Origin of the sequence: Pseudomonas fluorescens NCIMB 11764 (assembly GCF_000293885.2) — a bacterium.
GTDB classification, from domain to species: Bacteria; Pseudomonadota; Gammaproteobacteria; order Pseudomonadales; family Pseudomonadaceae; genus Aquipseudomonas; species Aquipseudomonas fluorescens_B.
Genome location: NZ_CP010945.1, coordinates 4,067,566 through 4,124,270 on the forward strand (window position 1 = coordinate 4,067,566; position 56,705 = coordinate 4,124,270).

Sequence of the window (56,705 nt, forward strand, 5' to 3'; positions counted from 1 at the left end):
GGAGTTTATGGAATGGGCGCTTCTACAAGTAGTACAGCAACGACGATACAAAAAACTTCAATGACCAGAGGGCTGGTGCTTCTGTTCGCGTTTTGTTGCGGAGCCATCGTGGCCAACATCTATTACGCACAACCGATCATCAGCTTGATCGCCCCGGATATCGGCATGTCGAATGGCAGCGCGAGCTTTATTGTTTCGCTGACTCAGATTGGCTATGCACTCGGATTGTTTTTCCTGGTGCCCTTGGCGGACCTGGTAGAAAACCGCCGACTGATGATCGCGACGATCGTGATTACGATCTTCAGCCTGGTCGCCGCCGGTCTGGCCAAGCAGCCGAGCGTGTTTCTTGTCGTCTCGGCACTCATCGGTTTCAGCTCGGTCTCCGTGCAAATGCTTATCCCGTTGGCTGCGCATCTGGCTCCGGAAGAATCTCGCGGCCGGGTGGTTGGCGGGATCATGGGGGGCTTGCTGCTAGGGATTCTGCTTGCGCGGCCGCTGTCGAGCCTGGTGGCTGATCATTTCGGCTGGCGAGCCGTGTTTATCGGGGCGGCTGCCTTGATGCTCATCATCTCCATCGTGATCGCCATGACCATGCCCAAGTGGCAGCCGGCCCATCGGGCGTCGTACGGTCAACTGCTGATGTCCCTTGGGCAACTGTTTTGCCGCGAGCCGGTATTGCGTCAGCGTGCGCTTTATCAGGGGCTGATGTTTGCGGCGTTCAGTTTGTTCTGGACTGCGGTGCCGCTGGTATTGAGCCGTGAGTTTGGCCTCACGCAAAGTCAGATCGCGATGTTCTCCCTGGTTGGCGCCATCGGTGCAGTCGCCGCGCCTATAAGCGGTCGACTCGCTGATGCCGGACACACTCGACGTGCCTCACAGTTGGCCATGGTGTTGGGCGTTGTGAGCTTCCTACCGGCCTTCATCAATCCCCTTTACGGTGTGATTGGTTTGGCGGTTACCGGTATCGCGCTGGATTTTGCGGTGCAGATGAACATGGTGCTGGGCCAACGTGCCGTCTACGCCCTGGGCACGGCGAACAGAGGTCGTCTGAATGCGTTGTACATGATCAGTATCTTCATTGGCGGCGCAATCGGTTCCTCGGTGGCCAGTTCGCTTTATGAACACGCCAGCTGGTTGGCTGTTGCAGCGGTGGGTAGCGCTTTGTCACTGATCGCTCTGGTCGCCTTTTCGATGGTTTCTCGTCGAGCCGGGCAGGCTCAATGAGACTCCGCAGCAGTCAAGGAGTGTCATGGACAAGTTGCTCGCGTTGAAGATGTTCGTCCAGGCTGTGGACTCGAAGGGCTTTTCTTCTGCCGCTCGGCAGTTGGGCCTGGCGACGTCTTCCGTGACCCGGATGATCGATGGGCTGGAGGCGGAACTGGGGGCGGTTTTGCTTAACCGCTCCACGCGTCAGATATCGTTGTCAGATGCCGGGGCCGCCTACTACTTGAAAGCGCGGGAGGTATTGAGCGCAGTAGCCGAAGCGGATGCTTCAGTGACTGACCGTGGGGAAGTGCCCGCAGGGCATCTTCGTATTTCCGTCCCGGTGGCGTTTGGACGTCGTCTGATTGCGCCTCATATCGCCTCGTTTTTGAAGCGTTACCCGCAACTCGTGCTGGACATGACGCTGTCTGACGACATTGTCGAATTGCTGGGCGAGCGCGTCGATCTGTCGATCCGATTGGGCTCGGCAGCAGCGATGGATGGTGTCGTCAGTCGTCCCGTCGGCCATTTCAGACGTCGGGTGGTTGCCAATGCTGAGTACCTGAAGACCCATGGCTTCCCTGAACATCCCATGGACCTCTTGCGGCATGAATGCATGCGCTTCAGTTACGGCCCAAAGCAACAGGTCTGGACTTTCCTGAACGACGGTGAAGAGACTCGGGTACCCGTGGAGGGGCGCTTTAAGAGCAACAATGCGGAGGTTTTGCGGGAGGTCGCGCTGGCGGGCGGCGGGGTGGCTTTGTTACCTGACTGGCTCGTCGATGATGATATTGGGGGTGGTCAATTGACGTCGTTGTTCGAGTCATTTGTTGTCAATCCTAACGATGCGAGTTCGGCCATCTCTGCGCTGTATCTCCCCAATCATCGTGGCTCCCGGCGCGTCAATGCGTTTATCGATTTCATCAGCGAATTGCTGGGGCCTGAAGGCTTGTCGCAGAGCTGATTGCGCCTGATAAATCGGGTTCATAGCCAGCGCATTCTTTTGTTTTGTATGATGCCTCGATGAAGCTCTAGTGAGGCGTTATGCAAGACTCAAAAAATGTGGACGAGAAAGAGCCTGGAAAATCAGCCGACTCCGAAGGCCTCGTCAAGTCGACGACTCGACGCCTTTCGCCAGAGGTCAGGGAAAAGCAGATTGTGCAGAAAGCCATCGAGCATTTTGCAACGTGCGGATTCTCGGGGAGTACCCGTGAGCTGGCGCGACAACTTGACGTTACCCAACCCTTGCTCTATCGATATTTTCCTAGCAAAGAGGCCTTGATAGACCGTGTCTACGAGGAGGTCTATCAGTGGGATACCGAGTGGGAGGCGATCATCAAGGATCGTTCGGAACCCCTGCAGCCTCGCCTGGTTCGTTTCTATACTTCATACGCAAGCGTGATTCTGCGGCGAGAATGGATTCGTATCTTCGTATTCGCCGGGCTGACACGTGAAGGCATCAACGATCGGTATCTGGCTAAATTGCGTGAGCGCGTCTTCATTCCTGTCATTGCAGAAATTCGCCATGCTCATGGATTGGCGCCGTCCTCAGGTGAAACGATCAATGAAAAAGAGCTTGAGCTGATCTGGAGTTTGCATGCCAGCATTTTCTATATCGGCGTGCGCAAATGGATTTACGATCTTCCAGTGACTGAGGACATTGATGCGCAGATCGAGCAGATGGTCGATGCGTTCCTTAACGGCAGTCCCCACGTTCTGCAGCAACTCGATAACGACCTCGGCGAGAATTGATCGGCTTCGGTCCGAGTGAATTGTTCCCCTTTTCCTGCCCCCTGATCTCCTGCTTCGACCCTCTTTTTTGTCGACCGCTCATCACCTGTTTCAGCCTTCAGCTGAGCGGGTGGCGAGGGTCGTTATCGCGTCTGTTTGCCCTGCAAAAGCCCTTTCCCAACGCCTGAAGCGTGTTCTCTTTCAGCGACGCCGCGACGTCGTTCCGGTCAGTCCTGCGAAAATTTGATCCTCCAGCTATTGCCTTCAATTTCGTCAGGTCGTATTGTTTATCAAGTGATAAATAAATACAAAAACAGTTGGAGGCACCATGCACGTCCTGAAGCTCGCTCATTACTCGATCCGGTCGTTCGACCTGGAGAGGTCCAGTCGATTCTATGAAAGGGTGCTCGGTTTCAAGCCTGGCTACCGGCCGCCGTTCGATTTTCCTGGCGTCTGGTTGTACATGGGAGGGGATGAGGAAGACTTTGGCACCGTCCACATCATCGGGATTGATCCCTCCAACCCCGAAGGTCTGAAGAAGTACCTTGGTGACAAGAACATCCCGCTGACCGGCACTGGGACCGTCGACCACATTGCGTTTCTGGTAACCGGCCTGGTTGAGTTCTGGAACGTCTTCAAGACCGAGGGCATTGCCTGGCGTGATCGCACCGTTCCGAGCCTCGGCCTGCATCAGGTGTTCATCGAAGACCCGTCTGGCGTCACCATCGAGCTCAACTTCCCGGCCTCCGAAATTGAAGCAGTCGGTTCTTACACCGCCCATGCGGCAGCGACTGCGGGAGTACGCTCATGATCGATTCATTGAACAAACCCCGCGCCATTGTCGTGGGCGGCTCGCTGGGTGGTCTGTTTGCAGCCAATATGCTGTTGCGCAAAGGTTGGGATGTCGAGGTCTTCGAACGCGTTCCGGATGAGCTTGCCGGGCGTGGCGCAGGCATCGTTACACACCCTGAATTGTTTGAAGCGATGGCCGCAGCGGGAATTCCCCTCGATGCATCCGTAGGTATCGATGTGCGTTCACGGGTCACGCTGGCCCAGGACGGTGATGTCGTACTTGAGAACGTGCTCCCACAGACGTTGACCGCCTGGGGGAAGATGTATCAGGTGCTTCGCGCCGCATTTCCGGACTCGCTGTATCGCTGCGGTGGTAGCGTCGTCTCCGTTGAAAGCACTGAAACTCATGCCAGCGTCACATTGGCTGATGGTACGACTCACCAGGCAGACGTCGTTATCGCGGCGGATGGATTTCGTTCGACGATTCGCCAGCATTTTTTACCTGACGTGCACCTGCAATATGCCGGCTATATCGCCTGGCGTGGGTTAGTGGATGAAAGTGTCCTGTCTGACTCTGCCCACGCAGCCCTGTTCGATAAATTCGCGTTTTGCTTGCCTCCGCACGAACAGATCCTGGGGTATCCCGTTGCGGGGCATTCCAACAGCACCCGTGTCGGGGAGCGTCGTTATAACTTTGTGTGGTACCGCACCAGCGACGATGACGATTTGCGCGATTTGCTGAGGGATGAAAGCGGCAAGCAATTTGAAGGCGGTATCCCTCCGGCGCTGATACGCCGTGACGTGCTCGACACTATGTACGAATCCGCAGAAACCTTACTTGCCCCGCAGTTTGCGGAAGTCGTAAAGAAAGCGGCTCAGCCGTTATTCCAACCGATTTACGATCTGGAAGTACCGAAAATGAATTTCGGACGTGTCGCTTTACTGGGCGACGCGGCATTTGTGGCGCGTCCCCATTGCGGGATGGGTGTTACCAAGGCGGCCGGTGATGCCTTGGCAATCGTCGAAGCACTTGAGCGACATGCATCCGTGGAAGAGGCATTGGCGGACTACAGCGAGCAACGCTGTCGTTTCGGGGCATCGATTGTTCAACATGCCAGGCATCTTGGTGCCTACATGCAGGCGCAACTGAAGAGTGAAGAAGAGCGCGAAATGGCTGAGTTATACCGGACTCCAGAAGCCGTGATGCGTGAGACCGCAGTGCCGGTGAAGTTTTAATTCAGCCACACGCCCTTTGCAGGAGACAACCATGGAACATGCATATCCGCGAGACGGTGGCCCGGCCATGTCCGCTAATCAGGTTGATGACACACTTCAAAACCCGATTCTCGAAAATCCGCAGTTTCGTGCGCTGGTAAAGCAGCGACGAATATTTTCGTGGAGCATGACGGCGCTTATGCTGGCGGTCTATTTCGGCTTCATTCTTTCTCTGGCCTTTATACCTGCCCGTTTGGGTACACCTATCGTCGAAGGGCAACCGATGACCTGGGGTGTGCCGATTGGCTTTGGAATGCTCGCCTTCACGATTGTTCTTGTTGCTGTCTATGTATGGCGCACTAACACCTGCTACGACCCTGAAATAAAAACAATCATCAGGAGCTTCAACAAATGAAGCGTCTACTCATTGCAATCTCCGCCGTCCTTGCTTCGGTAGCGGTCTATGCGGCCGATGTCCCTGCCGCCGCACAAAAACATAATCCGATTGCCATCGGCATGTTTTTAGCGTTTGTCATTTTCACTCTGTTTGTCACGCGATGGGCTGCACGTAAAAACAATAGCGTTGCCGATCACTATGCAGCAGGTGGAAAAATTACCGGTTTCCAAAATGGTTGGGCAATCGCTGGAGACTACATGTCTGCGGCGTCTTTGCTGGGCATCTCCGCGTTGGTTTTTACCAGTGGTTTTGATGGGCTGATCTACTCGATCGGGTTCCTTGCCAGCTGGCCGATCATTCTGTTCCTGATTGCAGAGCCATTGCGAAACCTGGGGCGTTACACCCTGGCGGACGTACTGTCCTATCGGCTGAAACAACGACCCATACGTGCTTTTTCGGCGTCCAGTTCGATCGTTATCGTTCTGCTTTACCTGGTTTCTCAGCTGGTAGGCGCCGGAAAACTGGTGGAGTTACTGTTCGGCTTCGATTACACCGCGGCAGTACTTCTCGTGGGTACGCTGATGGTTATCTATGTGTTCTTTGGCGGGATGCTGGCGACCACCTGGATTCAGATCATCAAGGCAGTCTTGCTGCTGACCGGCTGTGTCTTCATGGCGTTCATGGTGTTATCCGAATTCGGATTCAGCCTGAACCAGCTGTTCACGCAAGCGACCGAGGTTCATCCCTCCCATGTAGCAATCATGAGCCCAGGCGGTCTGATTACCGACCCGGTGTCTGCCATTTCCCTGGGACTGGCATTAGTCTTCGGCACGGCAGGTCTTCCACACATTCTCATGCGGTTCTTCACCGTCGGTAACGTCAAGGCTGCGCGCCAAAGTATTCTTTATGCCACGGGTCTTGTCGGCATAGGGTACGCACTGATCGTCATTATCGGCTTCGGCACCATCGCCCTGGTTGCCAGTAATCCTGCCTATCACGATGCATCGGGCGCAATAGTGGGCGGCGTGAATATGGTTGCGATACACCTCGCACACAACGTCGGCGGAAATGTCTTCCTGGGGTTCATGTGTGCAGTATCGTTCTCGACGATATTGGCAGTCGTGGCGGGGTTGACCCTTGCCGGCTCTTCTGCGGTTTCTCATGATCTCTATGCGCATGCCTTGCGCCGTGGCACCGCCACTGACCGTGAAGAAATGCGTGTCTCTCGTGTGACGACCATCGTTTTAGGGGTGTTGTCGATTCTCCTGGCGATTGCTTTTGAAAAACAGAACATCGCCTTTATTGTGAGCCTGACGTTCTCCATCGCCGCCAGTTCCAATTTCCCAGTGCTGTTGTTGTCGATTTACTGGAAGGGCCTGACGACACGCGGCGCTGTGATTGGCGGATCGCTGGGGCTGGTATCGGCAATCACCCTGTGCATTCTCAGTCCGACGGTTTGGGTCAAGATCCTGCATCATCAGCAAGCCTGGTTCCCGTATGAATACCCGGCCCTGTTCTCAATGGCTGTCGCATTTATCGGCATTTTCTGGTTCTCCATCACCGATCGTTCCGCCAGTGCTGTCAGTGAGCGCAATCGATTTGAAAATCAGTTGGTGGATTCTGAATTGGGGACGCCGGCGACATGGAAGGCGCAGTTGAACGCTGATTAATTCGGATTATTAATATTCACATTAAATAGTTGCTGCATGAACGTGCAGGACTTGTGAATAACTACGCCTGAAAAACACTGAAAAGTTTGTAAAAAAACAATAAATCTCAACTTGGGTGCGAACCAATGAAGTGTACTTTGACTGTTGCAGCAGCCCTGTGTGTATTGGCGCAGCAAGCCCATGCGGCGGGCTTCATCGAAGATAGTAAAGCTGCGCTCAAACTGCGTAACTTCTATATCAATAGCGATTACCGAGACTCAGCAACACCCGCTCAGAAAGCAGCCAACCAGAGTTATCAAGCGGAGTGGGGCCAGGCCTTTCAGCTCGAATTCATCTCGGGTTACACCCCGGGGCCGGTAGGTTTCGGAGTGGATGCGTTGGGCATGCTGGGCGTCAAGCTGGATTCAAGCGCCGGCAAGCATGGCAATCCGACGGGCACGAACTACGGTGGCATCGTGTTTCCGAGTGACGGCGATCATGCGGTTGACGATGTCTCCAACCTGGGCCTGACCGGTAAAATGAAAATATCCAAGACCGAGCTGAAGCTTGGAACGCTGGTGCCGAAACTGCCGGTGATCTTCAGCAATGACGGACGTTTGTTGCCGCAAACCTGGCAAGGGACCCAAGTGACTTCGGCAGATATCAAAGACCTGACCTTGGTGGGTGGGCAAATTGATAAGGTGAAGGGACGCAACTCCAGTAACAACGAAAACATGTCCATCGCCGGTGCTAATAATGCTGTTACCGGTCGTTTCAGTAATAAGTTCATCTACGCGGGTGGCGATTACAAACTGACTAAAGATCTGACCTTGCAGTACTATTACGGCAATCTGGAAGATTTTTACACGCAGAACTTTCTCGGGCTCATTCACAACTGGGCGATAGGTCCTGGCGTACTGACCAGTGATCTTCGCTACTTTAATAGTAAAAGTGATGGTGCAAACGGCCATGATCCTGCGTATTTCACGACAGGTTACTACGGCGGTAATACCTTGAAGGGTGAAGTCGACAATAATTTGTACAGTGGGTTATTTACCTATGCGGTTGCGGGTCACACCTTTGGCGCAGGTTATGAAGTAAGTAATGGTAAAAGTGACTTTCCGTATTTAAACCAGGGTGACGGCCCGACCACCTATACCATCACGGAGATGCAGGTTCAGAAATTCGTACGTGCAGGCGAGAGGTCATGGCAAGCCCGTTACTCTTATGACTTTGCAACACTGGGCTTGCCAGGTGCGACGGCGGGTGTTGTGTATGTTAAAGGCGATGGTATCGATACCGTTGCCTCCAGCAATTCCAGTGAATGGGAGCGCGATATTACGCTGGCCTACGTCGTGCAATCGGGCCCCCTCAAAGGTTTGGGTGTCATGTGGAAAAATGCAATGGTGCGAAACAATATCCCGAACACCCGCCAGCAAGATGAGAACCGCGTGATTATAAATTACCAATTGGCATTGTTTTAATGAATCAGGTTGCTCACTTCAGAGCGGTGATGTCCGGAACTTTAAAACTCGGCGGGCCCGTGCGGTTTATGGCTGGCTGCCGCAACTGACAGGCAGCACTTTAACGAGTGTTGCGTGTACATGTCGTTCTCTTCCAACGGCGTGTTTTATTGAAGAGCAACATTTCCCTTGATGGGGGTAGGGCGGTGCAAGTGATCCTTGACCGCCCTTTTTTTATTCTGAAGCTGGATAGATCATGATCCCAGTGCATCCTGCCAGCCACGTCGTGCCAGCGGCAGATCCAGCAAGCGCTTGCCGGTGGCATCACTGATTGCATTGCCCAACGCCGCAGCCATGGGACCCTGGACGATTTCCGCAGCACCAAGAAAAGGCTGGTTCGGCTGATCAATCATGTGGACCTCGACCCGTTGCGGCAACTCGGGGAAACGCATGATCGGATATCCGCTCCAGTCGAAGCTGTGCATGCCAGTGGCGTCATAGAGGATGCTTTCATAGAGCGTCCAGCTGGCGGACTGCACGATGCCGCCCTGGATCTGATTGAGCAGCCCATCGGGGCTGACAATTTGCCCCACATCGACGGCGGTGACGACGCGATCAATCGTTATCTGCCCGGTCTGGCGCTGCACATGCAACTGCACGGCGATCGCACAGTAGCCCATGATGTTTTTATAGCGGGCGAAGGCGAAGCCGATCCCGCTGCCGGGGCCGGTTGCTTTTTGCGGCCAGCGGAACTCACTGGCCACGCGCTCCACCACCGCGCGAGCTCGCGGATCGGTCAAGTGATTCAAGCGAAACTGCACCGGATCCACGCTGGCCTGCGCCGCCAGTTCATCGACGGTGCTCTCGATGGCGAACACGTTGATATGGGCACCGAGCGAACGCATGGCCGAGGTCCTGAATGGCATGGTCAGAACGAAGTTCAGATCGACCTTCAGGTTGGGTATCTCATACAACGGAACCGCGTTACGGTCGCCGTCGCCCTCGGGTTGGGCAATCGGGATCGAAGGGGCAGGGGTGAAGGGGCTTGCCAGGAGCCAGGCCGGCAACAGGCGCCCGGCATTGACGATGCGTTCGTTGTGCGGCGTACTCCAGAGCTCGTATTTCCAGTCCCGAAGGCGCCCGCTGCTGTCCAGTCCCGCTTCCACTTCGGCAAGCATCGCCGAGCTGTAGGGCTCCCAGAGATTTTCCTGTTCGCGCATCCATTGCACCCGAATCGGCTTGCCCGGTAGGGCCATGGCGATCAGCGCAGCATCGGCGGCGGCGTCATCCGCGCCGTTGTGGCCATAGCAACCGGAGCCTTCGGTGTGGATGCAACGCACCTGAGTCGCTGGCAAGCCGACCATTTCGGCGATGCCCGCGCGCAAAGGATAGACACCTTGAGTGTGGGTCCAGACGGTCAGTGTTCCGTCTTTGAACCAGGCCACCGCGCAGGACGGTCCGATGGAACCGTGCATAAGGTACTGTTTGGTCACCCGTGCCTTGTAGGCACGCGGTGCAGGTTGCGCGAGGTTTCCTTTGGCGCTCACCGGGTAGCGCCGCGCTGGCAACTCGGTAAGGAGTTGATGGATGTGTGTCGAGTCGGGCAGCGGATTCCCTTCTGTCCAGCGGGCAGTGGCGTAGCCCTCGCGCATGGCTTTGACCGCCAGCCATTCATCCGTGGCGACCACGGCGAGGTAACTGCCGTTGCGGACCAGTTTCACCACGCCGGGGAGTTGCTTGACGGCGGCCTCGTCGATGTCCAGCAACTGGCTGCCGCGCCGGGGTGGACGTATCACACGGGCATGCAGCATATCCGGCAGGCGCATGTCCTGCACATACGCCGCACCGCCGCTGACCTTGGCGGGAATGTCCAGCCGAGGCAGTGACGTGCCGATCAGGGTGAAGCTGTCGGCTGGCTTGAAGGGGGAGTTGGCCGATGCAAAGCGATGCAGTTGAACCCCGACAACCGCTTGTGCGTAGGTCATGCTGCGGCCTCGCGCATCGTAGATGACTGCGTCCCGCGTGCTCAGACTGTCGACTTTCTGCTGCCATTGCCGTGCCGCGGACTCGAGCAACAGCTGACGTACCTGGGCCGCGGCATTGAAAAGCGCAGTGCCGCTGTCGACCATCGTATGGCTGCCCGCGGTGTAACCTTCATTGGGTGTCAGCGCGGTATCGGCGGTGAGAAAACGGATGAGCCCGGGTGACACTTCCAGGCGTTCGGCGGCGATCTGCAGCAGCGCAGTTTTGACGCCGGTGCCCAGCTCCACTTTGCCGGTGTAGACCGTGATGCCATCTTTCGCGTCAATGCGGATCCAGGCGTCCAGATAGGGTGTGGCCCGCAGGCTGCCCGGCAGGTCAGGAGCCAGGATTTGCGTGCCCAAGGTGTCCACTTCGGTGTCAGCGAAGGCGCGCGGAATACCGGGAAGCATCGCGAACCCCATCACCAATGCTCCGTTTATCACGAAGGCGCGGCGGCTCAGATTGACGTCTTGCTTTAAGGTTTTCATACCTTGGTTCCCTGCTCGATGACCGACTTGATCGCGGCGAGGATCCGCACATGGGTGCCGCAGCGGCACAAGTTGGGCGCCATGTGGCGACGGATCGTTTCGTCGTCCGGCTGAGGGTTGGTCTCTAACAAAGCCTGTGCCCGTACAATCATCCCCGCGATGCAATAACCGCACTGGGCCGCCTGGACGTCGATAAACGCTTTTTGCAACGGTCCCGGTTGGTCGGCGCTGCCCAGACTCTCCACGGTACGCACTGATTTTCCCGCCAGCGCACCGCACGGTGTCAGGCATGAAAAAACCGGTTTGTCGTTCACCAAGACCGTGCATGCGCCGCATTGACCCAAGCCGCAGCCGTATTTAGCGCCATTGAGCCCCACCTGGTTGCGCAAGGCATACAGCAGCGGCATGTCTTCCGGGATGTCCAGTTCATGAGTCTTGCCGTTGATGTCGAGTGTGATCACGGTTGCTGCTCCTGTGCCCGAATGCTCTTGATAGTGTTCTCCAAGTCCTTCCAGGGCCTGGTCGCGCAGCTCTCGTTGCGCAGATACCGGGCAATTGCAGCCACGTCGGCATCGTCCAGGCTATGGGCGAAGGCCGGCATGTAGTGGCTCGCAGCGGCGGTGGACATCGGAATGCCCTGCAGGATGGTCTGGATCAAATTGCGTGGCGATTCGGCCGTCACTGCCGAAGTGCTGGCCAGAGCAGGTCTTGATTCAATGACACGCATCGGTGCGGCACTGCCGTGGCAGCTTGCACAGGCACCTTCGAACAACGAGGCGCCCGCAAGCGCCACGGCATCGGGCTTGGGCTCAGAGATGCAGGGCGGCAATGGCGCCTCCGAAGAGGTTTTTTTCAGGTCGAGAATGTACTGCGCAATGGCATGGGCATCTTCTGCTGGCATCTGCGCGATGCTCAGGCTGACCGGTAACATCGGGCCTGCCGCTGCGCCATGTCCTTCGGCGACCTCGCCCGTCAGGTAGGCGACTAACTGGTCTTCATTCCAGGGATGTTCCGCCGTGGCCATTCCGCGCAGGGCAGGTGCCGTCCAGCCATCAACGACACCACCGTTGAACAGCTCGCTGCTTTTCTCCCCGCCAATCAGATTCAGCGGCGAATGGCAGGACGAGCAGTGCCCGGCGCCTTCGACCAGATAGCGTCCACGGTTCCAGAGCGCTGAGCGGTCTGGCAGTGGTTGCAGCGGCTCACCATGCAGGAACAACAGGTTCCAGAAAGACACCAGCGGACGGAAGTTCATGGGGAAAATCATGTGGTTTTCAGGGGCGGTGTATTTCACCGGATCCACGCTCATCAGGAAGGCGTAGGCATCCGCGATATCGGCATCGCTCATCTTTCGGTAATGCACATAGGGAAAGGCCGGATAGAGAAAATGGCCGTCGCGCGCGATGCCTTCGCGCATAGCCCGCTCAAAGGCGTCCAGCGACCACTCGCCGATACCGGTTTCCCGGTCCGGGGTGATGTTGGTGGTGAAGAGTGTTCCGAAGGGCGTTATCAGCGGCAAACCACCCGCCATGTAAGCACCCCCTGGTCGCGTGTGGCAGACCGCGCAGTCTCCCGCTTCGACAACGCGTCGGCCCCTGTCCATGGATTCGCGGCCTGCACTCTGATGCTGACTGGCGACGGGAATTTCCGGCCTCCACATCATCCAGAAGGCGAACCCTGTCCCCACGATGCCGATTGCCAGAATGGCACCGATGATCGTCTTGCGCTTCATCGCCTTACCTCGCCTGAGTTAACGACAGATTTTTCAATCCGCCGCTTGCGATTGGCCTACGGCGACTTCTGAAGGGTGAGCTTAGAGAGGGCGGTTGTGATGGAGTACCCCACCAAGGCGCAACGCTACTTTGCGCCAGGCGCAACGACGGCAGAATTAACAACAGTTAACTCGCGCAGTCCCAGTCGATGTCCAAAGATAGATCCTCAAGGAGCGTACCGATGACATTGAAGGAGGTTCATGGACAAGCTGCTCGCGCTGAAAATGTTCGTCCAGTCGGTCGACTCCAAGGGCTTTTCGTCTGCCGCCAGACAACTCAATCTGGCCACCTCTTCAGTGACCCGCATGATCGACAGGCTTGAGGATGACCTCGGTGCCGTGCTGCTTAATCGTACTACCCGGCAAGTCACGTTGACTGATGTCGGTGGTGCTTATTACCTGAAAACCCGGGATATCCTGAACGCCATGGCGGACGCTGACGAGTCGGTGTCGGATCGGGGAGAAGTCCCGGCAGGCGAGTTGCGTATTTCAGTGCCCGTGGCGTTTGGACACCGCCTCATCGCCCCCCACATCTGCACGCTTTTAGAGCGTTTCCCTATGCTCATCCTGGACATGACACTGTCCGACGATATCGTCGATTTGCTCGCCGAACGCATCGATCTATCGATCCGGTTGGGGTCGCCAGCGGCAATGGAAGCGGTGGTCAGTCGCCGCATCGGCAGCTTTCGACGCCGGGTCGTTGCCAGCGCGGAGTACCTGAATGCGCGAGGATTTCCCGACCAGCCCATGGGCCTTATGCAACACGACTGCATGTGCTTCAGCTATGGCACGTCGCAACAGGTCTGGACATTTGCCGATAAGGGTCAAGAGACCCGTGTCCCCGTCGATGGGCAATTCAAGAGCAACAATGCCGAGATCTTGCGTGAAGTCGTGCTGGCCGGCAGCGGGGTGGCGCTGTTGCCGGATTGGCTGGTCGACAATGACATTGACAGCGGTCGCCTGACCGCCTTGTTTGACGCATTTGTCGTCAATCCGAACAGTTCGAGTTCGGCGATCTCCGCTCTGTACCTGCCCAATCATCGCGGATCGAAACGTATCAATACGTTCATTGATTTCCTGACCGAATTACTCGGTTCAGACAGCCTTCCCGTGGGGTGATTTCCCCACCTTTGCGTTTTGCGAAACGCTGCGTTGTGCAGCCGATGGATTCTCTGACGGGGTCCGGGCACCTACCTTGGGGGTGTGAAAACATTCAACCATGGAGACCCTCATGAGTGTGCACCCATCCACTATTCACGTGACTTACGACTTCATCTGCCCTTGGTGCTGGATCGGTGAAGAGCATCTGGAACGCGCACTGGCCGCTTCGAATTTTTCAACGGATCGCCAGGTTGTTTTCCTGCCTTATCAGTTGAACCCGGACATGCCTGTTCAGGGCATGGATCGTAAAACCTATCGCTCTGGCAAATTCGGTAGCTGGGCGCGTAGCCAGGCCATGGATGCTCAGGTTACCCACGCTGGCAGGGCTGTCGGTCTTGAATTCGATTATGAGCAAATCGAAAAAACCCCCAATACCCTGGCGGGCCATCGCCTGGTATGGCGAGAACAACAGGCGGGCCGAGACGCTTCTTTGCTGGTCAAAGCCATTTTCAAGGCGTACTTCGGCGAAGGGCGGGACATCGGCGACCTCAATGTGCTCGCGGACATCGCTGCCGAAGCAGGGCTGGACCGCGAAGCAGTTGTCGACTTTCTCAACACCGATGAAGGCACTGCTGAAGTGTTGAAACTTGAAGCCATGACCAGGACATCCGGTGTGCGCTCGGTTCCGAGTATTCAGATCGCAGGCGACACGATCAGTGGCGCTCAGCCCATCGAAGTAATGATCCAGATACTGAGACGAAACCAGGCGGCTTGAGCCGTTTTTTTTCAATCCATAGCCATTCAGGAATTCATCATGCCCCATCACTTGTTCAGCCCCATCAAACTCGGCCAACTCTCCCTCGATCACCGCGTCGCCATGGCGCCGCTGACGCGCTCCCGGGCGGGCCAGCCTGGCAACGTACCGACCTCGATGAACGTCGAGTACTACCGTCAGCGGGCCAGCGCGGCGTTGATCATTACCGAGGCTACCCAGATTTCGCAGCAGGGCCAGGGGTACGCCTGGACGCCCGGCATTCATAGCGCCGAGCAGATTCAGGGCTGGAAAGCGGTCAGCGAAGCCGTGCATGCAGAAGGCGGTCGCATTTTCCTGCAGCTATGGCATGTGGGGAGGGTGTCACACCCGGTGTTTCAACCCAACGGCGGCTTGCCTGTGGCACCGACCGCGCAGCCGGTGCCGGGCAAGACGTTCATCCTGAATGAAAAGGGCGAGGGGGTTTGGGGTGATGTACCGATTCCCCAGGAACTTGATATTCCGGGCATCGAAGCGATCGTTGCCGATTACCGCAAGGCGGCTCGCAATGCGCTTCTGGCCGGTATGGACGGTGTGGAAATCCATGCAGGTAACGGCTACTTGCTCGATCAATTCATCAACAGCGCCAGCAATCAGCGCAGTGATCGCTACGGTGGAAGCATCGAAAACCGTGCGCGGCTTTTGCTTGAAGTGGTGGAGGCCGTGACCGAAGAAGTCGGTGCCGAACGCGTCGCCGTTCGCCTGACACCGATGGGGCGCTTCATGGGGATGGACGATGACACCCCGGAACAGACCTTCGGCTACATTGCCTCCCGACTCAACCACTGGAATCTCGCCTACCTGCACCTGGTGGAACCGATGATGGTCGGCACCGTGCTCGACGAAAGTAACGATCCACGCTGGGACGCCATCATCAAACAGCTACGCACTGACTTCCACGGCGTACTGATGCTGGCGGGTGGTTACACCGGCGAAACGGCCGAACAGGCCATCGCACAGGGGCGTGCCGACCTGATCGCTTTTGGTCGCCCGTTCATTGCCAACCCCGACTTGCCGGCGCGCCTGCGTGGCCGTAACGAACTCAACCTGGCGGACGGCAGCAGTTTTTTTGGCGGCGACGCCAAGGGCTACATCGACTATCCGGTGTTGGCATAACGCAACGTGGGAATCACCAGGCTACGAGGAGAAAGGTAATGAAGAGTGCAGACGTTCCGAAGGCCCTGGTCATTGGTGGTTCCCTGGGAGGGCTGTTCGCCGCCACGGCGTTGCGTGCGATTGGCTGGCACGTCGATATTTTCGAACGTTCCCCCGCGGCGATGGACAGCCGTGGCGGAGGCATTGTCCTGCAAGCGGATGTCTTGCAGCATTTTCGCTATTCGGGCATCAAACATACCCATGCGCTCGGGGTCCGGTCCCATGATCGCCTGTATCTGGATCGGGCCGGCACCGTCGTGCACAAGGAGTCGATGCCGCAAACCCAGACGTCCTGGAACACGCTGTACAACGCATTGTTCTCTGCGTTCCCTGCCGAGCACTATCACCGGGGTAAAACGCTGGTTGATCTGGTTCAAAACGAGCAACGCGTGACCGCGATGTTTGAAAATGGCAGCAGTGCCGAGGGCGACGTGTTGATCGGCGCCGATGGGGCAGGGTCGACTGTGCGAAGTCTGGTGTTGCCGGGGGCCGGGTATTCCTATTCAGGCTATGTGGTCTGGCGTGGATTAGTCGATGAAGACGGACTTCCAGACTTCGCCAAGGCACAAATCTACGAGGACTTTGTGTTTCAGCAGGACCCCGAATCGTTGATGCTGGAATACATGGTGCCGGGCCTGAACGGCTCGGTTGATCCCGGCGAGCGACGGTTCAACTGGCTCTGGTATTTGAAGGCTGCGCAGGGCGCAGAATTAGACGCTGTGCTCACCGATAACAAGGGCCATCGGCGTAGCCACTCCATTCCTCCGGGCGCCTTGGCAATGGAGCAGGAGGCTTACATCAGGAAAATGGGTGAGCAGCAGGCGAATCCGGCGTTTCGTGAACTGATTCGCCAGACCAAGGATATTTTCGTGCAGGCGATCCTTGATCTCAACGTCCCTCGAATGGTGTTTGGCCGCGTGCTGTTGACGGGTGACGCTGCTTTTGTGCCGCGCCCTCACACGGCCGGAAGCACGGCCAAGGCGGCCCGCAATGCACTGGCCCTGGCTCAAGCGATCGACGACATAGGCGACATCGACAGAGCCCTTCTGGCCTGGCAGCAACTGCAACTGGCAGAAGGCAAACGCATGGGGGACTGGGGTGTGAGCATGGGCAACCGGATCATGGGCATCAGCTGACCCGGATTGGGCATTGAGCATTTCGCTGCAGTGAGTCCCGGGGTTGAGCACAGCCATGCAAGACACCCCGGGCCGGGTCATGCATAGTCATCACTATTACTTTTCGATCCTGGACTTCGCTTATGGACAAGTTGCTGGCGCTGAAAATGTTTGTCGAAACGGTCCGCTGTGGTGGTTACTCGGCAGCCGCGCGCAAGCTCGGCATCTCCACTTCGTCAGTGACGCGGCAGGTCGCGGGGCTGGAAAGTGAGTTGGGCGCCAGCCTGCTCAACCGCACCACGCGCAACACGAGTGTCACGGTGGCGGGGCAGAGCTATTTCGACAAGGCAGTGGCGATCCTCGAAGCCATCGATGAAGCCGACGCCGTCGTTGCCGACCGTGGCAGCGAAGCCCAAGGGCGTTTACGGGCCAGCGTTCCAGTGGAATTCGGCCGGCGTATCATCGCTCCCCATTTGAGCCGGCTGCTCGATCGCCATCCGGGCCTGGAGATCAGCCTCTCGCTGAGTGACGAGGTCAGTGACCTGCTCAGCGAGCAGATCGATGTGTCGGTGCGTCTCGGTTCATCGGTCGTCAGTGATGACATCGTCAGCAAGAAGGTGGGTGATTTCCAGCGTTGGGTGGTGGCGAGTCCCGACTACCTGATGCGCACCGGACTGCCCCATCACCCTCGTGATTTGCTGGAGCATCAATGCTTGCGGTTTGATTACCGCATGGGTCACCACAATTGGACATTCCAGGGCGATGAAGAAATCATCCGCTTGAATGTGCAGGGAAGACTGCAAAGCAACAATGCCGACATCCTGCGGGAGGCCGCCTTGGCGGGTGGCGGGGTGACGCTGTTGGCCGATTGGCTGGTGCGTGACGATGTTGGCGCCGGTCGGCTGACTCGCGTGCTGGAGCAGTATGAAGTCAACCCAGGGAGTGCGAGCACCTGCATCAACGCGCTGTATCTGCCCAACCATCGCGGCTCCAGTCGCATCAATGTGTTCATTGAATTTCTGCAGGAAATACTCGCCCCCTGAGCACGTTGTCATTGGCGTCAAATCAGCGATTTATGGGGCGGTAAACGTGACCAATGTCTTGGGCTCCAGATACGCGCTCATCCCCCACCGGCCCATTTCCCGCCCAAGGCCTGAATGCTTGAAACCACCGAAGGGGGCACGCGGTTCGTGGGCCAGGGTGTTGATGAGCACACGTCCCGAATCGATCTGAAGGGCGATATTCACACAGCGTTCGTGGCTCTTTCCCAGCACCAGGGCGCTCAGCCCATAGTCCGTATCGTTAGCAATGCTGATCGCATCGGCATCATCCTCGTAGGGGATGATCGTCAGCACGGGGCCGAAGATTTCCTCACGAGCAATGCGCATCCGGTTGTTGGCATCAGTGAAGATCGTCGGCTTCACGAACCATCCGGCGTGCAAGCCTTCCGGGCGACCTTCGCCACCCGCCAGCAACCGCGCGCCTTCTTCCTGGCCGCTACGGATGTAGCGCTGCACCCGTTCCCATTGTTTCTGGCTCACCATTGGGCCAATGTCGGTGTCGGCGTTGCGTGGATCACCCGACTGGATCTGTGAGACGCACGCCTTCGCAACCCTCTCGAACTCTGCCAACCGTCGGCGCGGCACAAGGATGCGAGTGCCCGCGATGCAAGCCTGGCCGCTGTTGAGAAATCCGGCTTGCAGCACCATTGGCATGACCGCCTGGAAATCCGCATCGTCAAGCACCACGGTGGGCGACTTGCCGCCCAGTTCGAGCGTCACGCGCTTCATGGTGTCGGCGCCGGTTCTTACCAGATGCTGACCGACAGCGGACGAACCCGTGAACGAGAGCTTGGCGACGTCGGGATGCCGGGCGATTTCCTCGCCAACCACATCGCCCCGCCCGTTGATGATATTGAATACACCCGGTGGCAGCCCCGCTTCGTGCAACGCCCTGATCACGACCTGTGTCTGTAACGCACTCATCTCGCTGGGCTTGATGACGGTGGTGCAGCCTGCCGCCAGCGCGGTGGCCAGCTTGTTGCAGATGAAGCCCGCATTGCTGTTCCAGGGCGTGATCAGACCCGTAACGCCCACGGGCGTCAGAATGACCTTGGCCATGCCGACCTGTTCTTCGAAATCGAACGCCTTCAGCGCATCGATCGCTTGCGCAATCACATCCATCGGGTAAGTCGCCATCCAGCGCCCGCGAACCGCAGGCGCGCCGTATTCCACGAGGATGGCTTCCAGCAGTTCTTCCTCTCTTGTCGCCATGGCCCGGTGCATGCGTTCCAGTGCCGCAATGCGCTCCTCCCGACGGGTGCGAGACCAGGCCGGAAATGCGGCCTTGGCGGCTGCGATGGCACGTTGTGCGTCCAGTGCATCGCCCAGCCGAACCTGACCGATGACTTGCTCGGTGCTCGGGTTATGGAGGTCGAACCATTCCTGACCGTGCGGTATGACGAACTCGCCGTTGATGTAGATGTGTTCAATGCGCTGCATGGCGATTCCTCGTTCAAATGAGCCTTTGTGCAGCGAAGTCTATGAGGGGCTTATTGTTCCGATAAGCTATCCTTTTGCTTATGTAGCATCCGTATTTTCAGGACAATCCATGCACAGAACAGGAATGACCGAGCTGGAAGTGGTTCTGGCCGTTGCGCGCCGCAGCAGTTTTCGAGGCGCGGCACAGGAATTGGGCATGTCCACCACCGCCGTGAGCAGCGCAGTGGCCGGCCTGGAAGCGCGCCTGAAAGTGCGCCTGTTCAATCGCTCCACGCGCAGCGTTGCCCTCACCGACATCGGGCGACGCTATGTGGAGCGCATTGCCCCTGCATTGGCGCAGATCAAAAGTGCCGGCGAAGAGGCCAGCGTCGGCCCCGACGAACCCAGCGGCACACTGCGCATCAATGCACCGTATGGCGCGGCCTACCTGCTGCTGGATCCGCTGCTCAAGCAGTACGCTCAGCGCTATCCCGAGGTGCGCATCGACATCGTCAGTGAGTCAAGCATGGTCGACATCGTCGCCGGGGGCTTCGACGCCGGGATTCGCCTGGCAGAGTCCGTACCGCAAGACATGATTGCTGTGGCGCTGTCAGGTGACATGCGGATGCTCGTGGTGGCAACACCAGAGTACCTCGAGCGCCACGGCGTGCCCGAGCACCCGCGAGACCTACTCACCCACCACAGCATCGGCATGCGCATGGCCCACGGAGGTCTCTACCATTGGGAGCTGGAGCGCGACGGCCAGAAGTTGCAGATGGAGCTGCCGGTGCGCCTTGTGTTCAATGAGTTGCTGGCCATCAAACAGGCCGTGTTGTCGGGCCTTGGCATCGGTTTCATTTCCGAGGGGTTCATCCGGGAAGAACTTGCAAGCGGGGCCCTGGTGCCGGTGCTGATGCCGTGGTGCCCGTCGTTTGGCGGGTTGAGGCTCTACTACTCGGGCCATCGCTTCGTGCCGGCGCGATTGCGCGCACTGATTGATCTGGTGCACGAGTTGCGGCCCAATCCGGTTTGATTCGGGCGACGAGTGCACACTCGAATCCTGAGGATCGCTTCGCGCCAGGTGCTCTTGGCACGAGCCGTATGCGGTAGTTGCTCACGTCTGGATCTGTGCGGTGGGGGCAGATAACGGCCATCCCTACCGCGACCCATTAACCCGCCGGGCTTTCGCCACTGAAGTTACATTGCCGAGCGTCAACTGTGTCGCAATGGCCATTTCTCAAAGGTGTTAACGGCTATACGCAGTGGGGCGGGCTGACGAGCATTGTGCTTTGCATGGTGCTGTACATGGGCGTCACGGGCTTGCTGGGAGCCAATTGCACGGCGAGTCTGATGAGTATGTTTCCGGGGCAGGCGGGGGCGAGTGTCGCCCTGGGTATTTCGGTGCAATTCGCCAGCGGGGCGCTGGCCAGTCTGTGGGTCAGTCGCCTGGCCGATGGCACCCCATGGCCCATGTGCCTGGTGGTGGGAAGCTGTGGGCTTGGCTGCCTGGTTGCGTATGGCATCTCGATCCGCGTGCCTATCAATCCAGCCGCTGCGCGGGATGAAGTGAGTGCGACGCTTCGACCCTGACTTCTACATGCTTGGGCAGCGTGTCCTGTCCTGAATGAGGCGAAAGGAACGTTTTTTCAGCGCGGCTTAAGGGTGTCCGTCATGGTTTGAAACTCCGTTACGACGGTTACACCTGTCGTCTCGAGCCGATCCATATTCATCAACGCGTCGATGGACTGCTCCAGGCTGATGGTTTTACCCACGAGTTTTTCTGGCGCCAGTTTGCCGGAGGTGAGTTGCCACAATACAACGGGTGAGGCGGACTTTTTACTTGAGGTAATTGCACGAGACTTGGACAGCTAGACCCGCTTTGTCGAAAAAGTGCTGAGGAAGCTCCCTGGCGTTTCAAGTATTCGATTGAACCTCTCCCGACGTGAGATGAAGGCCACCAATAGACTGCCCGTGAATGAGCTCTTGAATATCTGAATTCTGTTGGGACAGGGGCCAGGATCATCAGCTTGACTCGGGCTCCTGATACAGCCGCCGATCAGTAGCGAGGAGCAGTAGACTTTCCATCAATTTGCCCTGGCAGGTCCGACCGGGCATAGCGTCAGACACTATCGACACTGGCGCGAATCTTGTCGGCCAGCCCCAGCAGCGGCCCGGCGTATTGTGCGACAACCGCCTCGATCGACTGCGGGGTGGATAAGCTGATATTCAAAATATGGTCCTGGTAATTGCGGATGCCTAGCGGGGTTGAAATGGCCACGACTTCGGCCTGCCAGGATGCTGCGCAATACCCTCGAAGTCGCACGCTCTCGCAGGCATCGACAATATCCGTTTCCAACACCTTCCACCTGGCATCGCAGCGCCTGGACTTGAAGTGGTCCATCAGCGCTTGCCGTTTCTGCACGGTAATTGTCGCCAGATAGGCACGCCCCAGGGACGTAAATTCCATGGGCACCCTTTGACCGGTTTGTACTGTACGCGGTGTGTTCTTGCGGCTCAGTCGGATCGACTCCAGATAAATCATTTCATCCCGGTCGGCAGCGGCCAGCCCCACATTCACTCTTAGCGTGTGGGCGGCTTCACGCATCAGTGGCGCGGCAAGGTGTATCAGCGAGCTGCTGTTGTACATGGCATTGGCAAAACAAAGGGTCGCGGGGGCGAGGCGATAAGCACTGCGCTGGCCGTCGTACACCAGCATGCCGCTGTGGATCAGTGTCTGGGTCAAACGACTGATCGTGGACTTGGACAAACCGGTGCGCTCGCTGATATCGCCATTGCCCAGGTATTCGGTGCCCGCACGGAAGGCCCGCAGAATTTCCAGGCCGCGCTCAAGCGAACGGTTTATCGGCGCCTTGCCGGCGCCTGGCGTATCAAACCCGTCGTCCTCGCTCATCGTGTTCCACCCAGTGGAATTGGCGGATTGTCAATCATGGGGAGCTCCATAGACTCGGGGTCAGCGCAAGGCTCTTCAGTTTGGGCCGCTGCCATGCCAACAACAAGAGAGAGATTCCCCATGACGATGTTGCAAAGTGTTACTTCGCCGATCCACATGGCCGTCGATGACGACGGCATCGCGGTGCTGACCCTCAATCGCCCCGAGGCTCGCAATGCCATCAGCGACGAGATGCGCAGCCACATGATCGAGTTGCTGGAAGAGGTGGCCGCGAACAGTCAGATCCGCGCCCTCATCATCACCGGCACCGGCAAGGGCTTCTGCGCGGGAGGCGACATCAAGGGCATGGAAAAACGCATGAGCGCACCGGCGGGCGAGGTGGCCTATAACGGCTGGAAGCGCCAGCAGCGTGTGCATCATGCGGTCTCCCTGTTGCTCAATCTGCCCAAGCCGACCCTGGCCGCCGTCAATGGCGCCGCCACCGGGCTGGGTTGCGACCTGGCCTTGAGCTGCGACTTCGTGGTGTCCTCCCGGCAAGCCAGCTACGCCATGAGTTACATCGCACGGGGCCTGATCCCCGACGGTGGCGGCTTGTACCTGCTGCCGCGTCGGGTCGGGCTGCCCAAGGCCAAGGAGCTTATCTACACCGGGCGCGCCGTACAGCCTGAAGAAGGTTTGGCGATCGGCCTGGTGGATCGGGTGGTCGACCACGATGACCTGCTCGACGAAACCCGGCGCTGGGCGCTGGAATTGTCCGCCGGCTCGGCGACCGCGCTGGCATTGAGCAAATCCATTCTCAATAACAGCTTCGAACTTACTCAGGCCCAGGTATTGGCCATGGGCAGCCAGGCCCAGGGCATCTGCTACACCTCGGCCGAGCATCAGGCGTCGGTCGCGGCCTTTCTGGCGGCCAAGGCGAAGAGGGGATGAGCATGGATAATATTTCCCGCCTGATGAACCCGCGCAGTGTCGCGGTGATCGGTGCCTCCGGCGATGCGCAAAAGACCTCCGGGCGGCCCATCGCTTTCCTGCGCAAACATGGCTTCGAGGGCCGCTTGTACCCGGTCAACCCGCGTTACACCGAGATCGACGGGTTGACGTGCTATCCCTCTATCGCCGCGCTGCCCGAGGTGCCTGATGCTGCCATCATCCTGCTCGGTCCCGAACGTGCCAACCAGGCCGTTGCCGAACTGGCGGCCATGGGCACGCCAGCGGCCATCGTGCTTGCCGGTGGTTATGGCGAAGCTGGCGAGGAAGGCATCGCGCGCCAGCAAGCCTTGCAAAAGGCGCGGGGCAACATGCGTATCCTGGGACCGAACACCATCGGTCTGATCAACCTCACCGAGGGCATCACCTTGTCGGCCAGCGGCGCGCTGGATCAGGAGGCGTTGAGAGCAGGCAATATCGCGGTGATTTCCCAGAGTGGCGGAATCCTGGGCTCGATCCTGTCCCGCGGTGCCGCCGCCGGCATTGGTTTTTCCAAGCTGGTGGCGACCAGTAACGAAGTCGACCTGGATGTCGCCGATTTCGTCGACTACCTGGTGGATGACGAAGCCACCGAAGTCATCGCCCTGTACCTGGAAGGGCTGCGCGATACCGAGAAGTTCAGCCGCGCCGCACTCAAGGCACGCGCCGCCGGCAAGCCCATCGTGGTGTTCAAGGTCGGGCGTTCGGAAGCCGGCGCCCGCTCGGCGGCGTCGCATACCGGCGCCCTGGCCGGAGCCGACGCACTCTACGACGTTTACTTCAAACAACTGGGTATCGTGCGGGCGCAGACGTTTGCCGATCTGCTCGACCTGCCGTTCGCGTTGGCCAGCCGGCGCACGATGGTGGGTAACCGGGTGGCGATTTTGACCTCGACCGGCGGTGCCGGCACGCTGATCGCCGATGCCTTGGGTGCCAATGGTTTCGACACCCCGCCGCCGGGTGAGGCCACGGCCGCACGTTTGCGCGATCTGGATATCGGTGACCAGGCGGTGCTCGATCGCAACCCTATCGACCTGACGCTGGCCGGCCTGCAGCCGCAGATCATGCAAGAGGCGATGCGCATCCTGCTGGAAAGCGCGGACTACGACGCGGTCATCAGTGTAGTGGGCTCATCCGGCGTCGCGCGCCCGACGCTGATGGCCGACGCCATCCGTAATAGCCAGCGCGACAGCAGCAAGCCCGTACTCGCCTATGTCAGCCCACACGCGCCGCAAGCCTTGCTGCGCATCAACAGCAACCAGGGCGTCGCCTTTACTGCGCCTGAGGCCTGCGCGAGTGCGTTGCTGGCGATGAAAGCCAAGGCCTGCGTTGCTCAAGAAACGCCGCAAGCGCAATCGAGCAGCCAGTACATGACGGCCGAGGAAGTCCAGCAGTTACCGAGCGGAACCCTTGATGAACAGCAAAGCAAAGCCCTGTTTACCCGTTTCGGTGTGCCCGTCACCCGCGAGCAGGCGGTTGGGGATGCCGGTCAGGCAATCGAGGCCGCCCGCATGCTCGGACCGAAGGTGGTGCTCAAGGTGCTCTCCGAGCGCATCACCCACAAGACCGAAGTCGGCGGCGTCGCGCTCGGCCTGACCGAACACAGTATTGGCCAAGCGTTGGACGACATGCGCAGCGTGGTCGCCGGCAAGGTCGGATTCGTGCCTGAGCGCTTTCTTGTCCAGGAGATGGTCAGTGGTGGCCACGAGCTGATTCTGGGCTTCCATCGTGACCCGCAACTGGGGCCTGCGCTGCTGCTGGGCATGGGCGGTGTCAGCGCCGAACTGCTGCGGGATACCAGCATGCGGCTGCTCCCGATCACGCGCAAAGACGCGGACGCGATGCTCCGGGAGTTGAAAACCTTTGCGTTGCTCGATGGTTATCGCGGCGCGCCCAAGGCCGATATCAACGCGCTGGTCGATTGCATTGTCGCGTTCGCCGACATGGCCACCACCCTGGGCACAAAGCTCGACGAGGCAGAGATCAACCCGTTGCGGGTATTTGCCGAAGGGCAGGGCGTGAGGGCGGTGGATGGCCTGACACTGCTGGCCTGAGGTGCCACCTGTTCCACTGTGTGGAATAGGTGGATTGACCCCCACACCCTCGGTTTCATAATCAAGACAGCTTCATCAACGACTCATAAAAACAAGTAGGTCGCTATGAACGTACTTAATTGCACATCAAATCAACGGCTCCCTCTGGGTAATGTCCATTTTCAGAGCGGGAGCCCATCATGCCTGTCGCATTGAAATCCATCACCCAGCCCAAAGGCGCTGAACGCGACGAGCAGGCTTCATCGCTCATTCAGTTCGTCGGCGTCTCCAAATCCTTCACCGTGAAAGGTGTGGCCAAGCAGGCCTCCCATAGCATCAACCTGTCGATCAAGAAGGGCGAAGTGGTCACCGTGGTCGGGCCGTCGGGATGCGGCAAGTCCACCCTGCTGAACATGGTCGCGGGGCTGTTTGCGCCCACCGAAGGGCAGGTGGTCTACAACGGCAAGGCCGTTTGCGGGGTCAATGGCCGTACCGGCTACATGACCCAGAGTGATCACTTGCTGCCCTGGCGTGATGTGGTCGGCAACATTGCCGTGCCGTTGGAAATCCAGGGCATGGCCAAGGCCGAACGGCGCGTGCGCATTCAGGAACTGATTCAACTGGTGGGTCTTGAAGGCTTTGAAAAGTCTTATCCCAGCCAGCTCTCCGGCGGCATGCGTAAACGTGCTGCCCTGGCCCGGCTGCTGGCGTATGACCCTGAAACCCTGCTGATGGACGAGCCCTTCGCGGCACTGGATGCGCAATTGCGCATGCGCATGCAGACCGAGCTGATCCGACTCAGTCGCCGGTTGAACAAGACCGTCATCTTCGTCACCCACGATTTGGATGAAGCCGTGGCACTCGGCGACCGTTGCCTGATCTTCGCCGGCCGCCCCGGCACCATCGTCAAGGACGTGCAGATCCCCCTGGGCGAGGAGCGCAACATTTTGCAGTTGCGCAAGGACCCCCGCTATCACCAGCTCTGCGGTGATTTGTGGGATTTCATGACCCCGTCTTTGAACGATGCAGAAAAGGATAACCGAGCATGAATATTTTCCTTGGACGCCTGGCGATTTTCATCGTGATTTTCGGCACCTGGCAACTGTCGTCGGGGCCGTTGATCGATCCCTTTTTCGTTAGCTCACCCAGTGAGATCGCCGGCAAGTTCTACGAGCTGGTCATCAGTGGCAGGCTGTTTTCTCATGGCGGGATAACCGTGGTGGAGACGCTCGCAGGCTTCGTGCTCGGGGCAACTGTCGGGATTGCGGTGGGGCTGTTGTTGGGCCGTAACGAATTGCTGGCCAAGCTGCTTGATCCGATCCTGATCTCGATCTACAGCTTGCCGAAAGTGGCCCTGGCTCCGCTGTTCATCATGTGGTTCGGCATCGGCATCGAGATGAAGATCATCCTGACCGCCACCATTGTGTTCTTCCTGGTGTTCCTCAACACCTACAGCGGCGTACGTGCGGTTGACCGCGAGCAGCTTGAGATCCTGCGCTTGATGGGCGCCCGCGAACACCACCTGATCACCAAGGTGGTATTCCCCTCGGCCATCCAATGGGTGTTCACCGGCCTCAAGCTTTCGGTGCCCTACGCCCTGATCGGCGCCATCGTCGGCGAAATCATGGCCTCCAATCGTGGGCTCGGCTACCTGCTGCAGGATGCCGCCGGGCAATTGGACACCGCCGGTGTGTTCGCTGCACTGGTCGCGATTATCGCCCTGGCGCTGCTGCTGCAAGCGGTCGTGCGGATGGTTGAAACCCGACTGATGCCGTGGAAAAAAGACCTGGGTGATCGTGAAGCTTCGGTTTGACCTGTTCATAACGCACAAGAAAATACAGGTGTACGCATGTCTATTAAAACGCTGATTGCAAAGATGGGTCTGGTCGCTTCGCTGGTGGCTGCAAGCGCTGGCGCCTATGCGCAGGATATCAAGGTTGCCCTGGGAACCGACGGCTTCGTGCACATGCCACTGTTCGTGGCGGTGGATGGCGGCTATTTCAAGAAACAGGGGATGAATGTCGAACTGATCAAGTTCAAGGGCGGCGGTGCCGCGACCTCGGGCCTTGCCAGTCGAACCGTCGAGTTCTGTTCGTGCGCGATCCAGAATTCGATCAATGCGAAATTGAAGGGCGCCGACCTGACCTTGCTGGGGCGACTGGTCGGGCAGTATGCGAGCAATGTGGTCATCAGCCAGAAGAAAGCCGACCAGCTTGGACTGACCGCGCAAACCCCTATGGAAGAGCGCTTGAAGGCGATGAAGGGCTTGAAGATTGCCGTCAGCGGTTCGGGTGGCAGTGCCGACTTCCTGGTGCGCTTCCTCGGTGAAAAAGGTGGCCTTTCGGCAGAGAAAGACTTCACCTTGCTCTACCTCAACAGCGCCAGTGCCATTCTGACCGCGTTCTCCCAAGGACGTATCGATGGCTTTGCCTTGTCCTCGCCAACTTCGGACAGCGCGATTATCGAGCACAAAGGTTTCACACTGTTGGACATGGCCGACGGGCAGGTCAAGGAACTCGATGGCTATCCTTCGATCGCCTTGAGCGCACGCAAACAGTGGGCTGATGAAAACCCGCAAACCGTGAAGCAATTCCTCGACGGCCTGGCACAAGCGACAAAACTGATCAACGAAAACCCTGAGCAAGCGATGAAGCTGGTGCGCGCCCGTTTTGAAGGTACGCCGGATAACGTCTATGCGGCGGCTTGGAAATCCAACAAGCACTCGTTCCCGCAATCGCCTTATTTGAGTGAAGAAGATGTGGCCCGGGCCATTGCGTTTCTCGGCAAGATCCAGGGCCAATCGATTCCCGGCAAGGCCAGCGACTACATGACCTCCATGCGCTGATCCTCCCCTCTCAACACTGATGCAGGTACCGGTCCACCGATCTCGACTGAGTTCGGTGTGGCCGAGTACGGCCTGGAATTGCTCATGAATAATAAGAAAACAGCTGCATCCTGGGGCGTCATCGTCGCCGTCGGGCCATGGCTTGCCAACGCGCAGGCCTCGGATTTCCTGGCGGATGCCAAAGTCGACCTGGAGATGCGCAACTTCTACATGAACCGCGATTTTCGCGACGGCAGCGGCCAATCAAAACGCGATGAATGGGCCCAGGGTTTCATTCTTCGTGCACAGTCGGGCTACACCCCCGGATTTGTCGGCTTCGGCCTGGACGCTATCGCCATGGTCGGCCTGAAACTCGACTCCAGCCCCGACCGCACCGGCACCGGCTTGCTGCCGGTACACGATGACGGCAGGGCGCCCGATGAATATTCCAAGGCCGGCTTGACGGCAAAAATGCGCGTGTCCAAAACCGAGTTGAAGGTGGGTACCTTGATGCCCAAGCTGCCCACGTTGCAATCGAACTTCGGGCGTTTGCTCCCGCAGACCTTCCGCGGTGGCATGCTCGAATCCCGCGAGTGGGGTGGCCTGGAGCTGATTGGCGGGCACCTTGATCAAGTCACTGACCGTGATGTCACCGGCGCGCAAGGGCTGGCCATCAATAACAAGAATCGACGATTCAGGGGCCCGCTCGATGGCGGCAACTTTGAACTGGCGGGCGCCGCCTATCGTTGGAAGACCGTGCAGCTGACCTACCAGGTCGGTCGCCTGGAAGATGTCTACCAGCAACATTTTCTGGGACTCACCAGCGCCCACGAGGTCGGTGAGGGCAAGTTCAAGTCGGACCTGCGGCTGTTCATCAGCGACGACCAGGGACAGGCACGCGCCGGGCAGGTGGACAATCGCGCGTTCAGCGCAATGACCACCTACGAATGGCGGGGCAATGCGTTCAGCCTGGGTTATCAGGCCATGAGTGGAGATTCGGCATTTCCCTACGTCGAGGGCACCGACCCGTACCTGGTCAACTTCGTGCAGGTGGGCGACTTCGCCGAGAAGGGCGAGCGTTCATGGCAACTCCGGTATGCCCGTGACCTGGCGACATGGGGCCTGCCGGGGCTGACCTTCATGACTCGCTATATCAAGGGCACGGATGCAGAAGTGCTGGCCACCGATTCAGGCCGTGAGCACGAACTGGACATCGAATTGCAGTATCGGGTGCAGAGCGGGCCGCTCAAGGCCCTGGACATACGCCTGCGCAACGCCGCGTACCGCTCGGACTTCTCCCGCAATGCCAACGACACGCGGGTGATCCTCAGCTATCCCATTTCCTTCCTGTAACTCGGGTAACCCTCATGGATTCCTTGGTAAGTCTGAAAACAGATGACGGCATCGGTGTCATCACAATCAACAACCCGCCCGTGAATGCCTTGTCCCAGGGCGTGCGGCAACAACTGTCAGCCTGTCTGGCGCAGGCGCAGGCCGACCCCGCTGCGCAGGCCATTGTCATCACCTGCCAGGGCAAGACGTTTGTGGCCGGCGCCGACCTCAAGGAGTTCGACCAGCCGTTGATGGAACCGCACTTGCCGGACATTCTGAACGCTATCGAAAACAGCCAGAAACCGGTGATCGCCGCTCTGCATGGCTCGGTGCTCGGTGGTGGCCTGGAGCTGGCGCTGGCGTGTCATTTGCGCATCGCCGATGAACACACAGTGCTGGGCCTTCCTGAGGTCAGTCTGGGCTTGATACCTGGCGCGGGCGGCACACAGCGCCTGGTTCGCCTGTGCGGCGCGCTGGTTGCCGTTGACGTGGTAATTGCCGGGCAGCGGCTGACGGCGGTGCAGGCGCAGGCTGTCGGGCTGGTGGACCACTGTGTGACCACCAACCTGCAAAGTGCGGCGATCGAGCACGCGATGCGCTTCCTCCTCACCGATCCATTCTGGCGGCGCACGCGGGATCGACTGAGACCTGCCCACGACGCTACTGAGTTCGAGGCGAAGGTGGCAGGGGTGATGAAAAGACTGGTTGGGCAACAAGCCCCCCAGGCCGCCCTTGAAGCGATCAACGCAGCCCTGACCGAGTCGTTTGACGACGGTATGGCGTTGGAGCGTTCGCTGTTTATCGGACGGCGGCAGTCGGCCCAGGCCAAAGCCTTGCGGCATCTGTTTTTCGCCGAGCGGGCCCTGGCCGACCGTACGCGCAAGCTCGCCGACAATGGCCAGGCGCACGCGATTCAAAAGGTCGCGGTGATCGGTTCGGGCACCATGGGCGCCGGGATTGCCATTTGCGTGGCCAACGCAGGTTTTGCTGTGAGCCTGATCGATGTGCAGGACGCCGCGCTGCAACGCGGCGTAAAGAACATTGACGACTATTACCGGGATGCGTTGCTCAAGGGGCGCATGGACGAACACGCCTGCCAGGAACGCCGGGCGTTGATCCTGCCATCGACTTATATGGACGCTGTGGCGGACGCCGATCTGGTTATCGAAGCGGTGTTTGAAGACATTGAGGTCAAACGCGCGGTGTTTCGCCAGCTGGATACCCTGTGCAAGCCGGACGCGATTCTGGCGACCAACACCTCGTACCTGGACATCGAGGCCATCGCCGATTGCACGCGGCGCCCGCAACAGGTGTTGGGCATGCACTTCTTCAGCCCCGCGCCGGTGATGAAGCTCCTGGAAGTGGTGCGCACCACCCAGACCGACAGGTCGGTCCTGGCTGCGGTGCTGACCTTGGCGCGGCGTCTGGGCAAGGTGGCGGTCACCGTGGGGGTGTGCGACGGCTTCGTGGGTAATCGGCTGTTGGCCGCGAGGGAGCGCGAAGCCATGTTTCTGCTGGAGGAGGGCGCGTCGCCCGAGGCTGTCGACCGGGTGATGCGAGCGTTTGGCTTCCCCATCGGCCCCTTTGAACTGCGTGATATGGCAGGTGTGGATGTCGCCTGGCGCAACCGCCAGGGGCGTCTGTTGCAGCTGAGCGAGCGTGAGCAACGCTGCGATTGGGTCGATAAATTGTATGCCGCAGGACGGCATGGGCAAAAAACCGGGCTTGGGTTTTATCGCTATGCGCCGGGCAGTCGTCAGGCTGTGCCGGATTCATGGCTGGCGCAATTGTTGGAGCAGCATCGCCAGCAATGGGGTGTTGCGCCCCGTAGTATCTCTGATCAGGAAATCGAAGAACGCTGCCTGTTTGCGATGATCAACGAGGCTGCCTGGTTGCTCGACAACGATATTGTGGAGCACCCTGCTGATATCGATCTGGTATGGATTCATGGCTACGGCTTCCCGCGTTACAAGGGCGGGTTGACCTACTATGCAGACCACGCAGGTCTCGGTCATGTGGCGAAGACGCTCAAGTGCTACAACCCCGAGGCGGGCAGGGCACTCTCCGCGTTCATGACTCGACGCAAGACTTTCCACACTCATTGACGAGAAAGCCCCGGCGGCTGACCGAGCCCGCCGGGGCCATGTTGGGTCAGGTTTCCTTGACCACGTACCGCAGAATCAAGGTCAATACCGTTGCGACACACAGCATCGCCGCCATCGCAATGAGCCCGGCGTTGAATGAGTGTGTGAGATCCTTGAGCCAGCCCACCGCGTACGGCCCCACCAACCCGCCAAGGCTACCCACCGCATTGATGAAAGCGATGCCGCCGGCCGCCGCCTGCTTGCTCAGGAATGTCGACGGGATGCTGTAGAAGCAAGTGCGCACCGAACTCAAGCCGATCAACGCGACCGTGAGGCCAATCAGGGCCGGAATCAGGTCACTGTAGACCACCGAGAAGATAAACCCGGCCGCCCCCGTGGCGCAGGTAATCGCCAAGTGCAAGACATAACGGCGCTTGCGTGCGAGCACCTTCGCCCACAGCAGCATGGCGATGCTGGCAATAAGATAAGGGATCGCCGACACCCAGCCAATCTGGGTGGTGGTCAGTGCATGGGTCTTGAGGATTTGCGGCAGCCATACACCGATGCCGAGGATGCCGATGATATAGCTGAACAGAATGGCCGCCAGCAGCCACACCCGCACGTCCTTGATGGACTCGCGAAAGCTGTGCGAACCCCGTGACTCATGCTCGGCATCGAGGGCCGATTGCAACGCTTGGCGCTCTTGCGCGGTCAGCCACTTCGCATCGGCGGGCTTGTCGGCCAGCATTTTCAGACACATCACGCCCAGAACGCAGGCCGGCAGGCCCTGGAGTACCAGCAGCCACTGCCAGCCGCGGTAACCCCAGATGCCATCCATCGCCAGCATGGCGGCGGAGAGCGGCCCACCGAGCACGGACGACACCGGAATGGCGAACAGAAACCAGGCCATGACCCGGGTCCGATACTGGATGGGAAACCACAGCGACAGAAAGAAGATCACGCCGGGGAAAAAACCGGCTTCCGCAATGCCGGCCAGGAGGCGGATGACCGAATAACTGACAGGCCCTTGAGCCAACGCGGTGGAGGCGGAGAACAGTCCCCAGGTGATCATGATCCTGGCCAGCCATCGCCGCGCGCCGAAGCGGTAGAGCGCCAGGTTGCTGGGCACTTCGAACAGGCAATAACCGACATAAAAAATGCCGGCCGCAAAACCGAACTGGGACGCGGTGAGCCCCAAATCGTCATTCATGGTCAAAGACGCGAACCCGACGTTGGTTCTGTCGAGATAATTGAAGAAATACGCAATGGCGAGCAAGGGAATCAACCTGATCGCGGCTTTGCGACAGGCGCTGGATTCCAGTGCCTCCTGGGGTGTGACTTGAGCGGCTGTGAGTGTATTCATGGGGCTCCATTATTGTTGTATTCAGGAGCCTGGAAGCATATGGCCGGCGTTCTTGTGCACGCCAAGACCTTTAAACCATAGGAGTCCATAACGGCAGAGCATGGGACTAGGAGGGCGTTCAGTGCGGGGCTGCGGCCATGCCCGACGAGCATTGAACATCATGAGATATCGGTATTGGTTATTTTCTTCCCAGTGCATAAACCTGAGGGTCCACACCAATAATAAAAGGCTCATCCCATGCACTACACTCGCGTCATGCAATCTTTAATCGTCGCTGGCCTCATTGCCTATAGCCTGCCGGGAAATGCCGATGATTCGGTACGCACGCTGGTTGCCGAAAAAGGCAACGTGCATATCGAGGCGCTGGACCAGGGCAAGGGTCATGTCATCGTGATCCTGCCGTCAAAAGGCCGGGGCGCGAATGACTATGACGAGGTGGCACGCTATCTGGCCGCCGACGGCTACCGTGTGATCCGCCCTGAACCGCGTGGAATCAAGGGCAGCAAGGCGCCGATGGACACGCCGACGCTGCACGATTTCGCCGCCGACGTGGCCCTGGTGATGGACAAGGCCAAGACCGGGCCTTCGGTGGTGGTCGGGCATGCCTGGGGCAGCCAGCCCGCCCGCGTGCTGGCGGTGGATCGCCCGGATCTGGTCAATGGCATCGTGTTGGCGGCCGCGTCGATTGGCAAGTTGCCCGCCGGCTCATCGGAGAAACCCTATGGCCGCATGGTCGAGGCCATCAAAGGCGCGGGTAATTATTCGTTGCCGGAAGCCAAGCGTATCGATTATCTCAAAGAGGCGTTCTTCGCTCCTGGCAATGACCCGCGCGCCTGGCTGAGCGGATGGTACGACAAGACTCACCAGGCCCAGGACCATGCGCGCGATACCACACCCGTGGAGCTCTATTGGTCAGCCGGTAAAACCGTGCCCATTCTTGACTTGCAGGGGCAGCATGACGCGGTGGTGATTCCGAACATTCTCAAGTCCATGCTCGGCGACCGGGTCGAGCACAAAACCATCGCCAACGCCGGGCACGCCATGGCGCCCGAGCAGCCTCGTGAAATGGCGGATGCCATCGCCGAGTTTGCGCAACGCGTGTATGCGGCCAAGTGATCAACTGACGGCGCATTCCCTGGAGGAGGGCGCCCGTCGCCATTTGGCTACGCCCTAACGAAAAAATGCTCCGAGTCGTTCGACTCGGAGCATTCCTCATCACTTCGCTACATTATTTTTTCGCGTACTGCGCCTTGGCGAACGTGGCGATGGCATCCGCCATTGCCTTGGGTTGTTCCGGGGCCATGGCATGGCCGGCATTTTTCAATACCACCACCTGGACCCGGTCGCCGAGCATGCTTTTGAGCACGCCCGAGAAACGCCGTGGGGCCACAGTGTCCGCTTCGCCTTGCAGGTCGAGGATCGGCGCATTGCCGGCGGCGAAGTAGTCGTCCACCGGCGTGGTATTGCGCGCATGGCCTTCGGCGTCGTGGGTTGCCTGGTGCCAGCCGCCCAACCAGACCCTCGGGTCGTTGCCAGGGGCAAAGAACGCTTTGCGCAGGTAGATCAGGCGTTGCTCTTCGGAAAGCGACATATCGCCCGCGCCGTCGATGGCCTGGCGCATCTCGGCATTGATGGGTTTTTCAGTCGAGCCCGGCGGCACCTTGCCGGCCGACGCTGCGGCCATGACCACGCCGCGTACCAGGTCGGGGCGGTCTGCGGCGAGCATGCGCGCCGCGAAGTTGCCCCAGGCGTGACCGACCACCACGATCGGTCCCTTGTTTTCATGCTCGACCACCGCCGCGACGTCGCGGGCAAAGTCGTGCACGGTCAGGTTCTCCATCGGCCCCTTGCTTTGCCCGATGCCACGCGGCTCTGGCCTGACCACGCGGAAGCCGTCGGCCTGAAGATAATCGGCGACCTGGTCATAGTCACGCCCCGATCGTCCCAGCGAGGGCAGCATCACAATCACTGGCCCGGTGCCTTGGGCATTGACCTCGATTTGCACATTGTCGTAACTGACCAGTTCCTGCTTGAACGGAGCACCGGCGGCCATCGCAATGGCAGAGGCCAGGCCAAAGGTGGCACCGAGCAGAAGACGCGAGACTGTTTTCATTATTTGGATTCCTGGGTAGTCAGGTTTTTCGCCGGCTCCAGGCCGCTCTCTTCAAGCAGGCGGCGTGCGGCCGGGCTGTTGAGGAAGGCAATGAATTCGCGGGCAGGCAACGCATTGGGCGTCTGCTGGGCAACTGTTGCGCAGAAGCGGCTGACTTTCTGCACTTCCTCGGGAAGCGGGCCCAGGTAGTCGACGCCGGGAGTGACCTTCAACTCGCTGATCTGTTGCATGCCGATATCCGCATCACCCCTGGCCAGTGCCGTGCCCACCAGTTCCTTGCCGGCGATTTCAACGGTTTTGTTTTTCACCTGGTCGGTAATGCCCAAGCGCTGGAACAGCTCGGTGCGGATGTACACGCCGCTGGCGCCCTGGGAATAAGCGATCTTGTCAGCCTTCAGCAGTGCTGCTTTCAACGCGGCGACACTTGAGACATCCGGCTTGGGCTTGCCGTGAGGCACGCCGACACCGATGCGTGAATCGGCGATCTCGCGGCGCGTGGTCATGTCGAAGGCGCCGGTGGCCGAGAGCAGCTCCAGGGTTTCGTCAGCCATGATCGCCAGGTCCATCGGCTCCTTATGGCGGATGCGCTCTGGAATGGATTCAGGCGAGGTGCCCATCGAAGGCCCCCAACTGAAACTCAAGGTATTGCCGCTGGCTTTTTCATAGGCCGGCTGAAGGTGTTCCATGGCACCGCGCAGTGCGCCACTGGCAATGACCTTCAATTCAGCCGCTTCGCCCAACTGAGAAAAGCCGAGCAGGCCGACCAGGCCGGTGGTCACTAACATCGGGGCAGATCTTGTTTTTTTCATGGTGCTACCTTCTCTATAAAGCGCTCATTTCAAGCGCCACGGGTGTTGACGAACAACGAATACAACGAGGTGGTTGAAGCCATCAGCAGGCGATTGCCGCGTGGCCCGCCAAAGCACAAATTGGCGCAACGTTCGGGCAAGTCGATATGCCCGATGGCGCTGCCATCGGGGGCAAAGATGCGTACACCATCCAGCCCAGGCTCGGGTGCACCCCAGCCGCACCAGAGGTTGCCGTCCATGTCCACGCGCAAACCATCGGGCAGCCCGCTGCCGGCATCGATCAGCTCGCGCCGTTGGCTGAGGCGGCCCTGGATGTCGACGCTGTAGGCCACGATCCGTCGCGGGCGCGCCCTGGACTCGACCAGGTAAAGGGTTTTTTCATCCGGGGCGAAGGCGAGGCCGTTGGGACCTTCGAGGTCTTCAGCGACACAATGCAGCGTGCCATCCGCATCGAGGCGATACAGGTTGGCCGGCAGTTCGGGCGTGCCTTGACGGCCCATATAGTCACTGATCAGGCCGAAAGGCGGGTCGGTGAACCAGACGCTGTCGTCCGAACTCACCACAATGTCATTCGGCGAATTCAACGGCTTTCCCGCGAAGCTGTCGGCCAGCACGGTGATGCTGCCGTCGTACTCGGTACGGGTGACACGTCGGCCACCGTGTTCGCACACCAGCAAGCGGCCCTGACGGTCTCGCGTCATGCCGTTGGCCTGGTTCGAAGGGTGGCGAAACACCCCCAGGCTGCCGGTGGTTTCGTCCCAACGCATGATGCGATCGTTAGGCAAGTCGGTGAACAGCAAAAAGCGTGCGTCCGCGAACCAGGCCGGGCCCTCGGCCCAGCGCATGCCGCCGCCGAGCCGTTCGACCTTGGCATGCGCCAGGCGGTAGTGGGCAAAGCGCGGGTCCAGCTCGCGTACCCTTGGATCGGGCACGCGCAGGCTGGGCGACCAGGTGATCTCGTCCATCGATTGATCTCCGAAATGGGCGGGCGGTCAGGTGTATAGACGCGCCGGATTATCGATCAGGACCGCCTGCTGCAAGGCGGGGCTGTCGCAGACCTGAGTAATGAAATCGAGCAACTGCGCCTCATCCGGCACCGGCCCCTTGATATTCGGGTGCGGCCAGTCCGATCCCCAGATAGCGCGTTGCGGCGCGCATTCGAGTAGCGTGCGCACCTGATCCAGCGCCTGCGGCCACGGGCCGGGCAGGCCTTGCATCGCGCGATCGATGCCGGACAGTTTGATCCAGCGGTTTGCATGGCTCAGCTCGGCACGCAGTTCGTGTATCAGCGTCGGATCAACGGGCCCTGTGAGATCGGGGCGAGCCATATGATCGATGACCAGCGGCGTCTTCAGGTCGCGCCAAGCCTGTAGAAACGGCAGCAGCACCGGCAATTCCCCGTGTACCAGCACATGCCAGCCGAAGGGCGCGACGCGCTCGGCCAGGGCACGCAGTTTTTGCGGGTCGCGGGCGCCTGGCAGATGGCCAATCAAGTTGAAGCGGATACCGCGCAGGCCACCGTCGTGCAGTGCTTGTAACTGGGCATCGGTAGTGGTGTCGTCAATGATCCCGACCCCCCGATAATGCCCACCACTGCCGGCAATGGCCTGCAGGATGGCGGCGTGATCGGTGCCATAGGGCGCGGCCTGCACCAGCACGCCGTGGCTAATGCCCAGCCTCCGATGCACCTCCAGCAACTCGCAGAAGGGCGCCGGCTCAGGCGTATAGGCAGCATTGGCCGGCAGCGGGAATTGAGCCCAAGGGCCGTAGATATGTGTGTGGCAATCCCACACACCCGTAGGGCTGGATGAAATCGACATGCTGGCTCCTGCGGATGGTTCAGTCGCAACGCGCGGTCATGCCGCCATCGACGATGATTTCGGTGCCGGTGACAAAACGTGACTCATCGCTGGCCAGGAACAGTGCGGCGTAAGCGGTATCGCGGCCGTCGCCCATGAACCCCAGCGGAATGCGTGCCAGACGGGTGTCGAGCAGCTTGCTCACATCACCCCCCGTGCGTTGCCCGGCCAGGCGCACCTCGACCATCGGCGTATGCAACTGCCCAGGCACCACGGTGTTCACGCGGATGCCCTTGGGCGCGTATTCCACGGCGGTCACGCGCGACAGTTGGATCACCCCGGCTTTGCTCGCGGCGTACGCCACTTGGGCCGAGCCCGTCCAGCGAATACCGGATGTCGACGCGGTGTTGATGATTGAGCCGCTGCCCTGGGCCTCCATCAGTGGCAGCACGTGCTTGCAGGTCAGGTAGACGCTGCCGAGGTTCAGAGCGATCTGGGCATCGAACTTTTCTTCAGCCAAGGCAACTGCGCCGCCCGCCGCCGAGCCGCCGACGTTGTTCACCAGAATATCGACTGTGCCATAGGTCTCTTTGCAGGCTGCAACCATGGCGGCGACGGCTTGGGTATTGGTGACGTCGCAGGCATAAGGCGTGACTTCACCGCCGGCCTCGCGGATGCGCTCCAGCGTTTCCTCCATGGCCCCCAGATCACGATCGACCGCGAAGACCTTGGCACCGGCCATGGCGAATATCACCGCGACCGCGCGGCCGTTGCCCCAGCCGCTGCCGACACAACCAGCACCGGTGACGATAGCGACCTTGCCTTTGAGACGGTCGCTTTTTGGAAGAGTATCGGTCATGCACATATCCTCAGTTCAATGTAGTCGGCAGTTCGGCAGTGGCGCCCGCAGGCGCAGGCACTTCGAATACCTTGATGGTCATGGAAATCAGGCTGTAGTAGCCCGCGATGCCGACCAGATCGACGGCTGCATCGGTGCCCAACAGCTCGACGAATTCGGCGTACAGACCGTCGCTGATTGCACGCTGGGCATGCAGTTCGCGAATGAAGCGGTAAACCAGCACTTCATCGGCGTTTTCGAACGGTGGCGGCAGATCATCGCGAATGGCATCGATAATCTGCGGCGCCAAGCCCGCCTCCAGTGCGAACGGCTTGTGGGCGGCCCATTCGTATTCGGCAAGCCAGTGGCGTCCCATCATCAGGATGGCCAGCTCCGACAGACGCGGATCCAGGCAGGTGTCATAGCGGCAGTAGCGGCCTAGTGCCTGGGCACACTCGGCCAGTTCCGGCCGATGCAGCCAAATGGCCAGGGGGCCTCGTACACCTTTGCGCGGGCCGTTGGCGATGCGCTCGTAAACCGGGCGCTGCGCATCGCTGAGGTGGTTCGGGTCGATAGGGGGCAGACGATTCATGGAGCTTTCCTGTCAGGGACGCGGTGAATGAACGTGGGATTTGTGCGCAGGCTCGATGGGGTCCTCGTCCGACTGGTTTTCCACCGGTGGGCGCAGCAGGCTGCGGCTCGGTTTACGGCCGGTTTCGCGCTCGAAATCTTCAGGATTGAAGGCGCCTTCCCAGCGTGCGATGGCAAACACCGCGACGGTGTTGCCGACGATATTGGTCAGGGCAGTGGCGGTGGCCATGATGCGGTCAATGCCGAACAGCAAGCCCAGGCCACTCAGGGGCAGGGTTTGTACCGATTGCAACGTCGCAGCCAGCTTGATGAAGGCCCCGCCCGCAACAGTGGTGCCGCCTTTGGAGGTGATACTCAGGATGGCCAGCAAGCCCAGTTGTTGCACCAGGGAAAACGGCGTGTCGGTGGCTTGTGCGATGAAGCCGATGGCAATGGCCATGTAGATCGCGGTGCCGTCAAGGTTGAAGCTATAGCCGGCGGGCAGGACAAAACCGACCACCACTTCATCGCAACCGCTGCGCTGCAGTTTTTCGATCAGGCGTGGAAACACTACTTCACCGGACGCGGTACCGAACACCAGCAGGATTTCATCGCGAATCAGGCGCAGCACACTGCCAAACGGCAAGCCGATGGACCAACTGATCGACCCCAGAATGCCAAACACGAAGATCAGGGACGCCGCGTAGTACACCGCGATCAGCTTCAGAAGGTAGAGGAGGGTGTCGCCACCGTAGCTGCCGATGGCCGCGGCCATGGCGCCGAACGCGCCCAGCGGCGCCAGTTTCATGATGAAGCTGAGCATTTTGAACAGGATGCTCTGGGCTTCGCCAATGGCTTTCACGGCGACCGAATCCGGGCCACACACGCGGTTGATGGCGATGCCGGCCAGTACCGAAATAATAAGTACCTGGATGATGTCGCCCTTGGCGAATGCATCGACCAGCGTGTGCGGGATCAGCCCCAGCAGGTAGTTGATCATCGACACACTGCCGGCGGCGGAGGTGGCCTTGATCGCTTCGCTGGATTCGTTAAGGCTGGTGGCATGCAGGCCCACGCCGGGCTCCACTACGTTGACCAGAATGAAACCGATCAACATGGCGACGGTGCTGACCACTTCAAAATAGATCAGCGACTTGACGCCGAGTCGGCCGAGTTTGCGCATGTCTTGAACGTGGGTGAGGCCATGCACGAGGGTCACGAAGACGATCGGTGCCAGCATCATTTTCAGCAGGGCAATGAACGCTTGTCCGAGGGGTTTCATAGCCACCGCCCATTGCGGCGCGGCGAAACCGAGTATGACGGCAGCAACAAGTGCGATCAGCACCTGCACGTGGAGCTTCTTCAACTGATTCATGGCATTTCCTGACCCAATAGTGGGCATCATTATTCTTGTGGTAACACGTCCCTTGGCGGGCAAGCTGGGCTTTCAGCTATCTGCGTTGAGCATAGAAAAAACCAACGCTAGGCACAAAAACCTTATTTTGATACAAAGCTATGCTCTGACGGCATGGTGAGTACGATGGACATTCGAGAACTTCGCTCCTTTGTAAAAGTGGCTCAGTGCGGCGGTTTCAGTCGCGCGGCGAAAGAGCTTTTCATCGCCCAGCCAGCCCTGAGTCGGCAGATCGCCAAGTTAGAAGAGCAGTTGCAGGTGGCATTGTTTATTCGGCATGGAAGGGGAGTGGAACTCACCGCCGCTGGCGCGCGCCTGCTCGAACGCGCGGACGTGATGCTGCGCTATATGGAAGAAACCGCCGACCACGTGCGCAACAGTGCATTCGAGGAGCGCGGGCACCTGGCAATTGGCTTGCCGCCTGCAATCGGTACCATCGTTGGGCCGCAGTTGATTCGGCGTTTTCACGAACGCTGGCCGAAGGCGTCATTGCATGTACTGGAAGGCTTGAGTACTTCGCTGCAGGAGTGGTTGCTGGATGGCCGGATCCAGGTGGCGGTGGTGTACAACCAACCGCTGCTTGAGGCTTTCGATGTGCGACCGATTTTCAGCGAGCAGATGGTATTGGTCGGACCACCAGGGGAGTCGCCAAAATCGGTACGTATCATGGGCCTGGCGGATTTTCCGCTGATCCTTCCTGGTTTACCCCATAGCAACCGACGCCTGATCGAACAGGTAGCGGCGCAAAACGGATTCCAGTTGAATGTCGTATTCGACGTGGACAGCGTCAATTTGACCAAACGCATGGTTGCCGAAGGCATGGGCTATTCGATTCTTGCCCACGCCGCAGTCCAGGAGGATATCGCCAATGGCATTCTGGTGGGGCATGCCATTGAGAGACCCGGCATCCGGTCTACCGTTTCGCTCACTACGCTCAGGGAGCGAAGAAACAGTCGCCTAGCGTTGAGTTGGGAAAAAATTCTGTTGGAAACTTTAGAAGAGCTTGTGACGGTTGGAGCCTGGAAGGAGGCCACTCTTTGGCTTGGTAGAGAGGGTGCGTGAGAGAGCATCACGTAAGCATCGCCGCGAAAATTCAGTGGATGGCGCATCGCTCGTTTCGCCCATTCTCCGGATGACGTGACGAGTTGTTCATGTGTGTTAATGGGAATAAGTTTTAATTGCGAATGGTTTTGTATAGCATGCACGGGTCTTTATTGGCGTTTTTACCCTGTGCATTGGCCTATTCGTAAAGGTTTTCCTCTCCATGCGTCGAACCCTGTTTTCCATTTGTGTATTGCAAGCGTTGTCGTCTTCCTCATGGGCTGAACAAACGGATGTAGCTCCCTCAACGCTTGAGCTGGACGCAACCGATGTTATCGGTACCGCGAATTACGAAAGGGCGGACGGCCCGGTGCAGGGTTATCGGGCGACGCGCTCGGCCAGCGCCACGCGTACCGACACGTCGATCCATGAAACCCCGCAATCGATCAGTGTGGTCTCGAAGGATGCAGTCGAGGATCTGGGCGCCACCCGTTTGCAGGACGCGCTGGACTACGCCGGGGGCGTGGGGCGGGCGAACAATTTCGGTGGGCAGGGCCTGACCACGTTTACCGTTCGTGGCTTCACCACCGGCGAGTTTTACCGCAACGGTTTTCCGATCAACCGCGGCTACCCGAACATGCCGGATGCCAACACCATCGAGCGACTCGAAGTGCTGCGCGGCCCGGCCACCATGCTCTACGGTCGGGGTGATCCTGGCGGCACCTTCAACGTGGTTTCCAAACAGCCGTTGCCCGAGCGCACCGTCACCCTGGGCAGTCAACTCAACGATCAGGGCATGAAGCGCGGCACGCTGGACGCTTCCGGCCCGCTCGACGAAGAGGGGCGCCTGGCCTATCGACTGAACGTAGTGGGCGAGGGCGGCGACACTTTCCGCGATCACGTCGAAAACGAGCGCTACGGTATCACTCCTGTGCTGACGTGGCAGGCAACCGACGCGACCAAGCTCATTTTCGAAGGTGATTTCATGCGTAACAACGCGCCTCTGGATCGAGGCGTTACGCGTTACGGCAAACAGATTGGCACCGCCTCCCGCGACAGTTTTTTTGGGGAAAAAGACGCTGGCAAACTGCACAACGACAACAACATGGCGCAACTGCGTTTCGAACACATGCTCAACGACGACTGGACGCTGGGGGGCGGTTTCCAGTGGCTCGATGGTTCGCTCAAGGGCAACGCGGTCGAGGCCAACGGCATTGCCGCTGACGGCCGCACGTTAGGGCGCAACTTCAACTATCGCAAGCTGGAGTGGACCGACAAGGACACCCAACTCAATCTGACCGGCCATTTCGATACCGCTGGTTTGCAGCACACGTTGCTCACCGGTATCGAGTATGAGGATTACGACTACAAGTCGATCATTCAACGCTCCAGCGGAGCTATCGGTGCGTACCCGATCGACATCTTCGATCCGGTGTATGGCCAGCCACGTCCGGCACTCACCCGCACGCCGACTCACGACAAGGAAAACCTCAAGACGTATGCCGCGTTCGTGCAGGATCAGGTGGCATTGACCGACAAATTGAAGGTGCTGGCCGGGGCGCGTTTCGAACGCTTCGAACATGACTACGAAACCTACGTGCCCGGCGGCAAGAGTTGGCAGGCCAGTGACAACGCGGTGACCCCGCGCATCGGCGTGACCTACGACCTGACCGAGACATTGGCGGTCTATGCCGACACTGCGCGCTCTTTCAAACCCAACACCGGCGCAAGCCGCGAGGGCGGCGGGTTTGCGCCGGAGAAGGGCAAGTCTTACGAAATGGGTATCAAGTGGGAAGCGCTGGATCAGCAGATGAGTGTCGATGCGGCGATCTATCAGATCGAGAAACGCAACGTTTTGACCACCGACCCTGTTGATTCGACCTTCAGCGTTGCGGCCGGCGAGGTGCGCAGCCGTGGTTTCGACGTCAACGTTGCCGGCAACCTCACGCCCGAATGGCGCGTGATTGGCGGCTACGCCTATGTCGATGCCGAAGTGACCAAAGACAACGTGTTGCGCTCTGGCACGCGCCTGCTGAACATCCCGAAAAACAGCTTCAGTCTGCTCAATATGTATGAGTTCCAGGACGGCACCCTCAAGGGGCTGGGCTTGGGTACCGGGCTCAAGTACGTCGACGAGCGCGCCGGGCAAACCGCCAACACCGCGTTTTCGATGAGCAGCTACACCGTTGTCGATTTGCTCAGCTTCTACAAGATCAATGACAAGGTGCGGCTCAATCTTGACGTGAAAAACCTGTTCGATCGTGACTATGAAGAAGGCGCATTCGGTAACGTCTATGCCTATCCGGGGGCACCGCGAACAGTACAAGTTGGCATTTCCTACACCTTGTAGCGTGCAGTGCTGGTGCACGCCGAGCCTTCCGCGATAACGCGGGAGGTGAGGCAACGTGCGCCAGCGCTAGAGTTCGTTCCGCCCGCATAGACGACAATTGCAGGTTAATGCGTTTTAGGCCGTGCGCAAATTTGGAGTTGGATTCAATGGCCGCTTGAGCAAGGTTGCGCAAACTGACGAAAAGATGCGAATGATCCAGAGTGGGAGGAGCAAAATTCCCAAATGCCAGAAACGACAAAGCCCTGAATATTAAGGGCTTTGTCGTATAAAGATGGCGGAGGCGATGGGATTCGAACACCTCTGCCATGTTCAAAAAAACCCTTTAAAATCAGTAGCATGGAAAAAAATAAGGTGTGAACACATTTGTGCACACCGTTGTGGTGGTCGTGCATCTGTCGAATATTAGCTTGGAAGTGTAGTGGTCTAATGAAACCGGACACCCATTTAGGCGAGAATGCTCGCCAGATAGAGGTGTCTGATGACCAAACAACGTCGTTCCTTTTCCGCTGAATTCAAACGCGAGGCCGCAGGCCTCGTTCTCGATCAAGGCTATAGCCATATCGAAGCCAGCCGCTCGCTTGGGGTGGTCGAGTCCGCGTTGCGCCGCTGGGTTAATCAACTCCAGCAGGAGCGCAAAGGCGTTACTCCGCAGAGCAAAGCGCTGACGCCTGAGCAGTAGAAGATCCAGGAACTTGAAGCTCGAATCGCTCGCCTTGAGCGGGAGAAATCCATTTTAAAAAAGGCTACCGCGCTCTTGATGTCGGAAGAGCACGAGCGCACGCGCTGATTGATCAACTGAGCCCTCAAGAGCCGGTTGATTGGCTTTGCGCAGTCTTTGATGTCACTCGTTCGTGTTACTACGCCCACCGTCTCAGGCGCCGAACTCCAGACGTTGAGCGGCTTCGGTTGCGCAGCCGGGTTAACGAACTGTTTACGCAAAGTCGAAGCGCCGCCGGTAGCCGCAGCATCTTGTCGATGATGCAGGAAGACGGCGAGCAAATTGGGCGGTTCAAGGTGCGGGGCCTGATGCGGGAACTGGAGCTGGTCAGCAAACAACCTGGATCACATGCCTACAAACAAGCGGGGGTTGAGCGGCCTGATATTCCGAACATCTTGAAACGAGAGTTTGATGTGCCGGTGCCGAATCACGTCTGGTGTGGCGACATCACCTACATCTGGGCTCAAGGGAAATGGCATTACCTGGCTGTCGTTATGGATCTTTACGCGTGCCGAGTGGTGGGCTGGGCGCTGTCGAACAATCCGGATGCGGATCTGGTCATCAAGGCGTTGGACATGGCTTACGAACAGCGTGGCAAGCCTCAAGGGCTTTTGTTTCACTCGGGTCAAGGCTCGCAATATGGTAGCCGGCAGTTCCGCCAACGGCTCTGGCGTTACCGCATGCGCCAAAGCATGAGCCGTCGTGGAAACTGCTGGGATAACGCGCCGATGGAGCGTGTGTTTCGCAGCTTGAAAACTGAACGGATACCGACCGTGGGCTACATGACAGCTCAAGAGGCGCACCGCGACATCAGTTATTACCTGATGCATAGGTACAACTGGATTAGACCGCATCAGTTCAATAATGGGCTGGCCCCGGCTCAGGCCGAGAAAAAACTTAACGTCGTGTCCGGGATTAGTTGACCACTACAGAAGCACTGTTGCCGAGCCGCCGAGTCACAACTTAACAGGACGATGGAGTAGCAATCAGGTCTGCAGTTATGGCTCAGGAACCAGTGAGTTCGATGTGAAACATGACCAGGCGACGGGCCGCATCACCGGAAAGCTATCAAACGCCACGATCGACTCGGGTTCCATACAGGGGAATATCGTTCATATTTCGGCATCCAATTGGCTAGGAAACCGAGTCACGATGGATGGGCAGGTAACAGGACCGAACACTTTGTCCGGAACCTACACGCAAACTAAAGCGTCCGGTACTTGTACCTGGGACGCTACAAAGCGTTGATAAAGCCTAATTATTCCTTTACCGCGATAGCGGCTGACTTTGAAGGGGAGGAGGGGAGCTGTCGGTTATGACTTAGGATCGGCTCGAATCTGCCGATATCCAGGTAATCGGGATACGCCGACAGCATGTTTAATTGGAAGTGAGTTGATGGAGCCGGAAAATATCGCCCTCATATTGTTGAAGCGCTACCGGTATCTAATATTGGGATTGATGGTCGTAGCGTCACTGGTAAATGCTTTTGTGCGTTTCGCATATGAGCCTGGGCGTTTCTGGGGGGCTCTGGCAGCACATGCATGGTTCACGCAAGCGGTGTTTGCTTATCTTCGAGGAGGTCGGATAAGCATAGGTCCGGGCGCCCTATCGAAAGATGCGCACCCTGTGGGCAGAGCGGCATTGGCTGCAACGGCGTTCGCTTTTTACCTACTGATGTTCACCTACGATGGCGAAAAACGCGACGATTCGATCTACGAGAGAAGAGCTTCGGACTGGACGATGCCAACACGAGAGGAGATCGGCCATCAGACGAAGTGATAGCTAGCCTTTGTCGGACATTTCACTTGTTGTTCTCATCCTGCAATCTCCATCGATACCAGATCATGGGCATTCACAACCGCTGGCGGGTTGTCGTGGCCGGGGCAGCCGTTGCCGGAGAAATCGAAACCCTCGCACGGCGGCCCAAAAGGCAGAACCTCCTTGCCTTGGGCCAGCGCCTCGAGCAGTTGATCTTTCGCTTCGTCGGCGGTGCACTCTCGGCGACCTTCCGCACGAAACAGACCTTTAAGCTGTCGCTTGCGGAAGTCCCGCAGCGCGCCGCGAACGCTCAGATGAATGTGAAAGGTTCGACCGCTTGGTCCGAACGGATCGGTCGGCTTGTTTTCTGTGGGCATGGGGCGTCCTATGCCGGGTCATGCCCGGGCGGTGGAGTAGGTTACGCCGCGAGGCGCTGGTAGAGTTCGATGATGTCGGCGGCGTTGGCGGCGACCAGTGCTTCGGCTTCATCCGGATAAACACTGTTGCCGATCAGCCCGACCTGGTCCGTCTTGTTGATGTCGCGCCATTCCTCGGCGCCGGTCACCGGGTCAACGAACAGGCCGCGGTCGATGATGTAATCCTTTTCGAAGCCCTGTGCCGCCTTAAGCTCAGGCGGTTGCAGCATGCGTAGAGTGATGTCCACCAGCACATAGCCGCCGACCATCACCATCTCGGCCGGGTCTTTGAAATGCTCCGGCAGATACTCGTGCATGAAGGCGGCACAGCGGCGGGCGCCTTCCATCTGCTCCGGCGTCAGCGTGTCCGGCACCTGCACAACCTCGACCAGCGCAACGCGGTCTTTCGTTGGCAGCGTATGCATCGGCTCGGTGAGCGAGATGCCGTCCTTTTCGTTGCCGTAGTACTTCACCAGGTAGGCGTTGGCCAGCCGCTGATTTGCGCCGGACTGGCAGATGGTTGAAATCGGGTCATAGGCCGATCTGCCGTGGCCTTTGTAGTACCCGCCGTTCGCCTGTTCGAAGAACGCCGCTGATACCGCATGGTGCCCGGTGCTGGTTGCGACCACGCCAAGAGGGTTGTCGACATCAGCCCCAACCGACCCTTTGCGCAGCGTGACCATGTTCGCCGCGGCTAACGCAAAGTGCCCGCCCTTAACCTGGGCGACCTGAGTACGCACCGGCTCGACCGCGCTGAAGTTACGTTGTGAAGAGCCGTTCGCGCACTCGGTGAGAAATGGAGCGGCGACTGGCTGGACCAAAGTGTGATGCGTGCCGCCGGCGCTGATGGTCGAAAGCGCTTCGTCCAGACCGTGGGTGCTGGTGTGTGATTCCGACGTGCCCCGCATCGGGACAATGAACGGCTTTGCGCTGGTCAACACATGGCGCCAGCAGCCTTTGGCCACGCGGCGCATGGTGTTCTCTGCCATTGGCTTATCGCGGAAGATGGTGCGGCCGAGGTTGCTCCAGTCGATGCACTCGGCGGCAGTGCGCCAGGGTTGCTGCTTGGCGGTCGGCACCAAAGAGTTCAAAGCACGCCTTGTTGGTGTATCCGTATTTGCCGTAAGCCACCCACCCCATGTTGTTGATGTTGACTAAAGCGGTGCCTTGGAACCAGCGCCCTTTGCGGTCAGTGGTCCATACCTTGGCGCCGTGCACGATTGTTTTCTTGTCGCCTGACCCTGAGTTGTAATCCGCTGGGGGAATTGCCGGTGCACCAAAGCGGCGCTTGCTCACGTAGTCAGCATTGATCCATTCAACACTGGTCATGCCGCCGAGGCCGCATTTCTGGCCGGGTGCCTCGAACCGATAATCTGTGAACACATGCACAGGTAGTCGCGGATACGACTACGTGTGCGCTCCATTTCCAGTCGCACCAGGTAAGGCATGTGCTTCTCTTTATCGCTCTGGTATCGGCCGCCATGGTCTGCGCGATCCGGCGTATTAACGCTCTGGAAAAACTCCAGCTCAATGCTTCGCCCGCAGATTTTGAGATCAGCCTGCAAGTTACCCTTTACGCAATGGCGAGCATTGTTGTCCGTGAAAATGTGGGTTTGCTCGCCGACGGTCCAGCCAATCCGATTGAGCGTTTGGATAATGCGTTTGAACACCTCGCGCTTGAACTTGCGTTCCCAGATGACCTTGGCGTCCCATTCTCTAGGAATGCCTTCTTCCCAGACAGCCAGCCGGGCCTCGCCAAAGGTGACGCGACCTTCGCGTTGAATTTGCATTAGGTTATCTCCAGTCAGGCGCCGCCCTTCGTGACCGGATGCGAAAAAGGATGGGTGATTTGTAGTGGCTCGTTGCTATAACATTCGCGGCCATTTAACGGATCTACCGCAAATCAAAGGGATTCACATGAAGCTGAACATTATTGCTCTGAGCCTTCTCGCTGTGTTGGCTGGCTGCACCACAGCAGGCCCATACGTCACCAACATTTCCAGTGATGGCCGCAACGGTTTGAACATCGAGAAGTGCGCTGTGAAGATGAATGCATTCATGGGGACTGTCAGCACCGCAGACTGCACCACACAAAACTTGCAGCTAAGTCGCAGCAACTGAAATCGGTTCGACGATTTCGTCCTCAGGCTCCGGCGGATCGGCGGCGAGCGACTTAAGTCCGGCGGCCCTGATAATGCGCGACACCTTTTCGCTAACAACAAAAGGTGTCGTGGTAGGGGGGCATGCTTCGATGCCAGACTCGGCGAACTCTTCAAGCTGTCGCGACTGCTCTTCCCGCGCGGCGCTGCCTAACCACGCTTCGAGGCAAGCGAAACGGTCGCGCGCTCAAAACCTCGTAGCTCTTTCGAGCAGCACATGATGGAGAGTTCGCCTCAAGTTTGATCTGGGAAGCCCTTGAGAAGGAGCGACCGCTCCTGGCCGATTGCTTTCCGTCTGCCCTCACTCGGGCGACATCAAGACCGCGAGCGTCAGTTTGATGAACTCTTCGTTCTTGTCGATTGTGTCCAGGGCACCGCGCACGTAGTCCGAGACTTCGGCAGCGCCTTGCTGCTCGACCCAGTTGGACAGTTCAAGGATGGCGGCCTCAAGGGCCAGCTGGTTTTCGTTGATCTTGAAGAGCAGGGAGGGAGCAGGTCTGAATTTGGCATCGAAATATCCTCCGTGAAGAGGACGGCGTAGCACCGTGTTACATGAAGGATTCTTTAACAGTCGGCAGGACGCGGGAGAGGGTTTTTGGAGGCTTAGTTATGGAACACTTCCAGAATAGTTATGGAACACATTGCGTTGCGGCCCATGCGACCCAAGCCCCAGAAACGACAAAGCCCTGAAAAATCAGGGCTTTGTCGATACAAATATGGCGGAGGCGATGGGATTCGAACTCATGGACCTGTTACAGTCGACGGTTTTCAAGACCGTTGCCTTAAACCACTCGGCCACACCTCCGTTTGCGTTGCGGGCGCCATAATACCTGAATGAAACACACTGTCAAACTCTCTGCATGGCTTGTTACAGAGCGTCTGTTATGATCTTTGCGACTGAACGTTTCAAACCAACAGGAGTGTCGCCATGCGCGAACAGGATTACGCAGTTAATAACAGCGTGCAGGCTGAGCAGCTAGAGGTTAGCCGCGTCCTGCGCAACACTTACGGCTTACTCGCACTCACCCTCGCATTCAGCGGCGTGATGGCGTTTGTCGCCCAGCAGATGCGCGTCGGCTACCCGAATATCTTCGTGGTGCTGATCGGTTTCTACGGCCTTTTCTTCCTTACCAACAAACTCCGTGATTCGGCGTGGGGCCTGGTGTCGGCGTTTGCCCTGACCGGTTTCATGGGTTTCCTGCTAGGCCCGATCCTCAACCGTTACCTGGGTATGCAGGGCGGCGCGGAAGTGGTGAGCTCGGCGTTCGCGATGACGGCGCTGGTGTTCGGCGGTCTGTCGGCTTACGTGCTGATCACTCGCAAGGACATGAGCTTCCTCGGTGGTTTCATCACCGCCGGTTTCTTCGTGTTGCTGGGTGCAACGCTGGCGAGCCTGTTCTTCCAGATCAGCGGGCTGCAACTGGCGATCAGCGCAGGTTTCGTGCTGTTCTCGTCGGTCTGCATTCTGTTCCAGACCAGCGCCATCATTCATGGCGGCGAGCGTAACTACATCATGGCGACCATCAGCCTGTATGTATCGATCTACAACCTGTTCATCAGCTTGTTGCAGATCTTCGGCATCATGAGCCGCGACGATTAATCGCAAGGCGTGAAATAAAAAACCCGCGAAAGCGGGTTTTTTTTGTCTGCGATTTGAGGAAAGGCTCACGCCATCGGCGGCAACCGTCGCTTGACCGGGGTCTTCTTGACGATCGCGGTGTTGGTTTCGGCGTGGGTATTGAGGCGGTCGAGCAGGGTGTCCAGCTGCTCCATCGAGCGCACATGCAGGCGGGCGATGAAGCAGTCGTCGCCGGTCACCTTGTCGCACTCAGTGAATTCGGGGATGGCCTGGATCTGCCGCTCCACCTCCTGCAACTGGCCCGGCAGCGGGCGGATACGCACGATGGCCTGGAGTTGATAGCCAAAGCATTTGGGATCAATCTCGACGGTATAACCCTTGAGCACGCCGCGTTCTTCGAGGCGGCGCAAACGCTCGGCGACGCTGGGCGAGGACAGGCCGCTGAGGTTCGCCAGGGCCTTGAGCGAGCGCCGCGAGTCTTCCATCAACGCCGTGATCAGCACTTGGTCGATATCATCAGTCATGGCGCAACCTCTGTAAGGCAATTAATCGAAACCGCCTTGATAAAAAAGGCAGACACCGAGTTTAGCCTGCTTTTTGCGCTGGAGAAGCCCCCCAGCGGATTGGCATACTTTGGGCTCAAACACAGGAGTCTGATGATGGACAAAACAATTCGTCACGGGTCATTCGAAATGACCGCCGCCATGCTGATTTCCGGGACCATCGGCTGGTTTGTGCTGGTGTCCGGGCAGCCGGTGCTGGACGTGGTGTTCTGGCGTTGTGTGTTCGGCGCCGGCACGTTATTGCTGATCTGCGCGGCATTCGGCTTCCTGCGCCCCGGCATTCTTACCCGCACCACCTTCCTGCTGGCCGTGCTCAGCGGCGTGGCAATTGTCGGTAACTGGGTGCTTTTGTTCGCCTCTTACTCCCGCGCCTCGATTGCCATCGGCACAGCGGTCTATAACGTTCAGCCATTCATGCTGGTCGGATTGGCCGCGCTGTTCCTCAACGAAAAAATCACCCTGCAAAAACTGTTCTGGCTGGGCATTTCGTTTTTGGGGATGCTGGCGATTGTCAGTGCGCATGGTGAACAGGGCGAGGGCGGCAATGATTACCTGATGGGCATCGCGCTGGCGCTGGGCGCTGCTTTCCTTTATGCGATTGCCGCGTTGATCATCAAACGCCTGACCGGCACACCACCGCACCTGATTGCGCTGATTCAGGTCAGCACCGGCGTGTTGTTGCTCGCACCGTTCGCGCACTTATCCGCGTTGCCCCAAGCACCGAGTGCCTGGGCCAGCCTGGTGACACTCGGCATTGTTCACACCGGCGTGATGTATGTGTTGCTGTACGGCGCAATCCAGAAGTTGCCGACGGCACTGACCGGCGCGTTGTCGTTCATCTACCCGATTGCGGCGATTTTCGTCGACTGGTTTGCCTTCGGCCATCGCCTGGAAACGCTGCAGTGGATCGGTGTCGCCGCCATTTTGCTGGCCGCTGCGGGTATGCAGCAGGGCTGGAGCCTGAAGTTGCGACGCGTGGCCGCATAGTCATCAGTGTCGAGTGAGCACATCCGCGAAAATACGGTTGATGGTATCCATGCTCTCAGCCGTTACGCGGTAACTTTCATAGTAAGCGCGGGCCCCTAGTCTTTCAAAAACTTCGGACTTTCCACTGTTGGCAATGAATATGCCACTGGCTTCCAACCACCCAGGCGTATTCTGAATACTCTCTGGAGTCATGTTCCATTGTATTGAACAATCTTTTTTGAAAATAAGAAAAGCATCAACTCTTTCGCCCTCCAGCTTTCTGAAAAGCGGCGTAGTGCTGATGTGTTGACTATCCAGGAGTTCTTGGCAAAGGTGTTGTAATTTTTTGCTGGCGTCTATCCAGTCAGGCTCACTAAGATCAAATGTGCTCCACACGGATGGTAGATACCAGTCCATGATCTTCGCCTCTGAAATGTCACTGCTTCGCGGCGTATGTGCAAATATGGGAAGGATGACGTCATCGGGAATGTACTGAAAATGCGCTGTTGTTCTATCGGAACTGCTCTCCAGCGAGTTCTGTACTATGAAATCACCTGGGCTACCCCTCTGAGCTAAATAACTAACCATCTCGGTGAAGTAGTGTGCATTATTTTGTAATTTGCCATCATCCCGTAAATGGGACTCATGTTGGTAAGTGGATGCGTTGTACTGTTGTAGTTGCAGGATAGGCTCTTTATTGAAGAATACTTCGCTGTCGTCCCTTGATTTGCACTGCAACAAGTTGAGTCTGTGTGCGTCCTCATTGTCACGATGAACCCTGAAATCAGGCGTGATTATTTTTTGATTAATGAAGTATGGATTGGTCGGTTCCTGTTCAATAAAAGGCGACCCATTTAACGTAATGGATGACGGCTTCGGCTCTACTGAGTGTGTATAAAAACGGGAAATCGTAATCTGGTCTGAATGCAGTTTGGTCTGGCGTTCCGTCTTTTGAGTGTCATCAATTCCCAAGCTATCCAGCAGCTGCTGTCTGGGCGCTTGAAGTACTTTCTCTGCGAAAGCCAGTGCCGTTGTTTTACCGAGCAGTTCGATCATGTAGGGTGAAAAAAGATCTGTTTCACTGACCTGAGCGGAGGGGTGGGTCATTTTTTCAATTCCGCCGCCAGTCCCGCGCACGTCTGCAATATTAATAAACGAACCTTTGTCTTTGCTGTTAGTCAATTGAGCGGTATTCGGCTCTTTGTCTGCAGTGATGGGGTTGAATGTGCAGACCGAAACTTTAGAGTTGCAGTTTATCATCGGGAATCTCTCGGTATGCAATTTCAGCTATTTAATACCACCATGGCTGATTGCTTTTGATGCTTATATTGATAGCGGTGGCGGACTGGTCTTAGCGTGGGATGCTGTCATTGAACAGACGGTGGGTAACAAAGTGCTGCAATATTTTACATTGCGCATCTTTTACCCTGTTCATTTGGTCAGCGTTCATTTTGATATTGTTTGCGAGCAGTGATTGAGCCGCTTTGTCGAGGTCGTCAATCATGTAATAAATAAAAAGAGAAAGTGTCTGGTGCGTTTCAGGGAGTGACGCTCTTGATGGCAGTTGGTTTGTGTATTCTTTTGCTAGTTCTGCTCGACTTTCAAATAATTGCAAGAGCTGTTTGTCGTGTGGGCGTTCCTTAAGTATTGCAGAGTGATCCCTGTAAAGCTCATGGATGTTTTTCGCAATGTCGATGATTTCATCCATTCGAAGCAGGTAGCTTGGGTGGATATTAAACTGCACCTGCTCCAGATCTCGACGCAAAGGCGCGCAGAAGCCTTCGTTGGTTCTCTCTCGAATCTGGGTACGGGCTGGAAAAGCTCTGTTTTCCGAACAGTCGGGTTTTAACTCGGCATTCTGGTCGAAGTTCATTAGCATCGGGACCATTTGGAAGACGGTTTTTTTCAGGTCGTCGCTGCCTCCTGTCAGGCGAGGAATTTGTTCAATGACTTCTGGGAGATTGTCGTAAGTGTCCATTTGCTTTTTGAATACAGCTTCGTTTACCACGACCGTGCCAGCAGGGCTGAATTTTGCAACTGTTATACTTTCTATGGACTTGATTCGGTTTGCTTTGATGAGTTCATGCAGTTGATTGTTAACAGCCTGCTTTTCAAGAGTCATGTATTCGATGAATTTTTCAGGGTCGCTGTTCTTAAAACCACCCAATACGAAAGTTTGCAAGGGCGTAAGCGTCGTGGCATGGTCTAATTCTTGTGAGGAAAGAAAAGGTTGGCAGCGGCCAATACCATGAAATGTCATTAATTCGGCACTTCTGTGCTCGCCTTGATCCAGCCCCTCTTTATTACTGGCTGAACGATGATGCGCGATCATTTCGGTCCGGATTCCGGTCTCGATTGGAGTGTTATTATGTGGATTCTTGATGACTACATAACGTGCGTCCGAAACATGGCTGATTTCATTTTCCAGTATTTCCATTGTTGGAAATTTTGTCGCTGCTTCAGTGCCGGTAAAACGAATGAATTGGCTGGTGTTGTAAGGGAAGGCTGCGAGGCATTGCTCTTGGTTCGCTTTTAACGTGTCTGTTATACGAGTAGTGATCAGCTTGAACTCGGCAGCATAGTTACTGTTGTCGAAGTGAAACATCCATTCTCTATATTTGCCATCGTCTTTGCTGGCGGGATTGTCCATGAAACGAAAATTTGCAACAGCAGGTATGTCGCCGAGTTGGTACGCCGCTTTAAAAATCTGTAACGGTGTCAATTTTGCATTGAGGCAACGGATGTCAGTAATTTTGGATTTTATGTTCTGGGCAGAGAAGTCAACTTTTGAGTAATCCTCTTTTATGATGGCATGTTCTTCCATTACTTCATCATAGAGTGTCTTGAAGTCTCCGTAAGTTTGTAAATCAATTTCGCATGCCGATAGCCCGAACATCTCCCATTCGTTCAGGATCGATTTGAATGCCTCTTGCAGGTCTTCGTCTATTAATGATAGGAGGTTGCAGCGGAGAATGTTGGTTTGTTCCGCATTTGATACCTGCTTGTAGTCCGTTTTTTCTGCATGGCTCAAACCCTCGATAGGGCGAAAGCGATTCGGAATTGTGCTGGTGGTACTGAACTGCCCCAGAATCGTGGTAGCGATATCAGGTTCTTTTAAAAAATGTGCAGGCTGGCAGTCAGTTATTTTGTTGATGAAGGCTGTGGTTCGATTTTTTAGCTCGGATGCGAAAGCTGGATCAAGGATTATTATCGACTCTGTTACATTGGAAGCTTGAAGTAATTGGCCGGCTATTTTTTCATGTTCGGGCTGATTGTTTTCGTGTTTGGCGTTTGCATTCGCCAACGTAAATGAAGAGGAGGGGGCGTGAGGGCGGAATATGCTATTGCTTGGCAAACTAATTCCTTTTAGTTGAATAATTTAAACCTTCCATAAGCATCAGTTATTCTAATGGTGGGGATTGTTCTGACTATCAAAAAAAGCTTATTGCGTGCAGCGAGGTGTAGTTAATGGCGTCGTCGAACCTTTCTCCGCGACAGCCTGCATTTCGTCAGGCAATCACGACGCTCTACAACACCTTCAAATATTCCAGCGCGGCGCAGTCTTGGCCAGACGCTGGCGCATCTCGCCAATGTTGCTGGCCAGTTGCCGGATCAACAACCGGTAGCCGTCCAGCGGGTTATAGACCGGTTCGTCAAGGCTTGAATCCGCCGGCAGTTCGGCGGGTCGACTGAGCCGTTGCGACGCGCCGGACTTCAACGCCCGCGCCATCCCCACCAGTTGCACCCGAATCAGCCGATGTTCCGCTTTCAGCGCCGATTGCAGATTCGCCATTGCGGCGGGGTCATTGGTATCCGGTCGAGTGTTACTGAGGATTTCCAGAGTGCTGACGCACATCCGCAAATGTCGCTGAATCGCATCGAGCTCGGTCATGGATATCTTCACTTCCTTGGAGACCGACGGCATCAGCGAACGCAGTTGCACCATCACCGCATTCAATCGATTCATCAACTTCACGTGCTCGTCATCGGTGACGGGCTGGCCATTGATGATCCGCCCGTAAACCGTCGCGCAATCGCGCAGGGCATCGGCCAGGTTGTAACGCCAGGAATAAACCGCGTACAGCGGCAGGGCGAAGGAAAATGCCAGCGCCAGGGCAATGCCGATCAGGATATCCACCCCGCGCCACAGCCCGTCGGTCACCGGGTTATCGCCATGCCCTGCGACGATAAACACGGTGATCGCCGACAGCAGCGCCGTGTAGCCCCCCTTGCCAATGGCGTGGTACGAGAAGAATCCGCAGACCACCGACATCGCAAAATAGGTCAGCCACGGCATCCCGAGCCAGACCTGTTGCGCCACCAACACAAGGCCCACGCCTGCGCCGATCAAGGTGCCGATGGCGCGCTCGGCGGCTTTTTTGCCGATGTTGCCGTGGTGCTGCAAACCGCCGATCACCACCAGCATCGTCACCGACGCCCACTCTCCGTGGGGCAGGTGGATGCCGGTGGTCAGCAGGATCGTCGCCAGCAACCCCAGCGATACGCGCACTGCGTGAATCAGCCTGGCGTGGCGATAGCGCCGGTACGGGTCCAGTAACGGACGCAGTACCCGGCGCAACAGGGGTGGCAGTCTTTGGGTTCTGAAGGTGCTCAGGCTCGTTGTCCTCAGAAGATGTAATCGGTGGTCAGGAAACTCGAACTGCGGCCGCTGATGATCTCGCTGATCAAGTCTTTGTTGGACTCCT

Annotated in this window: 51 protein-coding genes, 1 tRNA gene and 4 pseudogenes (1 of these 56 running past the window's edge); 32 read left to right on the forward strand and 24 right to left on the reverse strand. The window is 57.8% G+C overall.

Annotated features, from left to right (window positions below):
- Positions 1–12 precede the first annotated feature (12 nt).
- The 8 genes from B723_RS18770 (at position 13) to B723_RS18805 (ending at position 8,471) form a co-directional block, all read left to right on the forward strand.
- Positions 13–1,224 (forward strand): MFS transporter, encoded by a 1,212-nt coding sequence (locus B723_RS18770; RefSeq protein ID WP_031318982.1) that lies wholly within the window; start codon positions 13–15, stop codon positions 1,222–1,224.
- Between the two features lie 25 nt (positions 1,225–1,249).
- Positions 1,250–2,167, forward strand: a complete 918-nt coding sequence (locus B723_RS18775) for a LysR family transcriptional regulator (RefSeq protein WP_017339256.1) — start codon at positions 1,250–1,252, stop codon at positions 2,165–2,167.
- Between the two features lie 80 nt (positions 2,168–2,247).
- Positions 2,248–2,955, forward strand: a complete 708-nt coding sequence (locus tag B723_RS18780) for a TetR/AcrR family transcriptional regulator (RefSeq protein WP_017339255.1) — start codon at positions 2,248–2,250, stop codon at positions 2,953–2,955.
- Positions 2,956–3,262: 307 nt separating this feature from the next.
- Positions 3,263–3,745, forward strand: a complete 483-nt coding sequence (locus B723_RS18785; RefSeq protein ID WP_017339254.1) for a VOC family protein — start codon at positions 3,263–3,265, stop codon at positions 3,743–3,745.
- Positions 3,742–4,962 (forward strand): FAD binding domain-containing protein, encoded by a 1,221-nt coding sequence (locus tag B723_RS18790; protein WP_017339253.1) that lies wholly within the window; start codon positions 3,742–3,744, stop codon positions 4,960–4,962. Before B723_RS18785 ends, B723_RS18790 begins: the two co-directional genes overlap by 4 nt.
- Before the next feature lie 31 nt (positions 4,963–4,993).
- Complete coding sequence (locus tag B723_RS18795; protein WP_017339252.1) at positions 4,994–5,356, forward strand: DUF485 domain-containing protein; 363 nt, start codon at positions 4,994–4,996, stop codon at positions 5,354–5,356.
- Positions 5,353–7,008, forward strand: a complete 1,656-nt coding sequence (locus B723_RS18800; protein ID WP_017339251.1) for a cation acetate symporter — start codon at positions 5,353–5,355, stop codon at positions 7,006–7,008. The genes B723_RS18795 and B723_RS18800 overlap by 4 nt, the downstream gene beginning before the upstream one ends.
- A 125-nt stretch (positions 7,009–7,133) precedes the next feature.
- Positions 7,134–8,471 (forward strand): OprD family porin, encoded by a 1,338-nt coding sequence (locus B723_RS18805; protein WP_031318981.1) that lies wholly within the window; start codon positions 7,134–7,136, stop codon positions 8,469–8,471.
- Between the two features lie 233 nt (positions 8,472–8,704).
- On the opposite strand, the gene B723_RS18810 is transcribed toward B723_RS18805, so the two are convergent.
- From B723_RS18810 to B723_RS18820, 3 genes are read right to left on the reverse strand one after another with little or no spacing between them, the layout of a single operon-like run.
- The gene (locus B723_RS18810; protein WP_017339249.1) at positions 8,705–10,960 is read right to left on the reverse strand and encodes a xanthine dehydrogenase family protein molybdopterin-binding subunit; all 2,256 of its coding nucleotides are present in this window, start codon (positions 10,958–10,960) and stop codon (positions 8,705–8,707) included.
- Positions 10,957–11,421, reverse strand: coding sequence for a (2Fe-2S)-binding protein (locus tag B723_RS18815; RefSeq protein WP_017339248.1), 465 nt, complete (start codon positions 11,419–11,421; stop codon positions 10,957–10,959). The genes B723_RS18810 and B723_RS18815 overlap by 4 nt, the downstream gene beginning before the upstream one ends.
- Positions 11,418–12,692 (reverse strand): c-type cytochrome, encoded by a 1,275-nt coding sequence (locus tag B723_RS18820; protein WP_017339247.1) that lies wholly within the window; start codon positions 12,690–12,692, stop codon positions 11,418–11,420. Before B723_RS18820 ends, B723_RS18815 begins: the two co-directional genes overlap by 4 nt.
- A 240-nt stretch (positions 12,693–12,932) precedes the next feature.
- Here B723_RS18820 and B723_RS18825 point away from each other — a divergent pair, with 240 nt between their 5' ends.
- The 5 genes from B723_RS18825 (at position 12,933) to B723_RS18845 (ending at position 17,956) form a co-directional block, all read left to right on the forward strand.
- Positions 12,933–13,850 (forward strand): LysR family transcriptional regulator, encoded by a 918-nt coding sequence (locus tag B723_RS18825; protein ID WP_017339246.1) that lies wholly within the window; start codon positions 12,933–12,935, stop codon positions 13,848–13,850.
- Positions 13,851–13,962: 112 nt separating this feature from the next.
- Positions 13,963–14,607, forward strand: a complete 645-nt coding sequence (locus B723_RS18830) for a DsbA family oxidoreductase (protein ID WP_017339245.1) — start codon at positions 13,963–13,965, stop codon at positions 14,605–14,607.
- A gap of 39 nt (positions 14,608–14,646) precedes the next feature.
- Entirely contained in the window at positions 14,647–15,759 is a 1,113-nt protein-coding gene (locus tag B723_RS18835) for an alkene reductase (RefSeq protein ID WP_017339244.1), read from the forward strand.
- Positions 15,760–15,797: 38 nt separating this feature from the next.
- On the forward strand, positions 15,798–16,934 hold the full coding sequence (locus B723_RS18840) for an FAD binding domain-containing protein (protein WP_017339243.1): 1,137 nt from the start codon (positions 15,798–15,800) through the stop codon (positions 16,932–16,934).
- Positions 16,935–17,056: 122 nt separating this feature from the next.
- Positions 17,057–17,956, forward strand: coding sequence for a LysR family transcriptional regulator (locus B723_RS18845; protein WP_017339242.1), 900 nt, complete (start codon positions 17,057–17,059; stop codon positions 17,954–17,956).
- Between the two features lie 30 nt (positions 17,957–17,986).
- On the opposite strand, the gene B723_RS18850 is transcribed toward B723_RS18845, so the two are convergent.
- Entirely contained in the window at positions 17,987–19,414 is a 1,428-nt protein-coding gene (locus tag B723_RS18850) for an aldehyde dehydrogenase family protein (RefSeq protein ID WP_017339241.1), read from the reverse strand.
- Between the two features lie 109 nt (positions 19,415–19,523).
- Between B723_RS18850 and B723_RS18855 the strand changes: the two genes are divergently transcribed.
- The 4 genes and pseudogenes from B723_RS18855 to B723_RS32370 all read left to right on the forward strand — a co-directional run.
- Positions 19,524–20,426, forward strand: a complete 903-nt coding sequence (locus tag B723_RS18855) for a LysR family transcriptional regulator (RefSeq protein ID WP_033037330.1) — start codon at positions 19,524–19,526, stop codon at positions 20,424–20,426.
- Between the two features lie 317 nt (positions 20,427–20,743).
- The gene (locus B723_RS18860) at positions 20,744–20,983 is read left to right on the forward strand and encodes a hypothetical protein (protein ID WP_238588287.1); all 240 of its coding nucleotides are present in this window, start codon (positions 20,744–20,746) and stop codon (positions 20,981–20,983) included.
- 86 nt (positions 20,984–21,069) lie between these two features.
- Positions 21,070–21,219 carry a hypothetical protein gene (locus B723_RS33385; RefSeq protein ID WP_162491061.1) on the forward strand — a complete coding sequence of 50 codons (150 nt, stop codon included), beginning with the start codon at positions 21,070–21,072 and terminating at the stop codon, positions 21,217–21,219.
- Positions 21,182–21,388: pseudogene (locus B723_RS32370) on the forward strand (Lrp/AsnC ligand binding domain-containing protein); the annotation flags it as partial. The gene B723_RS33385 and the pseudogene B723_RS32370, both read left to right, overlap by 38 nt.
- 124 nt (positions 21,389–21,512) lie before the next feature.
- Here the strand turns inward: B723_RS32370 and B723_RS18865 are convergent.
- Positions 21,513–22,304: an IclR family transcriptional regulator gene (locus tag B723_RS18865; protein ID WP_017339237.1), complete on the reverse strand. Its 792-nt coding sequence runs from the start codon at positions 22,302–22,304 to the stop codon at positions 21,513–21,515.
- A gap of 120 nt (positions 22,305–22,424) precedes the next feature.
- Between B723_RS18865 and B723_RS18870 the strand changes: the two genes are divergently transcribed.
- From B723_RS18870 to B723_RS18900, 7 genes are all read left to right on the forward strand, one after another.
- Entirely contained in the window at positions 22,425–23,234 is an 810-nt protein-coding gene (locus tag B723_RS18870) for an enoyl-CoA hydratase/isomerase family protein (RefSeq protein WP_017339236.1), read from the forward strand.
- A gap of 2 nt (positions 23,235–23,236) precedes the next feature.
- Entirely contained in the window at positions 23,237–25,324 is a 2,088-nt protein-coding gene (locus B723_RS18875) for an acetate--CoA ligase family protein (protein ID WP_031318980.1), read from the forward strand.
- Between the two features lie 179 nt (positions 25,325–25,503).
- Entirely contained in the window at positions 25,504–26,352 is an 849-nt protein-coding gene (locus B723_RS18880) for an ABC transporter ATP-binding protein (protein ID WP_017339234.1), read from the forward strand.
- Positions 26,349–27,116, forward strand: a complete 768-nt coding sequence (locus B723_RS18885; protein WP_017339233.1) for an ABC transporter permease — start codon at positions 26,349–26,351, stop codon at positions 27,114–27,116. The genes B723_RS18880 and B723_RS18885 overlap by 4 nt, the downstream gene beginning before the upstream one ends.
- 36 nt (positions 27,117–27,152) lie before the next feature.
- Positions 27,153–28,148 carry an ABC transporter substrate-binding protein gene (locus B723_RS18890; protein ID WP_017339232.1) on the forward strand — a complete coding sequence of 332 codons (996 nt, stop codon included), beginning with the start codon at positions 27,153–27,155 and terminating at the stop codon, positions 28,146–28,148.
- 84 nt (positions 28,149–28,232) lie between these two features.
- Positions 28,233–29,480 (forward strand): OprD family porin, encoded by a 1,248-nt coding sequence (locus B723_RS18895; protein ID WP_033037609.1) that lies wholly within the window; start codon positions 28,233–28,235, stop codon positions 29,478–29,480.
- A gap of 14 nt (positions 29,481–29,494) precedes the next feature.
- On the forward strand, positions 29,495–31,564 hold the full coding sequence (locus B723_RS18900) for a 3-hydroxyacyl-CoA dehydrogenase NAD-binding domain-containing protein (protein WP_017339230.1): 2,070 nt from the start codon (positions 29,495–29,497) through the stop codon (positions 31,562–31,564).
- 46 nt (positions 31,565–31,610) lie between these two features.
- Here the strand turns inward: B723_RS18900 and B723_RS18905 are convergent, their stop codons facing one another.
- The gene (locus B723_RS18905) at positions 31,611–32,906 is read right to left on the reverse strand and encodes an MFS transporter (protein ID WP_017339229.1); all 1,296 of its coding nucleotides are present in this window, start codon (positions 32,904–32,906) and stop codon (positions 31,611–31,613) included.
- Between the two features lie 237 nt (positions 32,907–33,143).
- On the opposite strand from B723_RS18905, the gene B723_RS18910 reads away from it, so the two are divergent.
- Positions 33,144–34,022 (forward strand): alpha/beta fold hydrolase, encoded by an 879-nt coding sequence (locus tag B723_RS18910; protein ID WP_017339228.1) that lies wholly within the window; start codon positions 33,144–33,146, stop codon positions 34,020–34,022.
- A gap of 112 nt (positions 34,023–34,134) precedes the next feature.
- Here B723_RS18910 and B723_RS18915 read toward each other — a convergent pair whose 3' ends face one another.
- The 7 genes from B723_RS18915 to B723_RS18945 are packed head-to-tail and all read right to left on the reverse strand — an operon-like array spanning position 34,135 to position 40,410.
- Positions 34,135–35,019 (reverse strand): alpha/beta fold hydrolase, encoded by an 885-nt coding sequence (locus tag B723_RS18915; RefSeq protein WP_017339227.1) that lies wholly within the window; start codon positions 35,017–35,019, stop codon positions 34,135–34,137.
- Entirely contained in the window at positions 35,019–35,828 is an 810-nt protein-coding gene (locus B723_RS18920; protein ID WP_031318978.1) for a molybdate ABC transporter substrate-binding protein, read from the reverse strand. Before B723_RS18920 ends, B723_RS18915 begins: the two co-directional genes overlap by 1 nt.
- Before the next feature lie 29 nt (positions 35,829–35,857).
- A complete protein-coding gene (locus B723_RS18925) occupies positions 35,858–36,793 on the reverse strand; it encodes an SMP-30/gluconolactonase/LRE family protein (RefSeq protein ID WP_017339225.1) in 936 nt (311 codons plus the stop codon).
- 27 nt (positions 36,794–36,820) lie between these two features.
- Positions 36,821–37,648: an amidohydrolase family protein gene (locus B723_RS18930; protein ID WP_017339224.1), complete on the reverse strand. Its 828-nt coding sequence runs from the start codon at positions 37,646–37,648 to the stop codon at positions 36,821–36,823.
- 19 nt (positions 37,649–37,667) lie between these two features.
- On the reverse strand, positions 37,668–38,486 hold the full coding sequence (locus tag B723_RS18935; RefSeq protein ID WP_031318977.1) for an SDR family NAD(P)-dependent oxidoreductase: 819 nt from the start codon (positions 38,484–38,486) through the stop codon (positions 37,668–37,670).
- Between the two features lie 10 nt (positions 38,487–38,496).
- On the reverse strand, positions 38,497–39,057 hold the full coding sequence (locus B723_RS18940) for a carboxymuconolactone decarboxylase family protein (RefSeq protein ID WP_017339222.1): 561 nt from the start codon (positions 39,055–39,057) through the stop codon (positions 38,497–38,499).
- 12 nt (positions 39,058–39,069) lie between these two features.
- On the reverse strand, positions 39,070–40,410 hold the full coding sequence (locus B723_RS18945; protein WP_017339221.1) for a cation:dicarboxylate symporter family transporter: 1,341 nt from the start codon (positions 40,408–40,410) through the stop codon (positions 39,070–39,072).
- 165 nt (positions 40,411–40,575) lie between these two features.
- Here B723_RS18945 and B723_RS18950 point away from each other — a divergent pair, with 165 nt between their 5' ends.
- The 4 genes and pseudogenes from B723_RS18950 to B723_RS18970 all read left to right on the forward strand — a co-directional run bounded on the left by B723_RS18950 (position 40,576) and on the right by B723_RS18970 (position 46,337).
- The gene (locus tag B723_RS18950) at positions 40,576–41,511 is read left to right on the forward strand and encodes a LysR family transcriptional regulator (RefSeq protein WP_017339220.1); all 936 of its coding nucleotides are present in this window, start codon (positions 40,576–40,578) and stop codon (positions 41,509–41,511) included.
- A 202-nt stretch (positions 41,512–41,713) separates the two neighbouring features.
- Positions 41,714–43,840: a TonB-dependent siderophore receptor gene (locus tag B723_RS18955; protein ID WP_017339219.1), complete on the forward strand. Its 2,127-nt coding sequence runs from the start codon at positions 41,714–41,716 to the stop codon at positions 43,838–43,840.
- A 478-nt stretch (positions 43,841–44,318) separates the two neighbouring features.
- Positions 44,319–45,481, forward strand: a pseudogene (locus B723_RS18965) (IS3 family transposase).
- A 472-nt stretch (positions 45,482–45,953) separates the two neighbouring features.
- The gene (locus tag B723_RS18970; RefSeq protein WP_017339216.1) at positions 45,954–46,337 is read left to right on the forward strand and encodes a hypothetical protein; all 384 of its coding nucleotides are present in this window, start codon (positions 45,954–45,956) and stop codon (positions 46,335–46,337) included.
- 35 nt (positions 46,338–46,372) lie between these two features.
- On the opposite strand, the gene B723_RS18975 is transcribed toward B723_RS18970, so the two are convergent.
- The 4 genes and pseudogenes from B723_RS18975 to B723_RS18985 all read right to left on the reverse strand — a co-directional run bounded on the left by B723_RS18975 (position 46,373) and on the right by B723_RS18985 (position 48,522).
- Positions 46,373–46,693 (reverse strand): hypothetical protein, encoded by a 321-nt coding sequence (locus B723_RS18975; RefSeq protein ID WP_017339215.1) that lies wholly within the window; start codon positions 46,691–46,693, stop codon positions 46,373–46,375.
- A gap of 41 nt (positions 46,694–46,734) precedes the next feature.
- Positions 46,735–47,808: pseudogene (locus B723_RS18980) on the reverse strand (DNA cytosine methyltransferase); the annotation flags it as partial.
- Entirely contained in the window at positions 47,726–48,061 is a 336-nt protein-coding gene (locus B723_RS33365; protein WP_017339213.1) for a hypothetical protein, read from the reverse strand. The gene B723_RS33365 and the pseudogene B723_RS18980, both read right to left, overlap by 83 nt.
- The gene (locus B723_RS18985; RefSeq protein WP_017339212.1) at positions 48,058–48,522 is read right to left on the reverse strand and encodes a hypothetical protein; all 465 of its coding nucleotides are present in this window, start codon (positions 48,520–48,522) and stop codon (positions 48,058–48,060) included. Before B723_RS18985 ends, B723_RS33365 begins: the two co-directional genes overlap by 4 nt.
- A gap of 127 nt (positions 48,523–48,649) precedes the next feature.
- Between B723_RS18985 and B723_RS18990 the strand changes: the two genes are divergently transcribed.
- Positions 48,650–48,853: a hypothetical protein gene (locus B723_RS18990; RefSeq protein ID WP_017339211.1), complete on the forward strand. Its 204-nt coding sequence runs from the start codon at positions 48,650–48,652 to the stop codon at positions 48,851–48,853.
- A 339-nt stretch (positions 48,854–49,192) separates the two neighbouring features.
- Here the strand turns inward: B723_RS18990 and B723_RS18995 are convergent.
- Both B723_RS18995 and B723_RS19000 read right to left on the reverse strand, forming a co-directional pair.
- Positions 49,193–49,401 (reverse strand): annotated as a pseudogene (locus B723_RS18995) (hypothetical protein).
- 207 nt (positions 49,402–49,608) lie between these two features.
- Positions 49,609–49,696 (reverse strand) — tRNA-Ser (locus tag B723_RS19000).
- Between the two features lie 123 nt (positions 49,697–49,819).
- On the opposite strand from B723_RS19000, the gene B723_RS19005 reads away from it, so the two are divergent.
- Positions 49,820–50,491: a Bax inhibitor-1/YccA family protein gene (locus B723_RS19005; RefSeq protein ID WP_017339210.1), complete on the forward strand. Its 672-nt coding sequence runs from the start codon at positions 49,820–49,822 to the stop codon at positions 50,489–50,491.
- 65 nt (positions 50,492–50,556) lie between these two features.
- Here B723_RS19005 and B723_RS19010 read toward each other — a convergent pair whose 3' ends face one another.
- The gene (locus B723_RS19010) at positions 50,557–50,994 is read right to left on the reverse strand and encodes an Lrp/AsnC family transcriptional regulator (protein WP_008028095.1); all 438 of its coding nucleotides are present in this window, start codon (positions 50,992–50,994) and stop codon (positions 50,557–50,559) included.
- A gap of 135 nt (positions 50,995–51,129) precedes the next feature.
- Between B723_RS19010 and B723_RS19015 the strand changes: the two genes are divergently transcribed.
- Positions 51,130–52,020: a DMT family transporter gene (locus B723_RS19015; RefSeq protein ID WP_017339209.1), complete on the forward strand. Its 891-nt coding sequence runs from the start codon at positions 51,130–51,132 to the stop codon at positions 52,018–52,020.
- Between the two features lie 3 nt (positions 52,021–52,023).
- Here B723_RS19015 and B723_RS19020 read toward each other — a convergent pair whose 3' ends face one another.
- From B723_RS19020 to B723_RS19035, 4 genes are all read right to left on the reverse strand, one after another.
- Positions 52,024–53,259: a hypothetical protein gene (locus B723_RS19020; RefSeq protein ID WP_017339208.1), complete on the reverse strand. Its 1,236-nt coding sequence runs from the start codon at positions 53,257–53,259 to the stop codon at positions 52,024–52,026.
- 91 nt (positions 53,260–53,350) lie between these two features.
- Positions 53,351–55,354: a hypothetical protein gene (locus B723_RS19025; protein ID WP_017339207.1), complete on the reverse strand. Its 2,004-nt coding sequence runs from the start codon at positions 55,352–55,354 to the stop codon at positions 53,351–53,353.
- 183 nt (positions 55,355–55,537) lie between these two features.
- On the reverse strand, positions 55,538–56,581 hold the full coding sequence (locus B723_RS19030; protein WP_031318975.1) for an FUSC family protein: 1,044 nt from the start codon (positions 56,579–56,581) through the stop codon (positions 55,538–55,540).
- Between the two features lie 44 nt (positions 56,582–56,625).
- On the reverse strand, positions 56,626–56,705 hold the end of the coding sequence (locus B723_RS19035; protein WP_017339205.1) for an NADP-dependent glyceraldehyde-3-phosphate dehydrogenase. The gene runs 1,546 nt beyond the window's last position; the window shows 80 of its 1,626 coding nt (coding positions 1,547–1,626); the start codon falls outside the window, past its right edge — the gene reads right to left on this strand; its stop codon occupies positions 56,626–56,628.

What these genes read in the sequence shown, in the direction of transcription:
- B723_RS19010 (WP_008028095.1), bottom strand. Translation starts at nt 50,994, where the DNA reads ATGACTGATGATATCGACCAAGTGCTGATCACGGCGTTGATGGAAGAC.
- B723_RS18940 (WP_017339222.1), bottom strand. Translation starts at nt 39,057, where the DNA reads ATGAATCGTCTGCCCCCTATCGACCCGAACCACCTCAGCGATGCGCAG.
- B723_RS18825 (WP_017339246.1), top strand. Translation starts at nt 12,933, where the DNA reads ATGGACAAGCTGCTCGCGCTGAAAATGTTCGTCCAGTCGGTCGACTCC.
- B723_RS18830 (WP_017339245.1), top strand. Translation starts at nt 13,963, where the DNA reads ATGAGTGTGCACCCATCCACTATTCACGTGACTTACGACTTCATCTGC.
- B723_RS18850 (WP_017339241.1), bottom strand. Translation starts at nt 19,414, where the DNA reads ATGCAGCGCATTGAACACATCTACATCAACGGCGAGTTCGTCATACCG.
- B723_RS18775 (WP_017339256.1), top strand. Translation starts at nt 1,250, where the DNA reads ATGGACAAGTTGCTCGCGTTGAAGATGTTCGTCCAGGCTGTGGACTCG.
- B723_RS18905 (WP_017339229.1), bottom strand. Translation starts at nt 32,906, where the DNA reads ATGAATACACTCACAGCCGCTCAAGTCACACCCCAGGAGGCACTGGAA.
- B723_RS18935 (WP_031318977.1), bottom strand. Translation starts at nt 38,486, where the DNA reads ATGACCGATACTCTTCCAAAAAGCGACCGTCTCAAAGGCAAGGTCGCT.
- B723_RS18855 (WP_033037330.1), top strand. Translation starts at nt 19,524, where the DNA reads ATGCACAGAACAGGAATGACCGAGCTGGAAGTGGTTCTGGCCGTTGCG.
- B723_RS18805 (WP_031318981.1), top strand. Translation starts at nt 7,134, where the DNA reads ATGAAGTGTACTTTGACTGTTGCAGCAGCCCTGTGTGTATTGGCGCAG.
- B723_RS18930 (WP_017339224.1), bottom strand. Translation starts at nt 37,648, where the DNA reads ATGTCGATTTCATCCAGCCCTACGGGTGTGTGGGATTGCCACACACAT.
- B723_RS18985 (WP_017339212.1), bottom strand. Translation starts at nt 48,522, where the DNA reads ATGCAAATTCAACGCGAAGGTCGCGTCACCTTTGGCGAGGCCCGGCTG.
- B723_RS18790 (WP_017339253.1), top strand. Translation starts at nt 3,742, where the DNA reads ATGATCGATTCATTGAACAAACCCCGCGCCATTGTCGTGGGCGGCTCG.
- B723_RS18795 (WP_017339252.1), top strand. Translation starts at nt 4,994, where the DNA reads ATGGAACATGCATATCCGCGAGACGGTGGCCCGGCCATGTCCGCTAAT.
- B723_RS18900 (WP_017339230.1), top strand. Translation starts at nt 29,495, where the DNA reads ATGGATTCCTTGGTAAGTCTGAAAACAGATGACGGCATCGGTGTCATC.
- B723_RS18925 (WP_017339225.1), bottom strand. Translation starts at nt 36,793, where the DNA reads ATGGACGAGATCACCTGGTCGCCCAGCCTGCGCGTGCCCGATCCAAGG.
- B723_RS18840 (WP_017339243.1), top strand. Translation starts at nt 15,798, where the DNA reads ATGAAGAGTGCAGACGTTCCGAAGGCCCTGGTCATTGGTGGTTCCCTG.
- B723_RS18845 (WP_017339242.1), top strand. Translation starts at nt 17,057, where the DNA reads ATGGACAAGTTGCTGGCGCTGAAAATGTTTGTCGAAACGGTCCGCTGT.
- B723_RS18945 (WP_017339221.1), bottom strand. Translation starts at nt 40,410, where the DNA reads ATGAATCAGTTGAAGAAGCTCCACGTGCAGGTGCTGATCGCACTTGTT.
- B723_RS19015 (WP_017339209.1), top strand. Translation starts at nt 51,130, where the DNA reads ATGGACAAAACAATTCGTCACGGGTCATTCGAAATGACCGCCGCCATG.
- B723_RS18895 (WP_033037609.1), top strand. Translation starts at nt 28,233, where the DNA reads ATGAATAATAAGAAAACAGCTGCATCCTGGGGCGTCATCGTCGCCGTC.
- B723_RS18915 (WP_017339227.1), bottom strand. Translation starts at nt 35,019, where the DNA reads ATGAAAACAGTCTCGCGTCTTCTGCTCGGTGCCACCTTTGGCCTGGCC.
- B723_RS18885 (WP_017339233.1), top strand. Translation starts at nt 26,349, where the DNA reads ATGAATATTTTCCTTGGACGCCTGGCGATTTTCATCGTGATTTTCGGC.
- B723_RS18890 (WP_017339232.1), top strand. Translation starts at nt 27,153, where the DNA reads ATGTCTATTAAAACGCTGATTGCAAAGATGGGTCTGGTCGCTTCGCTG.
- B723_RS19005 (WP_017339210.1), top strand. Translation starts at nt 49,820, where the DNA reads ATGCGCGAACAGGATTACGCAGTTAATAACAGCGTGCAGGCTGAGCAG.
- B723_RS18865 (WP_017339237.1), bottom strand. Translation starts at nt 22,304, where the DNA reads ATGAGCGAGGACGACGGGTTTGATACGCCAGGCGCCGGCAAGGCGCCG.
- B723_RS18835 (WP_017339244.1), top strand. Translation starts at nt 14,647, where the DNA reads ATGCCCCATCACTTGTTCAGCCCCATCAAACTCGGCCAACTCTCCCTC.
- B723_RS19020 (WP_017339208.1), bottom strand. Translation starts at nt 53,259, where the DNA reads ATGATAAACTGCAACTCTAAAGTTTCGGTCTGCACATTCAACCCCATC.
- B723_RS18950 (WP_017339220.1), top strand. Translation starts at nt 40,576, where the DNA reads ATGGACATTCGAGAACTTCGCTCCTTTGTAAAAGTGGCTCAGTGCGGC.
- B723_RS18920 (WP_031318978.1), bottom strand. Translation starts at nt 35,828, where the DNA reads ATGAAAAAAACAAGATCTGCCCCGATGTTAGTGACCACCGGCCTGGTC.
- B723_RS18785 (WP_017339254.1), top strand. Translation starts at nt 3,263, where the DNA reads ATGCACGTCCTGAAGCTCGCTCATTACTCGATCCGGTCGTTCGACCTG.
- B723_RS18820 (WP_017339247.1), bottom strand. Translation starts at nt 12,692, where the DNA reads ATGAAGCGCAAGACGATCATCGGTGCCATTCTGGCAATCGGCATCGTG.
- B723_RS18810 (WP_017339249.1), bottom strand. Translation starts at nt 10,960, where the DNA reads ATGAAAACCTTAAAGCAAGACGTCAATCTGAGCCGCCGCGCCTTCGTG.
- B723_RS18910 (WP_017339228.1), top strand. Translation starts at nt 33,144, where the DNA reads ATGCACTACACTCGCGTCATGCAATCTTTAATCGTCGCTGGCCTCATT.
- B723_RS18875 (WP_031318980.1), top strand. Translation starts at nt 23,237, where the DNA reads ATGGATAATATTTCCCGCCTGATGAACCCGCGCAGTGTCGCGGTGATC.
- B723_RS18860 (WP_238588287.1), top strand. Translation starts at nt 20,744, where the DNA reads ATGAGTATGTTTCCGGGGCAGGCGGGGGCGAGTGTCGCCCTGGGTATT.
- B723_RS18880 (WP_017339234.1), top strand. Translation starts at nt 25,504, where the DNA reads ATGCCTGTCGCATTGAAATCCATCACCCAGCCCAAAGGCGCTGAACGC.
- B723_RS18975 (WP_017339215.1), bottom strand. Translation starts at nt 46,693, where the DNA reads ATGCCCACAGAAAACAAGCCGACCGATCCGTTCGGACCAAGCGGTCGA.
- B723_RS18800 (WP_017339251.1), top strand. Translation starts at nt 5,353, where the DNA reads ATGAAGCGTCTACTCATTGCAATCTCCGCCGTCCTTGCTTCGGTAGCG.
- B723_RS18970 (WP_017339216.1), top strand. Translation starts at nt 45,954, where the DNA reads ATGGAGCCGGAAAATATCGCCCTCATATTGTTGAAGCGCTACCGGTAT.
- B723_RS18870 (WP_017339236.1), top strand. Translation starts at nt 22,425, where the DNA reads ATGACGATGTTGCAAAGTGTTACTTCGCCGATCCACATGGCCGTCGAT.
- B723_RS33365 (WP_017339213.1), bottom strand. Translation starts at nt 48,061, where the DNA reads ATGACCAGTGTTGAATGGATCAATGCTGACTACGTGAGCAAGCGCCGC.
- B723_RS18990 (WP_017339211.1), top strand. Translation starts at nt 48,650, where the DNA reads ATGAAGCTGAACATTATTGCTCTGAGCCTTCTCGCTGTGTTGGCTGGC.
- B723_RS18780 (WP_017339255.1), top strand. Translation starts at nt 2,248, where the DNA reads ATGCAAGACTCAAAAAATGTGGACGAGAAAGAGCCTGGAAAATCAGCC.
- B723_RS18955 (WP_017339219.1), top strand. Translation starts at nt 41,714, where the DNA reads ATGCGTCGAACCCTGTTTTCCATTTGTGTATTGCAAGCGTTGTCGTCT.
- B723_RS18770 (WP_031318982.1), top strand. Translation starts at nt 13, where the DNA reads ATGGGCGCTTCTACAAGTAGTACAGCAACGACGATACAAAAAACTTCA.